Annotated in this window: 61 protein-coding genes and 1 pseudogene (1 of these 62 running past the window's edge); 46 read left to right on the top strand and 16 right to left on the bottom strand. The window is 35.8% G+C overall.

Annotated features, from left to right (window positions below; genetic code table 11):
* Both gatA and gatB read left to right on the top strand, forming a co-directional pair.
* Positions 1 to 483, top strand: the final stretch of a protein-coding gene (gatA, locus tag EYB29_RS08405) for an Asp-tRNA(Asn)/Glu-tRNA(Gln) amidotransferase subunit GatA (RefSeq protein WP_026867138.1). The gene continues 996 nt to the left of window position 1, outside the view; the window shows 483 of its 1479 coding nt (coding positions 997-1479); the start codon falls outside the window, past its left edge; its stop codon occupies positions 481 to 483.
* Position 484: 1 nt separating this feature from the next.
* The gene (gatB, locus tag EYB29_RS08400) at positions 485 to 1915 is read left to right on the top strand and encodes an Asp-tRNA(Asn)/Glu-tRNA(Gln) amidotransferase subunit GatB (protein WP_026867137.1); all 1431 of its coding nucleotides are present in this window, start codon (positions 485 to 487) and stop codon (positions 1913 to 1915) included.
* A 48-nt stretch (positions 1916 to 1963) separates the two neighbouring features.
* On the opposite strand, the gene EYB29_RS08395 is transcribed toward gatB, so the two are convergent.
* Complete coding sequence (locus tag EYB29_RS08395) at positions 1964 to 2722, bottom strand: hypothetical protein (RefSeq protein ID WP_026867136.1); 759 nt, start codon at positions 2720 to 2722, stop codon at positions 1964 to 1966.
* Between the two features lie 119 nt (positions 2723 to 2841).
* On the opposite strand from EYB29_RS08395, the gene EYB29_RS08390 reads away from it, so the two are divergent.
* The 8 genes from EYB29_RS08390 (at position 2842) to EYB29_RS08355 (ending at position 11470) form a co-directional block, all read left to right on the top strand.
* The gene (locus EYB29_RS08390; RefSeq protein WP_026867135.1) at positions 2842 to 3345 is read left to right on the top strand and encodes a GrpB family protein; all 504 of its coding nucleotides are present in this window, start codon (positions 2842 to 2844) and stop codon (positions 3343 to 3345) included.
* Between the two features lie 24 nt (positions 3346 to 3369).
* The gene (locus EYB29_RS08385; RefSeq protein WP_026867134.1) at positions 3370 to 4311 is read left to right on the top strand and encodes a diacylglycerol kinase; all 942 of its coding nucleotides are present in this window, start codon (positions 3370 to 3372) and stop codon (positions 4309 to 4311) included.
* 34 nt (positions 4312 to 4345) lie between these two features.
* Positions 4346 to 6109 (top strand): 5'-nucleotidase C-terminal domain-containing protein, encoded by a 1764-nt coding sequence (locus EYB29_RS08380; protein WP_166627064.1) that lies wholly within the window; start codon positions 4346 to 4348, stop codon positions 6107 to 6109.
* Positions 6110 to 6133: 24 nt separating this feature from the next.
* Positions 6134 to 7486: a 23S rRNA (uracil(1939)-C(5))-methyltransferase RlmD gene (rlmD, locus tag EYB29_RS08375; RefSeq protein WP_166627063.1), complete on the top strand. Its 1353-nt coding sequence runs from the start codon at positions 6134 to 6136 to the stop codon at positions 7484 to 7486.
* Positions 7487 to 7638: 152 nt separating this feature from the next.
* Positions 7639 to 8094, top strand: a complete 456-nt coding sequence (locus tag EYB29_RS08370) for a hypothetical protein (RefSeq protein WP_166627062.1) — start codon at positions 7639 to 7641, stop codon at positions 8092 to 8094.
* 113 nt (positions 8095 to 8207) lie between these two features.
* Positions 8208 to 9287: an NAD(P)H-dependent flavin oxidoreductase gene (locus tag EYB29_RS08365; protein WP_166627061.1), complete on the top strand. Its 1080-nt coding sequence runs from the start codon at positions 8208 to 8210 to the stop codon at positions 9285 to 9287.
* Positions 9288 to 9370: 83 nt separating this feature from the next.
* Positions 9371 to 10198, top strand: coding sequence for an exodeoxyribonuclease III (locus EYB29_RS08360; RefSeq protein WP_166627060.1), 828 nt, complete (start codon positions 9371 to 9373; stop codon positions 10196 to 10198).
* A 54-nt stretch (positions 10199 to 10252) separates the two neighbouring features.
* Positions 10253 to 11470 (top strand): DUF819 family protein, encoded by a 1218-nt coding sequence (locus tag EYB29_RS08355; protein WP_026867127.1) that lies wholly within the window; start codon positions 10253 to 10255, stop codon positions 11468 to 11470.
* Positions 11471 to 11522: 52 nt separating this feature from the next.
* Here EYB29_RS08355 and EYB29_RS08350 read toward each other — a convergent pair whose 3' ends face one another.
* A complete protein-coding gene (locus EYB29_RS08350) occupies positions 11523 to 12518 on the bottom strand; it encodes a threonine ammonia-lyase (RefSeq protein ID WP_240921853.1) in 996 nt (331 codons plus the stop codon).
* Between the two features lie 96 nt (positions 12519 to 12614).
* On the opposite strand from EYB29_RS08350, the pseudogene EYB29_RS08345 reads away from it, so the two are divergent.
* Positions 12615 to 13316 (top strand): annotated as a pseudogene (locus EYB29_RS08345) (GTP pyrophosphokinase).
* A 24-nt stretch (positions 13317 to 13340) separates the two neighbouring features.
* The gene (locus tag EYB29_RS08340) at positions 13341 to 14366 is read left to right on the top strand and encodes a DUF4097 family beta strand repeat-containing protein (RefSeq protein WP_166627059.1); all 1026 of its coding nucleotides are present in this window, start codon (positions 13341 to 13343) and stop codon (positions 14364 to 14366) included.
* Between the two features lie 210 nt (positions 14367 to 14576).
* Here the strand turns inward: EYB29_RS08340 and EYB29_RS08335 are convergent, their stop codons facing one another.
* From EYB29_RS08335 to EYB29_RS08320, 4 genes are read right to left on the bottom strand one after another with little or no spacing between them, the layout of a single operon-like run.
* Complete coding sequence (locus tag EYB29_RS08335; RefSeq protein ID WP_026867124.1) at positions 14577 to 15299, bottom strand: ABC transporter permease; 723 nt, start codon at positions 15297 to 15299, stop codon at positions 14577 to 14579.
* A complete protein-coding gene (locus EYB29_RS08330; RefSeq protein ID WP_026867123.1) occupies positions 15299 to 16162 on the bottom strand; it encodes an ABC transporter ATP-binding protein in 864 nt (287 codons plus the stop codon). The genes EYB29_RS08335 and EYB29_RS08330 overlap by 1 nt, the downstream gene beginning before the upstream one ends.
* Before the next feature lie 18 nt (positions 16163 to 16180).
* Positions 16181 to 16774, bottom strand: coding sequence for a DUF2812 domain-containing protein (locus tag EYB29_RS08325; RefSeq protein WP_026867122.1), 594 nt, complete (start codon positions 16772 to 16774; stop codon positions 16181 to 16183).
* On the bottom strand, positions 16761 to 17084 hold the full coding sequence (locus tag EYB29_RS08320; RefSeq protein ID WP_026867121.1) for a PadR family transcriptional regulator: 324 nt from the start codon (positions 17082 to 17084) through the stop codon (positions 16761 to 16763). Before EYB29_RS08320 ends, EYB29_RS08325 begins: the two co-directional genes overlap by 14 nt.
* 235 nt (positions 17085 to 17319) lie before the next feature.
* On the opposite strand from EYB29_RS08320, the gene EYB29_RS08315 reads away from it, so the two are divergent.
* The 5 genes from EYB29_RS08315 to EYB29_RS08295 all read left to right on the top strand — a co-directional run bounded on the left by EYB29_RS08315 (position 17320) and on the right by EYB29_RS08295 (position 23514).
* Complete coding sequence (locus EYB29_RS08315; protein WP_166627058.1) at positions 17320 to 18492, top strand: iron-containing alcohol dehydrogenase; 1173 nt, start codon at positions 17320 to 17322, stop codon at positions 18490 to 18492.
* Between the two features lie 127 nt (positions 18493 to 18619).
* Positions 18620 to 19579 carry an ABC transporter substrate-binding protein gene (locus EYB29_RS08310; RefSeq protein WP_035856681.1) on the top strand — a complete coding sequence of 320 codons (960 nt, stop codon included), beginning with the start codon at positions 18620 to 18622 and terminating at the stop codon, positions 19577 to 19579.
* 12 nt (positions 19580 to 19591) lie between these two features.
* Positions 19592 to 20626, top strand: a complete 1035-nt coding sequence (locus EYB29_RS08305; RefSeq protein WP_026867118.1) for an NAD(P)/FAD-dependent oxidoreductase — start codon at positions 19592 to 19594, stop codon at positions 20624 to 20626.
* 60 nt (positions 20627 to 20686) lie between these two features.
* The gene (gene rlmD / locus EYB29_RS08300; RefSeq protein ID WP_156889171.1) at positions 20687 to 22135 is read left to right on the top strand and encodes a 23S rRNA (uracil(1939)-C(5))-methyltransferase RlmD; all 1449 of its coding nucleotides are present in this window, start codon (positions 20687 to 20689) and stop codon (positions 22133 to 22135) included.
* 98 nt (positions 22136 to 22233) lie between these two features.
* The gene (locus EYB29_RS08295) at positions 22234 to 23514 is read left to right on the top strand and encodes an aminotransferase class V-fold PLP-dependent enzyme (RefSeq protein WP_166627057.1); all 1281 of its coding nucleotides are present in this window, start codon (positions 22234 to 22236) and stop codon (positions 23512 to 23514) included.
* A gap of 39 nt (positions 23515 to 23553) precedes the next feature.
* Here the strand turns inward: EYB29_RS08295 and EYB29_RS08290 are convergent, their stop codons facing one another.
* Positions 23554 to 24498, bottom strand: a complete 945-nt coding sequence (locus EYB29_RS08290; protein ID WP_166627056.1) for a LysR family transcriptional regulator — start codon at positions 24496 to 24498, stop codon at positions 23554 to 23556.
* Positions 24499 to 24628: 130 nt separating this feature from the next.
* Here EYB29_RS08290 and EYB29_RS08285 point away from each other — a divergent pair, with 130 nt between their 5' ends.
* From EYB29_RS08285 to EYB29_RS08265, 5 genes are all read left to right on the top strand, one after another.
* Entirely contained in the window at positions 24629 to 25873 is a 1245-nt protein-coding gene (locus tag EYB29_RS08285) for a pyridoxal phosphate-dependent aminotransferase (protein WP_240921852.1), read from the top strand.
* Entirely contained in the window at positions 25870 to 26298 is a 429-nt protein-coding gene (locus tag EYB29_RS08280; protein WP_026867233.1) for a RidA family protein, read from the top strand. Before EYB29_RS08285 ends, EYB29_RS08280 begins: the two co-directional genes overlap by 4 nt.
* A gap of 85 nt (positions 26299 to 26383) precedes the next feature.
* Positions 26384 to 26803, top strand: a complete 420-nt coding sequence (locus EYB29_RS08275; protein ID WP_026867232.1) for a VOC family protein — start codon at positions 26384 to 26386, stop codon at positions 26801 to 26803.
* A complete protein-coding gene (locus EYB29_RS08270; protein WP_026867231.1) occupies positions 26796 to 27182 on the top strand; it encodes an OsmC family protein in 387 nt (128 codons plus the stop codon). Before EYB29_RS08275 ends, EYB29_RS08270 begins: the two co-directional genes overlap by 8 nt.
* 521 nt (positions 27183 to 27703) lie before the next feature.
* Complete coding sequence (locus tag EYB29_RS08265; protein WP_026867230.1) at positions 27704 to 29278, top strand: Vga family ABC-F type ribosomal protection protein; 1575 nt, start codon at positions 27704 to 27706, stop codon at positions 29276 to 29278.
* Positions 29279 to 29371: 93 nt separating this feature from the next.
* Here the strand turns inward: EYB29_RS08265 and EYB29_RS08260 are convergent, their stop codons facing one another.
* Complete coding sequence (locus tag EYB29_RS08260) at positions 29372 to 30559, bottom strand: NADH-dependent flavin oxidoreductase (RefSeq protein WP_026867229.1); 1188 nt, start codon at positions 30557 to 30559, stop codon at positions 29372 to 29374.
* A 176-nt stretch (positions 30560 to 30735) separates the two neighbouring features.
* Here EYB29_RS08260 and EYB29_RS08255 point away from each other — a divergent pair, with 176 nt between their 5' ends.
* The 6 genes from EYB29_RS08255 to EYB29_RS08230 all read left to right on the top strand — a co-directional run bounded on the left by EYB29_RS08255 (position 30736) and on the right by EYB29_RS08230 (position 35454).
* A complete protein-coding gene (locus tag EYB29_RS08255) occupies positions 30736 to 31743 on the top strand; it encodes an LLM class flavin-dependent oxidoreductase (RefSeq protein WP_156889178.1) in 1008 nt (335 codons plus the stop codon).
* Positions 31744 to 31761: 18 nt separating this feature from the next.
* Entirely contained in the window at positions 31762 to 32094 is a 333-nt protein-coding gene (locus EYB29_RS08250) for a glycine cleavage system H family protein (protein ID WP_026867227.1), read from the top strand.
* Positions 32095 to 32204: 110 nt separating this feature from the next.
* Positions 32205 to 32933, top strand: a complete 729-nt coding sequence (locus EYB29_RS08245) for a protein-ADP-ribose hydrolase (RefSeq protein ID WP_371807502.1) — start codon at positions 32205 to 32207, stop codon at positions 32931 to 32933.
* A gap of 14 nt (positions 32934 to 32947) precedes the next feature.
* Positions 32948 to 33811: an SIR2 family NAD-dependent protein deacylase gene (locus EYB29_RS08240; RefSeq protein WP_026867225.1), complete on the top strand. Its 864-nt coding sequence runs from the start codon at positions 32948 to 32950 to the stop codon at positions 33809 to 33811.
* Between the two features lie 14 nt (positions 33812 to 33825).
* Positions 33826 to 34848: a lipoate--protein ligase gene (lplA, locus tag EYB29_RS08235; protein WP_026867224.1), complete on the top strand. Its 1023-nt coding sequence runs from the start codon at positions 33826 to 33828 to the stop codon at positions 34846 to 34848.
* Positions 34849 to 34944: 96 nt separating this feature from the next.
* Entirely contained in the window at positions 34945 to 35454 is a 510-nt protein-coding gene (locus EYB29_RS08230) for a hypothetical protein (protein ID WP_026867223.1), read from the top strand.
* A 359-nt stretch (positions 35455 to 35813) separates the two neighbouring features.
* Here EYB29_RS08230 and EYB29_RS08225 read toward each other — a convergent pair whose 3' ends face one another.
* On the bottom strand, positions 35814 to 36854 hold the full coding sequence (locus EYB29_RS08225; protein WP_026867222.1) for an NAD(P)/FAD-dependent oxidoreductase: 1041 nt from the start codon (positions 36852 to 36854) through the stop codon (positions 35814 to 35816).
* A 73-nt stretch (positions 36855 to 36927) separates the two neighbouring features.
* Between EYB29_RS08225 and EYB29_RS08220 the strand changes: the two genes are divergently transcribed.
* From EYB29_RS08220 to map, 3 genes are read left to right on the top strand one after another with little or no spacing between them, the layout of a single operon-like run.
* The gene (locus tag EYB29_RS08220) at positions 36928 to 37491 is read left to right on the top strand and encodes a DUF3267 domain-containing protein (RefSeq protein ID WP_026867221.1); all 564 of its coding nucleotides are present in this window, start codon (positions 36928 to 36930) and stop codon (positions 37489 to 37491) included.
* A gap of 49 nt (positions 37492 to 37540) precedes the next feature.
* Entirely contained in the window at positions 37541 to 38614 is a 1074-nt protein-coding gene (gene dinB / locus EYB29_RS08215; RefSeq protein ID WP_026867220.1) for a DNA polymerase IV, read from the top strand.
* Between the two features lie 48 nt (positions 38615 to 38662).
* Positions 38663 to 39418, top strand: a complete 756-nt coding sequence (gene map / locus EYB29_RS08210) for a type I methionyl aminopeptidase (protein WP_026867219.1) — start codon at positions 38663 to 38665, stop codon at positions 39416 to 39418.
* 58 nt (positions 39419 to 39476) lie between these two features.
* On the opposite strand, the gene EYB29_RS08205 is transcribed toward map, so the two are convergent.
* The 3 genes from EYB29_RS08205 to EYB29_RS08195 are packed head-to-tail and all read right to left on the bottom strand — an operon-like array spanning position 39477 to position 41461.
* The gene (locus tag EYB29_RS08205) at positions 39477 to 40049 is read right to left on the bottom strand and encodes a beta-class carbonic anhydrase (RefSeq protein ID WP_026867218.1); all 573 of its coding nucleotides are present in this window, start codon (positions 40047 to 40049) and stop codon (positions 39477 to 39479) included.
* Positions 40050 to 40077: 28 nt separating this feature from the next.
* The gene (locus EYB29_RS08200; protein ID WP_026867217.1) at positions 40078 to 41088 is read right to left on the bottom strand and encodes a YihY/virulence factor BrkB family protein; all 1011 of its coding nucleotides are present in this window, start codon (positions 41086 to 41088) and stop codon (positions 40078 to 40080) included.
* A 52-nt stretch (positions 41089 to 41140) separates the two neighbouring features.
* The gene (locus EYB29_RS08195) at positions 41141 to 41461 is read right to left on the bottom strand and encodes a YtxH domain-containing protein (protein WP_026867216.1); all 321 of its coding nucleotides are present in this window, start codon (positions 41459 to 41461) and stop codon (positions 41141 to 41143) included.
* A gap of 181 nt (positions 41462 to 41642) precedes the next feature.
* On the opposite strand from EYB29_RS08195, the gene EYB29_RS08190 reads away from it, so the two are divergent.
* From EYB29_RS08190 to EYB29_RS08155, 8 genes are all read left to right on the top strand, one after another.
* The gene (locus EYB29_RS08190; RefSeq protein WP_026867215.1) at positions 41643 to 41840 is read left to right on the top strand and encodes a DUF1128 family protein; all 198 of its coding nucleotides are present in this window, start codon (positions 41643 to 41645) and stop codon (positions 41838 to 41840) included.
* Positions 41841 to 41848: 8 nt separating this feature from the next.
* On the top strand, positions 41849 to 43081 hold the full coding sequence (locus EYB29_RS08185) for an aminopeptidase (RefSeq protein ID WP_026867214.1): 1233 nt from the start codon (positions 41849 to 41851) through the stop codon (positions 43079 to 43081).
* An 84-nt stretch (positions 43082 to 43165) separates the two neighbouring features.
* The gene (locus tag EYB29_RS08180; RefSeq protein ID WP_166627055.1) at positions 43166 to 43321 is read left to right on the top strand and encodes a hypothetical protein; all 156 of its coding nucleotides are present in this window, start codon (positions 43166 to 43168) and stop codon (positions 43319 to 43321) included.
* 64 nt (positions 43322 to 43385) lie between these two features.
* Complete coding sequence (locus tag EYB29_RS08175) at positions 43386 to 43895, top strand: acyl-CoA thioesterase (protein ID WP_035856873.1); 510 nt, start codon at positions 43386 to 43388, stop codon at positions 43893 to 43895.
* Positions 43896 to 43900: 5 nt separating this feature from the next.
* Positions 43901 to 44671 carry a RecX family transcriptional regulator gene (locus tag EYB29_RS08170; RefSeq protein ID WP_026867212.1) on the top strand — a complete coding sequence of 257 codons (771 nt, stop codon included), beginning with the start codon at positions 43901 to 43903 and terminating at the stop codon, positions 44669 to 44671.
* Positions 44661 to 44990 (top strand): YfhH family protein, encoded by a 330-nt coding sequence (locus tag EYB29_RS08165; RefSeq protein WP_026867211.1) that lies wholly within the window; start codon positions 44661 to 44663, stop codon positions 44988 to 44990. The genes EYB29_RS08170 and EYB29_RS08165 overlap by 11 nt, the downstream gene beginning before the upstream one ends.
* Positions 44990 to 46477 (top strand): hypothetical protein, encoded by a 1488-nt coding sequence (locus EYB29_RS08160; RefSeq protein ID WP_026867210.1) that lies wholly within the window; start codon positions 44990 to 44992, stop codon positions 46475 to 46477. The genes EYB29_RS08165 and EYB29_RS08160 overlap by 1 nt, the downstream gene beginning before the upstream one ends.
* A gap of 9 nt (positions 46478 to 46486) precedes the next feature.
* On the top strand, positions 46487 to 47248 hold the full coding sequence (locus EYB29_RS08155; protein WP_026867209.1) for an ABC transporter permease: 762 nt from the start codon (positions 46487 to 46489) through the stop codon (positions 47246 to 47248).
* 16 nt (positions 47249 to 47264) lie between these two features.
* Here EYB29_RS08155 and EYB29_RS08150 read toward each other — a convergent pair whose 3' ends face one another.
* The gene (locus EYB29_RS08150) at positions 47265 to 48263 is read right to left on the bottom strand and encodes a metal-dependent hydrolase (protein WP_240921851.1); all 999 of its coding nucleotides are present in this window, start codon (positions 48261 to 48263) and stop codon (positions 47265 to 47267) included.
* Between the two features lie 26 nt (positions 48264 to 48289).
* On the opposite strand from EYB29_RS08150, the gene mutY reads away from it, so the two are divergent.
* From mutY to EYB29_RS08130, 4 genes are all read left to right on the top strand, one after another.
* Positions 48290 to 49309, top strand: a complete 1020-nt coding sequence (gene mutY / locus EYB29_RS08145) for an A/G-specific adenine glycosylase (protein ID WP_026867207.1) — start codon at positions 48290 to 48292, stop codon at positions 49307 to 49309.
* 78 nt (positions 49310 to 49387) lie between these two features.
* Positions 49388 to 49924 carry a nucleoside tri-diphosphate phosphatase gene (gene ntdP / locus EYB29_RS08140; RefSeq protein ID WP_026867206.1) on the top strand — a complete coding sequence of 179 codons (537 nt, stop codon included), beginning with the start codon at positions 49388 to 49390 and terminating at the stop codon, positions 49922 to 49924.
* Between the two features lie 51 nt (positions 49925 to 49975).
* The gene (locus EYB29_RS08135) at positions 49976 to 51712 is read left to right on the top strand and encodes an ABC transporter ATP-binding protein (protein ID WP_026867205.1); all 1737 of its coding nucleotides are present in this window, start codon (positions 49976 to 49978) and stop codon (positions 51710 to 51712) included.
* Between the two features lie 8 nt (positions 51713 to 51720).
* On the top strand, positions 51721 to 52332 hold the full coding sequence (locus EYB29_RS08130) for a DNA-3-methyladenine glycosylase (RefSeq protein ID WP_035856829.1): 612 nt from the start codon (positions 51721 to 51723) through the stop codon (positions 52330 to 52332).
* Between the two features lie 37 nt (positions 52333 to 52369).
* Here EYB29_RS08130 and EYB29_RS08125 read toward each other — a convergent pair whose 3' ends face one another.
* Entirely contained in the window at positions 52370 to 53479 is a 1110-nt protein-coding gene (locus tag EYB29_RS08125) for an FUSC family protein (protein WP_026867203.1), read from the bottom strand.
* Between the two features lie 17 nt (positions 53480 to 53496).
* Positions 53497 to 54789: a glutamate-1-semialdehyde 2,1-aminomutase gene (locus tag EYB29_RS08120; protein WP_026867202.1), complete on the bottom strand. Its 1293-nt coding sequence runs from the start codon at positions 54787 to 54789 to the stop codon at positions 53497 to 53499.
* Positions 54790 to 54937: 148 nt separating this feature from the next.
* Between EYB29_RS08120 and bcp the strand changes: the two genes are divergently transcribed.
* The 3 genes from bcp (at position 54938) to perR (ending at position 56842) form a co-directional block, all read left to right on the top strand.
* The gene (bcp, locus tag EYB29_RS08115; RefSeq protein WP_026867201.1) at positions 54938 to 55384 is read left to right on the top strand and encodes a thioredoxin-dependent thiol peroxidase; all 447 of its coding nucleotides are present in this window, start codon (positions 54938 to 54940) and stop codon (positions 55382 to 55384) included.
* A 3-nt stretch (positions 55385 to 55387) separates the two neighbouring features.
* Positions 55388 to 56320 (top strand): D-2-hydroxyacid dehydrogenase, encoded by a 933-nt coding sequence (locus EYB29_RS08110; protein WP_026867200.1) that lies wholly within the window; start codon positions 55388 to 55390, stop codon positions 56318 to 56320.
* A gap of 84 nt (positions 56321 to 56404) precedes the next feature.
* Entirely contained in the window at positions 56405 to 56842 is a 438-nt protein-coding gene (gene perR, locus EYB29_RS08105; protein WP_026867199.1) for a peroxide-responsive transcriptional repressor PerR, read from the top strand.
* A gap of 56 nt (positions 56843 to 56898) precedes the next feature.
* Here perR and EYB29_RS08100 read toward each other — a convergent pair whose 3' ends face one another.
* Positions 56899 to 57288, bottom strand: coding sequence for a DUF2614 family zinc ribbon-containing protein (locus EYB29_RS08100; protein WP_026867198.1), 390 nt, complete (start codon positions 57286 to 57288; stop codon positions 56899 to 56901).
* Between the last annotated feature and the right edge of the window lie 383 nt (positions 57289 to 57671).

Genomic DNA, 57671 nt, shown 5'->3' with positions numbered 1-57671 from the left:
CGTTCAGAAAATGCAAATACACTTGAAGAACTATATAAAAAGTCTCGTGGCGAAGGATTTGGTGATGAGGTAAAACGCCGTATCTTACTTGGTACTTATGTGTTAAGTGCAGGGCACTACGATGCCTTTTACGTAAAAGCACAAAAATTACGTCGATTAGTTGCGGACGATGTGAAAAGAATTTTAAAAGATCATGATTTAATTATTGGACCAACGTCAACGACTCCAGCACATAAATACGACGAAGTAAGTATCGAAGGGACAAAAGAATATAAGAATGATATCTTAACGATCCCAGCAAACTTAACAGGTATACCTTCTTTAAGTATTCCATGTGGCATTACTGAAGATAATCGACCAATTGGATTACAAATCATGGGTAACCACTTCGAAGAAAACAAAATTTATAATGCTGCTTATCAGTTTGAAAAAGTTTATAACTTACATGAAGAACTCAAAAATCTAACGATGGGGGCGGAGTAAGATGCATTTTGAAACAATAATCGGACTCGAAGTCCACGTTGAATTAAAAACGGATTCTAAAATATTTTCAAATGCCCCATTACACTATGGACACGATCCTAACACGAATCTGTCAGTAGTTGAACTTGGGTACCCAGGAACTTTACCGGTCTTAAACCATAGGGCTGTAGAATATGGTATGAAAGCTGCCATGGCATTAAACATGGAAATCGCAACAGATACTAAATTTGATAGAAAAAACTATTACTATCCAGATAATCCGAAGGCCTATCAAATTTCACAGTTTGACAAACCGATTGGTGAGCATGGTTCACTTGAAATCGAAGTCGATGGACAAAAGAAAAAAATTGGCATTACTCGTCTACATCTAGAAGAGGATGCAGGTAAATCTACGCATAAGGATGACTATTCACTAGTCGATTTAAACCGTCAAGGTACAGCCTTAGTTGAGATTGTTTCTGAACCCGATCTTCGTTCACCGGAAGAGGCTTACAAGTATCTAGAAAAGATTAAATCAATCATTCAATATACGGGTGTCTCTGATGTGAAGATGGAAGAAGGGTCACTTAGATGTGATGCGAATATTTCCATTCGACCTGTCGGACAAAAAGAGTTCGGTACGAAAACTGAGCTGAAAAACTTAAACTCATTTAACTTTGTCAGAAAAGGACTTGAGCATGAGGTTGAGCGTCAGGAGAAAGTACTCCTATCCGGCGGTGTTATTGAACAAGAAACAAGACGTTATGATGAGAAGACAGGCGAAACAGTACTCATGCGTGTCAAAGAAGGTGCAGATGACTACCGCTACTTCCCAGAACCTGATCTATTATATCTACACATTGATGATGAGTGGGAAGAAGAAGTTAGAGCTACGATTCCTACATTACCAGACGAATTACGTGAGAAATATATAAATGAATACGACTTACCTGTCTATGACGCAGAAATTTTAACGATGAGAAAAGAACTCTCTGACTTCTTTAGCGAGATGGTAGAATCTCATCAAGCAGATCCTAAGCTTGCTTCAAACTGGTTGATGGGTAATGTTAATGAGTACGTAAATAAAAACAATGTGGCGATTGAAGAAACTGGAATTACACCAGAAAACTTAACAGGCCTGATTGAAATTATTGAAGACGGCACAATTTCAAGTAAGCAAGCTAAGAAGGTATTCACTGAGTTAATTAGTAAGGGTGGAACAGCGAGACAAATTGCGAAGGACTTAGGTATGGAGCAAATCTCTGATCCAGAAACCTTAACACAGATGGTGACTGAAGTACTTGATGCTAATGAACAATCAGTTGAAGACTTTAAGAATGGTAAAGACCGTGCAATTGGTTTCTTAGTGGGTCAAATCATGAAGAAATCAAAAGGGCAAGCAAACCCTAAAATGGTAAATGAAATACTTCTAACAGAAATTAAAAAACGATAAGTTATTTATAAAAAAGGCGGAAAATCATATGATTTTCCGCCTTTCTACTTACTGAAGTAAGTATGCTTGAATATTATTTATTATCTCATCTTCAACTGCTGGATTCATAACATTGTCATCTGGGTTATAAGGGTTCTCAACAGAGACTTCTTGGTTATCGATATAGAAGAAGTCATTGTTTGGGAAGTATTCAGCATCATTACTTAGCGTGTCTGCTAAGTTTTCATGTTCGTGAACATTTGCATTACCAAGTATAATAACTGTCTTATCTGCATTGTATAGGTCCATGTATGCATTTCTTAAGTTATTCAAGTTACGTTCCGGAAGCACTTCATCATTATAGTCTGCAATTTGCATTGCATCCATGATCACAATGTCGCTATTGTCGTTAACAGTTAATTCATTCATATCAACAGTGTTACCTGGCATTTCCACTTGATTAAACTGTATAGTGTTTGTATCGAACTGTTGGTTTAATTTGTCAGCAAAGTCACTGTTGTAGTATGCAGGTGTTAAAACGTCGACAATTAAAGCTTCATTGTTAGCAATTCGCTGATCATACTGTTCTTGGATGCTTGACTCATTAAAAGCGATAGAATCTGGTTGTTCAGACGTTTCAGTTTCATCAGTCGATGCTTCAGAATCTTCAGCTGATTCATTGTTCTGATTGTCTTCATTGTTTTCTGTTTTCGCACTTTCTTGGTCTTCTGTTGTTGTGTTGTTTGACGCTGAGCCGGTATGTACGAAGTTAAAATACAAGCCAGCACCAAAGACGATAAGTAATATGATTGCAATAGCTTTTTTCATAGTATCTCCTCAAATAATAATATTGCCAATCATGAATATGTTATAATATTGGCACATAATTCTTTTACTGATTATTATACATGAAATAGATGTGAACGACATTATTTTAGGATGATTGTATGAATATAAAAAATTTAAATAGTAGTGTTAAAGATATATATATAAATCAAGCATTTGAAATATTAAACTTTTTTAAATCAATGATTATAGAAGTACATCATATTGGTTCCTCTAAACTTAGAAAGTTCCCTTATGATTGTGATTTGGATATTTTGTTTATCGTAAAATCTTATGATGATGTTAAGAATTTAGCAGATATATTGATTGCTGAAGGCTATGTGCAAATCGATGATTTCTCAGATTTCTTTAGGGATGATATGGTCATCAGGCGAACGGTTGATGGAACGAATATTAATATGATTTTTATGAGCAGTGGTAGTAGAAAAAAGGAAACGGTCATTAACTGTACTGAATTTCTTGTTTTCGATAAAAACTACAGTGATAATTTAAAAATACTTAAAAAAGCTTTTCTTAAGAGTGAAATTACGGAAGATGAGTACGGGGAGCGTAAATATCGTCTCTTTTCGATGATGAATAGAAATGAATCATCCGAGGGCGTATAAATTCATAATATAGAGGAGATATTTATGAAGACTGCGAGAATTATATATAATCCTACTGCTGGTAAAGAAACATTTAAAGATCAATTATCGAATGTGTTGACTCGATTTGAGAATGCAGGTTATATCACAAGTACGCATGCGACATCTGGGCCGGATGATGCGACTTATGCGGCTAGGTTTGCCTGTGAACAAAATTTTGATTTGGTTGTTGCCGTCGGTGGTGATGGTACTGTCAATGAAGTGATTAATGGACTGGCAGACTTTAACGAAAGACCAGACCTCGGTATTATCCCAATGGGGACTGTAAATGATTTTACACATGCCCTAACAATTCCAAACAATTTAGAAGAAGCTATCGATACTATTCTAAGTGGTAAAACAGCGAAAGTTGATTTAGGGAGTATGAATGGTAAGCACTTTATGAATATTGCTGGTGGTGGAAAGATTACAGAAGTGTCTTATGAGGCGCCGAGCAAACTTAAAGCAATGATAGGTTCTCTAGCTTACTATATAAAGGGTATAGAGCTGGTTCCACAAATGAGGAGTATCAATCTACGTATTGAGTATGATGATGATGTCTTTCAAGGTGAAGTCATGCTCTTTTTGATTGGTCTCACAAATTCCATTGGTGGTTTTGAGAAGCTTGTGCCAGATGCCAAACTGAATGATGGCTATTTTTCTTTGTTAATTATTGAAGATGTTAATTTAGCGGAGTTTGCCCATCTACTTTCCATCGCCATGAAGGGCGAACATTTAAAACATCCAAAGGTACATTACTTTAAAGCGAGAGAGGTCAAAGTGTCATCTTTTGAAGAGGTACAGTTAAATTTAGATGGTGAGTTTGGTGGCGTCTTACCGGCACACTTTAAAAATAAGAAAGAGTTTTTAAAAGTAAGGGTGCCACTGGCGTTTTATCAGGAATTAAATGGTGAGGACATGGAATATAGTTTACCGGACACGGAATAAGAAATGTAAAGACAATAATCTGAGGGTGACTGCTTTGAAATTGACAATATTTTCAACTACGGATGTGCATGGTGCAATTTATCCTTATAATTATTTTATGAATGAAATGAAGTCTAATGCACTGCTAAAATTTAAATCATATATTGAACATTATAAAAATATGCATGAAGACGAGTGCGTAATCACTGTGGATAATGGTGATTTGTTACAGGGTGATGTATGGAGTGAATATGACAGCATTCATCCTAAACAGGCACTCTTACCCTCAATTATCAACAATATGTATGATGTGATTGGTCTTGGCAATCATGAGTTTAATTTCGGCCTATCATTTTTAGGTGATTTCTATGAACAAGTGAATGTACCTATTGTTAATTCAAATGTCGATTTTAAGGATAGTGTGCTATCTTCCATTATTAAAAAGTCTTACATTATGAAAACAGAAATAGATAAGAAGCCAATTAATATTGGATTTTTAAGTGTAGTCCCAACGCAGATTATGAAATGGGATAAATTTCATCTATCTGGGAATGTTGATGTTCACCCTATGTCAGAAGCGGTAAAACAAACGGCAGCGGATTTAAAAGAAGATGGGGCAGATATTATTATTCTATTGAGTCATACAGGAATGAGTAAAGCGGCAGATGACCAACATACACATGGTGAAAACCAGGCAATGCTAATGGCGTTATTAGGCTGCATTGACGGTATTGTGTTTGGCCATACACACGACTTGTTCCCGCATGAAGACATCAATGTTCAAGATGAGCGCTTGGATCTATTTAAGGGCACATTTAATGGAATCCCTATGGTTCAACCTGGTGTGTCTGCCAGTCATTTAGGCTTACTATCTTTTGACTTAGAATATGACCAAGGATGGACAGTTACTGAAGGTAAATCTAGCTTAATTCCATCGACAGATATGATGATTGATTACGAAGCCCTTGAAGACTTTAATTCTTATCATGAGAAAGTGAAAGGGTATTTAAATCAAGTCGTTGGTCATACTGATGTGTCACTACATACGTACTTTTCTAGAGTTATACCTTCAAGAGCAGTCCAGGTCGTATCTGAAGCGGTCGTTTGGTATGCGAAAGGACTAGCTGAAGTTCAGAAAGAACAGCTACCTGTACTCGGTTTTAATTCTGCTATTAAAAGTGGACGAGACGGAAAGAACGATTTCACAGATATCAAAGCAGGTGACTTAACAGTCACAGACACAGTGAATTTGTATAAGCATGCAAACACATTAGTCATCGTGAAAATTACAGGCAAAGTGTTAAGAGAATGGCTTGAATGGTCAGCATCTTCATTCAATCAAGTCGGTGCAGTATCACTAGTTAAAGAAAATCATTCGAGAGATGGTTTTCCAGGTTATAACTTTGATACTTTCTTTGATCTTACTTATACATTTGATTTAAGTGAGCCTTCACGATATAGAAGTTCTGCCCATCAAATTAGTGATTCTAATAGAGTAGTAAAGCTTGAGTATGAAGGGCAACCAATTCGTGATGAAGATATGTTTTTAGTTGCAGCAAATAACTACAAAGTCGCTTATGCACCTTTTTTAAGAGATGCTGAGATTATTTATGAATCTGCCTTATCTGTTAGAGATATTTTAACTGAGTATTTGAAGAATGGTGAGACTTTTACTGATAAAAAGCCAATGACACTTTTACCACACGGAACATACCAATTTAAGAGCGGGAGTCTAGGGAGAAAATATACAGATGACTTACCGATTAGATATATTGAAGACCACGGTGATGGGTTTTCAACCTATGAAATTGATTTATAAAACGAAACAGTTAGAGGTTTAATAATGAGTGTATTAAGAAAAAATGAACAGTATGAAGGGGTCGTAGAAAGCTATACAAAAGAAGGCATGGGTGTCGTTAAAGTTAACGATAAGCCGGTCTTTATTGCTGATGTTTTAAAAGATGAAGAAATTCGTTTCAAAGTCTTACAGGTCAAATCAAGATTTGCCTTTGGTAAAGCCTTAAAGATAAATAAAGTCTCAGTAAATAGACAAGTGCCCCCATGTCAGTATTACTTTCAATGTGGAGGTTGTCAGATTCAGGTAATGAATGCCCTTGAACAGGCGAAATTTAAAAAAGAAGTTGTCGAACAAAATATCAATGGACTGGCCGGTTTAAATCTAGAAATTAAAGACACAGTGACAGGTAGTGGGAACTACTACCGCAATAAGTCTCAGATTCCAGTGCAAAAAGTGGATGGTAAGTTAGTGATGGGCTTTTATAAACCACGTTCACACGATATCGTTGACATCAACCATTGTTATATTCAAAAAGATATTCACAATGATATTATGAATTTCGTTAAGGAGAAACTGATTGAAGAAGATGTTTCGATTTACGATGAAGTGAAGCATGAAGGACTGTTAAGACACTTAGTCATACGGTCGAATCATGATGATAGTGAGATTCAAGTCGTCTTTATTACTAATGGTAAGCGTAATGAATTTTTATCGATCATTAAAGCATTAAGAGAAGAATTTCAGGCAATCAAGAGTATTGTACAAAATATTAATGATGAAAAGACCAATGTGATATTTGGCAAGCGTTCAATTGTGCTCCTCGGAAAAGAATATATTACGGATACCTTACTCGGTAGAGAATTTAAAATTAGAGACCGTTCCTTCTATCAAGTGAATCACGAGCAGACTGAAAAACTCTATCAAATCGGCTTAGATCTTGCCGATTTAAATGGTGACGAAACGATTATCGATACGTATTCAGGTATTGGGACAATAGGACTTGCTGCATCAGACAGAGTTAAGAAAATCATTGGCATTGAAGTCGTTGACTCTGCAGTTGAAGATGCAAAAGAAAATGCACGGTTGAATGGTATCGATAATGCAGATTACTATTTAGGTAAGGCTGAGGAAGTGATGCCTAAACTAGTTAAATCCGGTGTCAGTGCAGACTTAGTCTTTGTAGATCCACCAAGAAAAGGCTGTCATCAAACATTCTTAGATTCGTTATTAGAAGTAGAACCGAAAAAAATTGTATATATCTCGTGTAACCCAGGTACACTACAAAGAGACATGAAGTATTTAGTAGAACATGGTTACAAAGCTAAATCCGTAGTACCCGTGGATTTATTCCCTCAGACGAAACACGTTGAAGCGGTTACTGTGTTAGAGAGAAAATAGATTAAAAAGAGGCTGTTTATGTAGCCTCTTTTATTATGCTTTGACATAATTTGATAGCGCTGCCAATTAATGAAGAAGTGAGTTATAGTTAAATATATAAGAATTAATTGATGAATTACTAAAATCTATAGTTTAGTAGGGGGATGAAGAATTTGAGAATTATTACAATAGTACTAGGTGTAATGCTGTTTATAGTAACAGGTTGTAGTAATAATGAAACAGGACTAGAAGGTAAAGAATTAGGTATCTCAAGTAATGACCCTACAATTTCGGAAGAAGAAAAAGAAAATGCTGAAATTAATTTTTCCTCAAACATGTTAGTTTTAGAATTTTCTTCAGCTGATGAAGTGACGCTTTTGAATCTAGGTAATGAATATACTGGTAGTTACAGCTTAGATGGTGAGAGTCTAACAGTTAAACTAGAAGATGAAGGTACAAATTTAAGATTGGACTTCGTAGAATTTAAAGAAACACCTGATGAATATTATAGTTATAGCGGAGTAATTGATGATGGAGAATTACATGTAGGTGATGAAACTTCTCAATTATCAAATAGCTATCAAAATATTTCAATGGAAGAAACTTATGTATTTCTAGAAGAAAAGTAATCTACTAATGTTAAGTAAGTGTAGGCAAAGATCTTAACGGTCTTTGTCTTTTATCTTATATATTGCATATTGCGTATTGTATACTATATACAAATACAAGGGGGAATTGTTTGATGTGGAATAATAATCAGTTAAGTCAAAGTTTAGGCATTAAATATCCAATTATTCAAGCGGGTATGGCAGGTGGAATTACGACGCCTGATTTAGTTGCTTCAGTATCCAATTCCGGAGGGCTAGGTAGTATCGGTGCGGGTTACATGAATGTTGAAAAATTAAGAGAGACGATTCAAGAAGTTAAAAAATTAACGGATCAACCTTTTTCAGTGAATCTGTTTACGCCTGAATTTGTTCAAGTAGAACAAAATGAAATTGATCAGGCAAATGAGTGGTTAAGTAGATATAGAGATGAATTGAACATCAATGAAGCACCTCCTGTTAAAAAGGTTACAGATGAGAATTTTAAACAACAAGTCGAAGTTATTATTGAAGAGAACGTTCCAATTTGCAGTTTTACTTTTGGTATACCTGATGAAGATATCATTAAGAAATTAAAAGCAGAGGACATTATTATTATAGGTACCGCAACTACTGTAGATGAAGCAATTGCCAATGAATCAGTTGGTATGGATGCAATTGTTGTTCAAGGCAGTGAAGCGGGTGGACATAGAGGAAGTTTCTTAAATAATGAAACACTACCGATGATTGGCACCATGGCTTTGGTACCACAAGTTGTAGATCATGTTGGCATACCCGTCATTGCAGCTGGTGGCATTTCTGATGGACGTGGAATCATTGCGTCTCTTGGCCTCGGTGCAGAAGGTGTACAATTAGGTACAGCCTTTTTAACGAGTGAGGAGAGCGGATCACCACAAGTTGCAAAACTTGCGATCTTAAATGCACAAGAAACTGATACTGTAGTGACCACGACTTTCAGTGGTAAGCCAGCAAGAGGTTTACTGAATGATTTTATAAAAGAAATGCGTCAGTATGAAGGGAAAGTCCCTTCATATCCAGTACAAAATAGTTTAACACAGCCGATTCGAGCTAAAGCAGCAAAATTAAATCGCCCTGAATACATGTCGTTATGGTGTGGACAAAATTTAAGAAGCTCTAAAGAGAACTCTGCGAATCAAATGGTAATAGACCTGGTTACTCAAGTTGAAGATGTCATTAATAAGTTATTCCAATCTTAATTCGAGCAATGGAAATGATGATTGATTTTGGATAAGATAAACAATAAGCAAATATAAATTCATTTTATTCAGGAGGAAGCATTTTGAAGTTTATTTCATGGAACATAGATTCACTAAACGCAGCACTAACAAGTGATTCTGCTAGAGCATTATTATCAAGAGAAGTAATCAAATCCATTCAGGTACACGACGCTGATGTTATTGCGATTCAAGAAACTAAATTATCAGCGAAAGGTCCAACCAAAAAACATGTAGAGGCTTTAGAAACAGCCTTTCCTTCATATAACATAGTGTGGCGTAGTTCAGAAGAACCCGCACGTAAAAGTTATGCTGGAACAATGTTCTTATACAAAAATCACCTAGAACCTGAAGTGCATTATCCATCAATCGGTGCACCTACGACAATGGATGCAGAAGGACGAATGATTACTTTAGAGTTTGAAGACTTTTATTTAACTCAAGTGTATACACCAAATGCTGGGGATGGTCTTAGAAGGTTAGCAGACCGTCAACTATGGGACATTCAATATTCAAATTACCTAGCTGATCTCGATGAGAAAAAACCAGTTTTAGCCACGGGAGACTACAACGTTGCACACAAAGAAATAGACCTAGCAAATCCAAAAAATAACCGTCGTTCTCCAGGTTTTACTGATGAAGAACGAGAAGGATTTACAAACCTTTTAAACAAAGGATTTACTGACACATTCCGTCACATTAATGGGGACGTTGAAGGCATGTATACTTGGTGGGCACAAAGAGCGAAAACAAGTAAGATTAATAACTCAGGATGGAGAATTGACTATTGGTTAGTTTCAAATCGTTTAGCTGGACAGGTTCGTAAGTCTGAGATGATTGACTCAGGACCAAGACAGGATCATACTCCAATTTTAATGGAAATTGATATATAGGTGAGGCTTTAAATCGAGTATAATAATGGTAAGTAAAAACTAGGGGGAATTACCATGGGAGAGACAACAAGTTTCATTAGTCCAGATAATTATTGGGTGCTCTGGGCGATATTAATTGGTTGGGCGGCTGTCGCTATTGTTCTCGAGCAAAAATACAGTTGGGCATCAAAGTTATCTGGAGCAATAATCGCTTTAGTGGGGGCCATGCTCCTAAGTAATACTGGCGTTATTCCACTCGAATCACCAGTTTATGATGCAGTATGGACATACGTGGTGCCACTCGCAATACCACTTTTACTATTCCAGTCGAACGTTATTAAGGTTTGGCAAGAGAGTAAACGCCTGTTAATTATCTTTTTAATTAGTACAGTCGGAACAGTAGCAGGTGCAATTGTTGCCTTCTTGTTGTTAAGAGAGTTTGTACCACAAGCGAACTATATCGGTGCCATGTTAAGTGGTTCCTACTCAGGTGGTGGGGTTAACTTTGCGGCAATGGCGACACGATTTGACGTGCCACAAGACCTAGTATCTTCTACAGTCGTTGCGGATAATCTACTAATGGCAGTTTATTTCTTTGTTCTTATATTGATACCGACAGTATCATTCTTTAAAAACAAATTCGGCACACCACACATGGATGAAAATGAGTCTAATGGAAAAAGCGATAATCATGCTGCCTCATATTGGAAATCTAAGGATATTTCATTACAAGATATAGCTTTAGCGATTGGAACAGCCTTTATCATTGTAGCAGTGTCATTCTCTATTGCTGAATTTTTTGCCAGTGTAATTCCGGAAGATAGCAATATTTTATTATCTGTCTTAAGAGGTATTATCGGTGATAACTACTTAATGCTTACAACGTTAACACTAGTACTTGTAGCGAGCTTCCCTAAATACTTTGAAAACATTGCGGGATCACAAGAATTTGGGACGTTTTTCATCTATATATTCTTTGTAGTCATTGGTGTACCTGCATCGGTTCCATTAATTATCCAAAATGCACCAATAATCTTAGTGTTTGCAGCTGTTATTGTGTTGATTAATATGATTATCTCATTTGGCTTCGGTCGATTATTTAAATTTAATTTAGAGGAAATCATACTTTCGAGTAATGCAAATATCGGTGGACCAACAACCGCTGCAGCAATGGCGATTTCGAGAGGTTGGACAAAATTAGTTGGACCGATACTCATCATCGGTACACTAGGATACATTATAGGTAACTATATAGGTACCTCACTTGGTGTATGGTTTACATCTATGATGTAGTTGAATAGATAAAGCGACGTGAAAATCTAATTTCACGTCGCTTTTATATATATTACTTATAATCTACATCTTTAATGTAGTCTAGTTGTTCAAAACCAAGGTTGCCACCAGTAATAACAAAGCATACTTTGTCTTTAGGATTAACCTCTATTTCTTTATTAAGTACTGCACCGACACTCGCGGATGAGGAGATTTCAGCTAAGATTTTTCCTTCCATTAACAATAACTTTTGTCCCATTTTCATTGCTTCTTCAGTTGCTGTATGGAAGCTATCTACATATTTTTCAACGATTGGGAAGGTCTTTTCACCTGGCACTACAGTCACTAAGCCATCAGCGATTGTCCCTTTATTTTCAACTTGTGTAATTTTCCTGTTCTTAAGACTTTCATTATATTTCGGTAAATTAAATGGCTCAACACCATGAACTTTAGCACTGCTACCTGATTCTTTAATCGCAGTTGCGATACCGGATAAGATCCCACCACCTGAAGCGGGTACAAAAATTTGATCGACATCTGGTAGTTGCTCTAAAATCTCTAATCCAATTGTGCCTTGTCCTGCCATAACTCTATAATCATTAAATGGGTGAATTAATTCGTAACCATGTTCTTTAGCAAGGTCTTCAGTTAACTTAAAACGTTCTTCAACAGTCGTTGGTATAATTTCTGCCCCGTGTTCTAAAATCTTTTCTTTCTTGAATGCTGGAGCTGTATCTTGAACAGCGACGACTGCTTTAATACCGAGCATCTTTGCTCCATAGGCAATGGCTTGACCATGGTTGCCTGAAGATGATGCAATAATGCCTTTACTTAACTGTTCGTCAGAAAGTTGGAGTAGGGTGTTCATCACTCCACGAAGTTTAAAAGCCTTAGTCAATTGCATATTTTCTAACTTAACGTACACTTCACAACCTAAGTATTCTTCTAAGTTATGTAATCTTAAAAGTGGTGTCTCTACAGTATATGGTGCAATACGTTCACGAGCTTCTTTGATATCAGCTAATTTCAATGTCATCATACCATCCCCTTTTCTTATTAGTTTTATCATAACGCTTTTTCAGAATAATAGAAATATATGAATTTTGGTATATTATTAAAAATACATTTATAATAGGAGAAAGAAGTATTTCTAGGAGTGTATGAAATGTACGTTGACCGTAAACCATCTATAGATATTTTAGATTTGAAAGAATCAATGGCGAATAGAATTAAGGAAAGAGAACACTTCAATTCTCTAGAATATTTTGATCAACTTATAGATTTTGTGGAACTCAATCATATATATTCTTCTGCTTTAGAAGAAGTCACAACGAAATTAAAAATTTTAGATGATGAGTTTCAAGTCATTCATAAGCATAATCCCATTCATCACATGGAGAGCAGAGTGAAGGGCACTCAGAGTTTATTGAGTAAGCTAGAGCGAAAAGTTCTAGATATTGACGTTGCAAGTGCTAACAAAAACATTTTAGACATTGCTGGTATGAGTGTAATTTGTAATTAGATTGAAGATATCTATGTGCTAGAATCTCTATTTTTAAAACAAGAAGATGTTAAATTATTAAAGAGAAAAGACTATATAGAGCATCCCAAAGACAATGGTTATCGTAGTCTTCATATCGTTGTATCAGTCCCTGTGTTTTTATCGGAAAGAATTGAGCATACACCTGTGGAGATTCAAATTAGAACGATTGGCATGGATATGTGGGAAAGCCTTGAACATAAGATGCGCTATAAAAATACTAAAAAGGATACTAAAGCGTATCAAGAAACACTATTAGAATGTGCCAGACAAATTTCAGATGTGGAAGATAAAATGCAAAATATGCATAACGAAATCGAAAAATAAGTAGGGTAGAATCAGGAGAATTTTATGACGCTAGATAATTTTATAAAAGAATTGGAAGATGAACTCGGAGTTTTACCAGAAGAACAAAGGGATGAAATCATCGATCGTTTCAAATTACAAATCGAACGAGCTAAAGATTTAGGAGATAGTGAAGCGGACTTGTTAAAAGTATTGGATGACCCGAAAAAAGTGGCTGAGAAATATATAAAAGATGCTGTTGTTGATGAAGAAGCTACGGAGGAAGAAAAGATCCTAGAGGTTCCAGAAGGTGAGATTCAACCAGTAACAGCGGATTTTGCATCTGTGGTCAATGAGTATGATATTCAAAAGCTGATGGTGAGCGGGACGTCGGTCGATGTCAAAGTTGAGGCTGGACATAAGCTTGGATTTAAATTTATATCGTATTCACATAAAGGTGATTTGAGCTATCAAATTAAAGATGGCCGGTTGAACATACTTCATACTGGACGAAAGAAAAATGTAAGAGTGCATACGATTTTTGACTATATGAAAAAAAGAAAACAGATGCGAAATGATGAGCTGACAATCATTTGGCCTAAGTCATTAGATGAGTTGAATGTGGATTTAAGACACGGCAAAATCAGTTTGGCTCATATCAATGCTAAAAATCTAAGACTTCATAGTTCTGAAGGAATGGTTGAAGCAACAAATGTGAAAAGTGATAATGCCGAGATTAAATCTGATATGGGGAGTCTTATTTCACGAACAAGTCAGTTTAATGAATTATCTATGAAAACAGAGATGGGTAAAATTATTTTAGAAGATGTAAGAGCTGATTACTATCATCTGGTTTCAGAACTCGGGAGTATCAATCTGACAGGATTAAAAGTAGAAAGTAACGTGAAAGCAATCAGTAAGATGGGTGCAGTTCATGTTAACTATAAAAAAGCACCTCAGTTAACCAAAGTCGTTGCGAAGGCGAATGTCGGTAAGGTACATAACGACTTGGCAAAGGTTGAAATTGTAGATTCTCGTTATAAGGCAGAATATAAAAGTGAGATGGGTTCTGTGAGAGTTAGCTTGTTATAGGGGTTTTATTGTTTTTGGGATGGTGATGAGGTCAGTTTGTCACCATCCGATGTGATTCGAAAAGTGATGAGAAAGTGTCATCTCCATTCAAAATGCTTAGAACAGAGATGAGAACATGTCATCTCCATCCGGCAACACAACATAACCAAAATACTATAAAAAATCACAAAATTAGGGTGGAAATCATATCAAGATTTTCACCCTAAAATTTTAATAATCTTTTCTTCTAATCAATAACATGCCCAATACTGTGAATAATAGAATGGCAACAATAGATGAGAAGTAAAATGAAGTTTGCCATTCAAGAGTATTAAGAAGATCTGGTAAATAGTAGAGTGGCAGGCTATTTTCTAAAAATTTTACGACTGAATCTGGTATCTTATCCCAGAATAATAAGCCGTTAAATAAACTCGGGAGTAGCACGATTGAAATCAAAGCAATAATAAATAGTGCTGCAACGTTAGTAAAGTAAATACTAATTAATAGGAATAATGCACCATAAAACAATGTGTAAATGACATAAGTGACTGGAATCTTCCAGTATAGTGCTGAGTCAAAGTCTAGTCCAGCATAGTTTGAAAGTACATAAGTAGAAGCTAGACAGGCGAGTCCAAAGAGTAATCCACTACAACCGATGGATATTATTTTACTCAAGAAATATTTCATTCTATTACTTGATTGATTCATCATTAAAATAATCGTATTCTGACTTAAGTCTTTAGTAAAAGGTAACATCGCATTAATCACGACGAGTAGGGACCCGAAGAATGCAAAGAATGCAATCAATTGAGTCGTATCAAATGGTGCTTCAAAATTTGCGACTGAATATGCTATAGCACCAGCAGGTAAGATGCACAGAATTAGTGAGAAATAAGTGAACCAACTTCTTAAAGCTGCAAGTAAATCGTAAGTGACTATTTTACTAATCTTCATTATTTCTCACCATCCTTCATTTGACTAAAGTAATAATCTTTAACAGATTGCTTATGCTTATTAATATCCACCGGATACACGCCGTCAACACTAAGTGCTTTTAAGATATCCTGCAGTTTATTAACCTGACGGGTTGAGATAATAGTCTCATCAATTTTAGCTTGACTATCAATTTCCTTAATAATTTGTTTGGCAAGTTCAATATCTTTAATGTCAAAAACCAAGGATAGGGTACTTTGAGTCGACAGTTCAGCAATGTTTTCCTTATTGCTTAAAACCCCTTTGTCGATAAAAACAATATCATCACTCACTGCTTCTATATCTTCAAGTTTATGACTAGATATCAAAACTTTCATATTCTGAGACCGAGCTAAATCTCTTATGATTCTTAGAACTTCTATGGATCCATCAGGGTCCATGCCATTTGTCGGTTCATCCAAAATTAAATAGTCTGGTTTTCTAGCTAAGGCAATAACCAGACCTAATTTTTGTTTCATACCCATAGAGTAGGTCTTCATTTTTTTATTTACATAGCCAGACATGCCTAGATCTTCTAGGAGACTATTAATATATTGCTTGTCATAAGCAGTGCCATTAATATTCGTGAAATACTTAATGTTATATAGACCAGATTGATTTTTATAATATTTTGGTTCCTCAATTAAATAACCAACTGTTGCTTGATTATCAACAGTCACATCTCCTGAATAATTAGGAATAATGTTGCACATAATCTTCATCATAGTTGTTTTACCGGCACCATTCTTACCAATCAGTCCAGTTACATTGGAGTCGAGCATAAAATTGACCTGATTTAATACTAAATTGGATCGGTATTTTTTTGTTACATTGCTTAGTTCCATCTGTTCGATCTCCTTTACTTAAAGATTTTTTTCAGCTTCTTTTTTTGCTTTCTCTAGGTTTGAATAGGACATAAAGAAAAATATACCCATTATTAAGAAGATAAATGGTGGTACTACTCTCATAAGCGCAAAAGGTAATTCAAATAAAAATGCACGCCAAAATTCAAAGCCTTCCATATCAAACAAGCCAGGTGTTAAAAAAATTTCTCCATCGTAGGCATTGAAAAATATAAAAGTATAAATCAGAAATATAAAAGCAAAAGTGCCTGTGTATGAAGCAGCACGTTTATAAAAACTTACTTTTGATTCGACATCTGAAAATAGTTCATCGTTACCATCTTTGACCTTCGTCCATGTGTGGGGTGTCATTCCAAAGCGGCCACCACGGACGTGTTCCCATCCCAGATCTTCATGGATTGATACATACTCATTATACTTTTCTGTACTCATGCTATTTCGATAATCAAGGCGAGTAACGTAATTTTTGTCACTTTTTTCAAATACAAAAATAAAATCCATTGGATTTTTGACAAGTTTGTAACCTTGTTCATTCATTTCGTTCAACCATTTTTCTTGCTTATTTGGATCTGTGAAATACTTACTTACTTTCATCTTCTTCAACTCCTTTTTCATAAAGCGTAATAATATGATGTAACCTTTCATTTTCTTTCTTTAAAATTTCTTCACCGATGGTAGTGGTTTGATATACTTTTTTTCGTTCACCAGGTTCTGATAAGAGTTCTATATAACCGTGTTTCTTTAAATTTTCTAAGGCGCCGTAAAGCGTACCCGCTGCGATGTTAACTTCTCCCTGACTCATTTCACTAACTAACTGCATAATGCGATAACCATGTAAAGGTGTTCTAAGTGCGAGCAATATTAGATGCATGGTCTCTGATAAAGGAACTAATTTAGGTCTCATATAATGTTCTCCTTTATATAGTTGTTCTGTATAGTTTAACTATATAGTTGGACTGTATAAATGTCAACGGTATATATTTGATGAAAATTTAATCTATTTATCATTTTCCTTTCACGATAATTTAGGAATAGGTATGTATCATGTGACAATAAGCGGGTGATTAGACGCTTTGAAAGGAAAGATAATCATGTTTTTAAGGTTTTATAGTAGAGCATATCAATTCTTATTAAAAAGTATGGCACCTTTATTTAATTGGCAACCTGAATCGGTTCTTAACTGTGCCGGATGTATTGAAAAATTAGCGCCAAAAATGGCAGATGATAACATAGATAGAGTACTGATTGTCACAGATGAAAAAATATTAAATGCTGGACTTCTTAATTCACTTCTAGCGTCTTTAAATGAGGCGAATATTATTTACTATATTTATAAAGGTGTAGAAGAAAATCCATCAGTATCACATGCTAAGGAGGCAAGAGATTTATATTTAAGAGAGAATTGCCAAGCAATCATTGGTTTTGGTGGAGGTTCTGCCATAGATTGTGCCAAAGGTGCTGGGGTTTTATCCACAAATAATATGGAACATCTAAGTGAGTATAAAGGATTTATGAAAGTGAAAAATAAGTTACCCTACTTAGTTGCAGTACCAACGACAGCAGGAACTGGAAGTGAAACATCAAACAGTGCAGTACTCAGTGATGAAACTGGTAAGAATAAATTCGTGATCACTGACGCTAAGCTCATGCCGAAAACAGTTGTCTTAGACCCTGAACTGCTGATAAGTCTGTCAAGAGAGATGACAGCTTATACAGGCATGGATGCTTTAGTGCATGCCGTTGAAGCTTATATTAGCCAAAATTCCAATAAGCAAACGAGAATACTAAGTGAAGAAGCAGTGGAACTCATCTTCAAAAACTTATATGAATCATACCAGGACGGTAGTAACATAACAGCAAGAACAAATATGCAAAGAGCATCTTATTTCTCTGGTAAGGCATTTACAAGAGCTGGACTCGGTAATATTCATGCCTTGAGTCATTCAATTGAGTTAAAATATAAAATCCAACATGGTCATGCAGTGGCTTATTTAATGCCTTATGTATTAGAGAAGTACGGTAGTAAAATTAACAGTCAACTAGCGAAACTTGCACTGATTGCAGGCGTTTCAGAAGAATCGGATAGCATTGAAGAAAGCGCGCAAAAATTTATTCATGGAATCCGTGAGTTGAATGAAAAAATGAATATTGAAATGCCGTTGAATGCATTAGCTAAAGAAGAAGTTGGTTTCTTAGCTAAACTTGCATATAAAGAAGCGAATCCTTACTATCCAGTCCCTGTCATGTTTAATAAAGATGATTTTCAAGGATTGCTTGAACGCGTTTTTATCAGTGAAAGAAGAATAGCTTAAGCTATTCTTCTTTTTTATTAATAATAAATCATGCCTTACTCTAAAGTTTTATTGACTTTATAGTGTAATAAGCATAAAATTTAATTGATAATGATTATCAATATTATAATAGGACAGAGGGAAAATAATGAAGAAATTACTTTCGATTTTGTTAGGTGTATCTATCTTTTTAGCTGGATGTTCAAATACTAGTGACGATACTGCACAAAATGAATCTGAGGAAGGTGCATCAGAAGAGGGTGAGGAGCGCGTCCTTACAGATGATGCAGGTAATGAGGTAACGATCCCTAGTAATCCAGAAAGAATAATTGGTACATATTTAGAAGATGATTTACTAGCGCTAGAAGAAACACCAATTGCTCAATGGACAGTTGGAGAAGATAGTGTCCAAGATTATTTACAAGATGAAGGTCTTGAAGGATTACCATTAATGCCGTTTGACTTACCATTTGAATCAGTAGCAGCTGAAGAGCCAGATCTACTACTCATCAGTTCTGCAGATACTGTAGAAGGTGACAAATACGAAAGCTATTCTAAGATTGCGCCAACATTTGTTGTAGACAGTGGCTCATATGATGATTGGAGAGACCGTTTGACACGTGTTTCAGAAGTATTTGGTAAGGAAGATTTAGCCGAAGAAAAGATTAATGAATATAACGAACTTGTAGATCAAGCTTCTACTGAATTATCTGAAGAGGTAAATAATGAGTCTGCAATTGCTGTATGGTACACTGGCGGTTCATTCTTTATTTCTAACAAAGACAAGTCAAGTGGTGAAGTGCTGTATAATGATTTAGGTTTGACAGCACCAGACCTAGTTGAAGAGCTATCAGCGGATAACGAAACACCTTGGATTGAAGCTTCACTTGAAAGTTTTGCAGAATTAGATGTCGATCATATTTTCTTCATTGCTGATGCTGAAGGGGATAGTGAAAAAGCATTAGCTGATGATGTGTTCCAAAATATACCTGCTGTCGAAAACGGTAATGTGTATGAATTAGAGCAAGGAAACAGCTGGTTATATAGTGGATATATTGCGAATAGCTTGATCGTTGAAGATGTGGAAGAAGCATTGGGTACAAATTAAGGAGTGTAAGGAATGTCACACAATATATATGATGTTACAGTGATTGGCGGTGGTCCAGCCGGACTATTTAGTGCCTTCTACGCAGGACTTCGTGAAATGAAGACGAAGATTATAGATGGCCAGGAAAGGTTAGGCGGAAAGGTACATCTTTATCCACAAAAAATGATTTGGGATATTGGAGGAACGGAGCCATTACCAGCAGGTAAACTGATTGAAAAGTCTATTGCACAAGGTTTGACTTTTGATCCGGATGTAGTGCTCAATACCATTGTTACAAATATTAAAAAGGTTACTGATGATTACTTTACGATTGCCACTGAATCTGGAGAAGAACATTATTCTAAAAGTGTGATAATTACCATAGGCGGCGGTGGCATGATTCAGCCAGTTAAACTAGATGTTGAAAATGCTGACCGTTATGAAGGTAAAAGTTTACATTATGCAGTACCAGATATTATGAGCTTTAAAGGTAAAAAAGTGTTAATTACAGGTGGCTCCTACTCAGCAGTAGACTGGGCTAATGATTTAACCCCAATCGCAGGAGAAATCAACTTGATCTACCGTGGTGATGATTTGACCGCTCATGAAGCAGAGGTCAGTCGCTTGAAGAAGAATGGTGTTAAAATTCGTACTCAATCGATTGTCACTGGGGTAAGCGGTGAAAATAACCTTGAAACTGTTGATATTAAGAACAAGGTTACTGGTGAAGAAACAACGGAAACTTTTGATGCGATTATTGTTAACCATGGCTATGATCAAAATAACCTCTTGTTTAGAGAAAATCATTTAGGACTAAATTTAGAAAATGATTTCTATATTAAGGCTGCACCCACTGGATTAACAAATGTACCAGGAATATTCGCTGCAGGGGACTGCATACGTTACGAAGGGAAAGTCAATCTTATTGCTGGTGCATATGCAGATGCGGTTAACGCTGTAAATAACGCTAAGACACATTTAGATCCTGAAGCAAACCAATACGCGATGGTGTCATCACACAATCAGCGATTTAAAGAGAAGAATAGAAAAATTATGTATGAAGATTAGGATGCCCTTGTGGGCATCTTTTTTTCGCTTGCAAGTCCTCTAGTCTATCAGTAAAATTGTATGAACGAATATAAGTGTGAGGCGATTGAAGTGGCAAAAATAAATAATGATCATATAGAAACATTTGAAGTAAAGATCAATGACTTTGATAGGAAGGGCTCAGGTAGAGGGGTAGCGTATCGAGATAACGGAGGACATAAACCGCGTCAAATCAAATTGACGATTCCACAAACGATTCCCGGTGAGAAGGTACTTGTTGATGTACCGAATCCGACGAGAAAACGTGGCACAGTGATGCCGAAAGAAATTATTGAAGAAAGCCCAAATAGAATCACACCACCTTGTCCTCATTTCGAGCTTTGTGGCGGCTGTGTATGGCAGCACTGGACGTATAATTCACAATTAATTGAGAAGACGAATTACGTGAAGCGTGAGTTAGAGAGAAATGGTTTTGATCAAAACATCGTTAAAGATGCTATTGGTATGGAAAAAAATCCATTTGAATACCGTAACAAGATGGAATTCACCTTCGGCCAAAACGGTGAATTAGGAATGCATGAACTTGGTAATTTTAGAAAAGTCATCGACTTAGATACTTGTCTGATTGCAGATAAGGATATGGTGAATGCAATGTTGACTGTATCTGAGTGGACACGTAAGAACAATTTACCAGGTTACCATAAAGAGAATCATACAGGATTACTGAGACACTTGATGGTCAGACGTTCTCAAGAAACAAAAGAGATGATGTTGGCTATTTTTGCGACAGAAACACCTGATGGTGAGTTAAAAGATAAAATCGACGAGTTAGTAGCTGATATATCAGCACAATTTTCAAACGTGAAAAGTATGATGTGGATGGTCAATACAGATATGGCTGACCGTACACAATCAGAAGATACTTATACATTATTTGGTAGAGACTATATATATGACGTTATGTATGGTTATAAATATCGAATCTGGTTCGATACTTTTTTCCAAACAAATCCAACACAGGCTGAAAAGTTAGTTGACTTAGCAATCGAGATGGCAGAAGCAACAGAAGATCAGAGAATGATTGATCTATTTTGTGGCGTGGGCACATTCTCACTACCATTCGCTAAGAGAGTGAAAGAACTTGCAGGTATTGAAATTGTAGAAACTTCTATAGAGTCAGCTAAAAGAAATGCTGAAGATAATGGCATCAATAACACGTACTTCCTTGCAAAGGATGCAAGAAAAGGTATGGACGAAGTATTAGAAACATGGGGTAAACCAGACCTATTAATGCTAGACCCACCACGTTCAGGTGCAGGTGGTAAGGTTATGAGAAGAATTGGTCGACTTGGTACTGAGCGTGTCGTATATGTATCGTGTAACCCGGAAACATTCTCTGATGATATTGTTTGGCTCCGTGAGTTTGGCTATGAGTTAAAACAAGTTCAACCTGTGGACTTATTTCCACATACAGCGCATGTTGAAGTAGTGAGTTTACTAGAGAAGACTTCTGAAGCAACGATAAATTAAGTATAAAAATTTTTATATAACAATATAGATTATTAGTATTTGTGATTCATTCAAATTTCCCTAACAATAAATGTAACAACTTAAAAGGGGTTTTTACAATGAGTCATGTTGCAGAAGGGAAACTATTAGATTCAGAGTTACTGGGAGAAATTAGAGAGAAATTTGCTTACATCGATACTGATCCTTTAACAAAAGAGGCTAGAATATTTTTAGATAATGCAGGAGGATCATTTCGTTTAAAGCTTGCAAATGAGCGATTTGCTGAAATAGATTTAATTCCTGACCATCCGATGAGGGAACATAGGACGGCTGTATATTTGTCGGATATTGAAAAACAAGGGATTGACGATATCAGAACAATCTTCAATGCGAAAAATGGGGCTATCGTACCATACTATACGGCTTCACAGGCAATATTTAATCTAACAGGTGTAGTAGCAGAACATGTTGAAGGGACTAATATTGTAACGACGGCCTTGGAGCACCCCTCACTTTATGATGCTGCTCAATTTTATGCAGATAAGTTTGGAAAGGAACTCCGTGTTGCACCGACAAACAAAATCACTGGTGGTGTCGATGTCGAGGAGATTACAAAGTTAATTGATAAAGATACAATCTCTTTAAATTTCATCTATGCATCAAATATATCTGGCGGCATTTTAGATGTAGAGACGATCATTAAAGAAGCTAAGAAAATTAAGCCTGATATTTATATAATTATAGATGCTGTTCAACATGCGCCTCATGGTTTAATTGACTTAGAAAAGACAGTTGTCGATGTCATTAATTTTGCACCTTATAAATTCTTCGGTATTCGTGGTGTAGGTTTTGCTTACGTGTCAGACCGTGCAACTCATTTACCACATCAAAGACTACTCGGGAAAAGTGATGAAGAACTTGGACTTGGTAGTGTGACACCTGGTTATTATGCTGCTATCAGTGCGGTTGTCGATTATGTTTGTTGGTTGGGAGAGAAATTTACGAATACGTCAGACCGACGTTCTTTGTACGAAGCAGGAATGACGGCAATATCTCAACACGAAAGGGCGCTACTGCAGATACTGTTAGATGGCACTGAATCAGTAGATGGCCTAAGAATGTTAGATGGGGTCACTGTACATCTGGATTATGAAGACTTATCCAAACGTGATTTTATAGTCGGTATAAGTCTTGAAGGTATTGATTACAATGTGGCTGTGGACTTATATTCAAGAGAAAATATCATTGTATATGACAGAGTTGCATCGAGTATTTATTCTAAAAGAATGCTCGAATCGTTTGATATGGATGGTGCGATAAGAATATCACCCATGCATTGCCAGTCTAAAGAAGAAATTTTGACATTCTTAAAAGTGACTAAAAAGATTGTAAACTCTTAATATTTAAAACAGGGCTTAGGATATAATCCTAAGCCCTGTTTATATTGTCTTTGGTTTATGTTGTTCTAAGTATCGAATTAAGTCCCGACTGATTTCAGACGATGAAATGCCTTTTTTATAATACAACTTTATATTTTGGTAGCTGTTTACATCATTCAGTTTATAAAAATAGACGTCATCACTAATATCAATATAGTTGGTCAAACCTGCTCGTACAAAAGCGGGACCAACACCTTTACAGGCAATGTGAAAGGAAGTTAGCATCTGGTCTAAATACATTGACACTTTAGGTTTAAAGTCAGCATTCTTAAACATTTTCATGCTTCTGTTATACATGTCATTACCTTCTCTTAAGAGGAGGAATTTCTCGTTTTTAAAAGCATCTAAATTTACCTTTAAGTCATCATTTTTGTGATATTCACCACTTCTGACAGTATCATATGTAAGTCGATAATTAAACAGTGCTTCGTTAATCTGAGATGCTTTTGGAACAACGAGTAAAATATCATCCTCTGCCCAAATAAGAGACTCATAGTGATAATGTTCACCTTTAGTTTCTACATCTATTATTAAATCTACCACCCCTGATTTTAAGTATTTCATTAAATCATCTGCATTGGCTTCGAGTAAATTCACTGTGTACTGTGGATACTTTTCTTCGAAGTCTTGAATAAGATTAGGTAGGACATATGTACAGAAAAAAGAAGCAGCACCAATGTTAATGATACCCTTGTTCTTCTCACTTAATGCTTTAAACTTATCTTGCATCTCTTTTTCAATCTGCATAATTCTTTCTACAGAGTTTATATAATACTGACCAGCTTCTGTTAAACTGATTGGGTTCGTTCGGCGATCAAACAAAGGTGTGCCAATTTCAACCTCAACTTTTTTAATTGCAGTACTTAGGGCAGGTTGAGAAATGTACAAAGCTTCTGCCGCTTTTGAAAAACTTTGATTTAAGTAAACTGCATACACATAATCCATACTTTTTAACATTTCAGCATTCCTTTCTAACGCACTATAACAAGAAATATATACCATTATAGATTATAGCTATTGGGCATCCAGGCTTTTATCTATTAACATTATTAACTATAGAGAAGATTAATATTTTATGCAAAATAAAAAAGGAAGCGTGATTGAAATGTCATCTATAGAAGATAAGTTTTCAAAGTTAGGTGCAGAATTTGCGCCTGGTCAAGAGGTCAGACAAAGTATTGATGAAATCTCGTTTGATATCGATAAAATTCCTGGTACACCGGTTGATTTTTCACATGGAGATATCGATGCACATGAGCCCATTCCAGGTGTTCAAGAAACTTTTAATGAAGGGTTTGAACTTGGAGGACAGCAAGCATATACAGAATATCGTGGTAGCTTAGATATACGTGAAGATCTTACGAGTAAGCTCACTGACTTTACGGGATGGAAGATGGAAGCGGACAGTAACTTACTCATCACTCCTGGGACCCAAGGCGCACTATTTCTTGCTATGGGTGCTTTAGTTGCACGTGGGGATAAGGTGGCAATTGTTGAACCGGATTATTTCGCCAATAGAAAATTGGTGCACTTTTTTGATGGGGAACTTGTTCCCGTACAATTAAATTATTTTGATAATGAAAAAGAAGCGGGTTTAGACTTAAATGAACTTGAAGAGGCATTTAAGAATGGTGTAAAAACTTTCTTATTCTCTAATCCAAATAATCCAACTGGGGTCATATATTCTAAGGATGAAATTCAAAAAATTGCGGCCTTAGCAGAAAAGTATGGTGTTGCTGTTATTGTCGATGAGCTATACTCGCGTCAGTTGTTCGATGGGAGAGACTATATACATCTGATTACACAAGAAGGTATCAATTCAGAAAATGTCATTACGATCATTGGGCCTTCTAAAACAGAATCATTAAGTGGTTACCGCTTAGGTGTCGCTTTTGGATCCGCAAAAATTATCGAACGTATGGAAAAACTCCAAGCAATTGTTTCTTTAAGGGCAAGTGGCTACAATCAAGCTGTACTAAAACTATGGTTTAATGAGCCAAATGGTTGGATGAAGAATAGAATTGAGAGTCATCAGGCAATAAGAGATGATTTAGTGAAAGTTTTAAATGAGGCAGATGGCTTTAAAGTTCGTCCAACAGAAGCGGGAAGTTATCTGTTTCCTGAAATTCCAGCTATTAAAGTATCATTAGCTGAATTCGTTAAAATATTAAGAGTAAGAGCAGGGGTAACAGTGACTCCAGGAACAGAGTTTGGGAAAGGCTTTGATTCTAGCTTTAGAGTTAACTTCTCACAAGATCATCAAGCTGCAGTGGAAGCAATGAAACGCATTATTCAAGTTGTGGAGGAACTAAGAAAATGAGTGAATTAAATAAGCCAGTTCCACAAGGTAACTATAAGCCAGCATCACGATTTAAAAATATTATTTCAACAGCAGGAATGACACCGAGAAAGAACGGAGAGCTTATTCAAAGTGGGAGAATTTTACACACTGAGTCAATAGAATCTTATAGAGAAGCAATCTTACAAGCCATAGACAATGCATATAGTGCAGCGATGTCTTTGGTTAGTGATGATGAAGTAGTTAAACAGGTCTTATCTATGACTGTTTATGTCAATGCAGATGACGATTTCACTTCACATTCTAAAGTGGCAGATATTGGTTCTGACTACTTATTTAATAACTTGGGAGAGGCTGGTATCGGCTCAAGAGCAGCCATTGGAGTAAAGTCCTTACCAGGAAATGCACCTGTGGAAATTCAGTTAGTTATAGGGGTAGGTAAATAAATGAAAGCACAAGGTTCAGAGCCTTGTGCTTTTTTATTTAGATTAGAAAATTTATAATGAGGTTAATAACAAAGAGGTGATACGATTGAAACCAAACATTGATATTGTCACAATTCCTGTAAAAAACCTCGGGGAAGCTGCTTTATTTTATAAGAAAATTTTTAAATTAGAAGAAGACAATATTTCTGAAGGTGAAAATCATATTGCTATACTGTTTCGTAATAACTTGTCTTTAGTTTTATGTGAAATTGAAAGTTTCGCTGAAATGACTGACCAAGATGTGGAAACTATTAGTACAGCTAGTCTTATTTTAAGTCAAAATGTTGAAAAGAGAGAAACTGTGGATAGTATAATATTAAGTGCTTCTGAACATGGAGGTAAAATCATCTCTAAGGGCAAGGCAGATGAATGGGGGTATTCAGCTATATTTAAAGATTTGGACGATGTAACTTGGGAATTAATCACTTGGAATGAAATAACAAAAAGGAGAATGCATAATGATTAAATTAGTCAAAAATAAAGATCAGGTACACGAAATTACAAATGACAAAAATGTAATGACGGCAGGTGCCGCACAGGACAGTGTGATTGAAGGGTATAGTCCTATTGATTACATTACAAGTTCAGTTGCTATGTGTATGGCACTGACGCTTGATGCTGTACTAGATCGTGGAGAAATTGAAGTTGACTCATATGAAATTAAAACATCAGCTACAAAAGCTAATACAAGCCCATCAAGACTTGAAAGAATTGATGTAGATATTGCATTTAAAGGTAATATTGATGATGCGACTAAGGAAAAATTAGTCCTAATTGCAAAACGTGGTTGCACGATTGGTAATACCATTGAACATGGTGCACCGGTTAATGTGACTTCAAATTAAAAAATGTCCACATCTTAATTAAAAGATGTCCCTCCCCCTTAAGTTTTCACTTCATGAAGTGAAAACTTAAGGGGGAGTATTTTTTGAAGTCGAATATAGTGCACACAACTAGTGAATTATTATATTATATTCAGTTGTTTGATGAGGGTGTTCCGTATGATGCTCTCAGGTCAAAATAAAGTTTACTGTTAAAGAGTAATCACTAATGAGGTAAATCAATAAGCGTTGTTGACAGTATTTTAAGTGGATGTTAATCTGTAAGCAATCTAAGAAAGAGGTGAGCCAATCACATGAAGTTCTAATCCTATTTAACCAAAAACCACGCAAGTGAATAAGTATTTATATTGAATGCTTATTTGTTGTGTTTGTTTTTAGAATAGGATTGGATTCGATATTTGTGTTTGGGTGTGTAGTTGGGTGAATTCTGTCTGCCTATCTATAATCATCTCAATGTGTGGATACCTCCTATTCTATATAGAGATAGGAGGTATTTTTATGCCTCCATTTAAGGAGTAGATATTATGCAGTTACTTGAAATTATGAATTTAAAACACTATGTCAGAGACCGCTTACTGTTTGAAGCCAATCACTTACATGTAGATAATAATCAAATTATCGGCTTAGTTGGTGATAATGGCAGTGGTAAGACTAATTTACTAAGCATTATAGAAGGAACGATTACACCAGAAGAAGGTACGATTGATCGAAAAACGACGGTTGAACTCGTACCTCAGATAAAGGAAATTGGCGATGAAAAAAGTGGGGGTGAAATGACTCAAAGCTATATACAACAGGCAATTAATCATTCAGCCGGCTTATTATTATTAGACGAACCTACAACGCATCTAGATTTTAAACATATCGATTGGTTGAAAGAAAAATTGAACGGCTTGTCTGGAGCAATGATTATCGTCTCTCACGACCGTGATTTTTTATCAGCAATGTGTACTGATATTTGGGAAATAAATGATGAAAAAATTGAATTTTACCATGGTGGCTATGAGACGTTTATAGAAGAGAAGGAAAAGGTAGAACGTCACCAAATGGCAGAGTACGAAAAGTATAAAAAGAAAAAGTCACAACTAGAAGAGGCAATTAAAAAGAAGGAAGCAAAAGCAGCACGGGCAACAAAAGCACCAAAAAGAGTATCAAATTCAGAAGCGAGTCAAATGGGGGCAAAGCCGTATTTTGCTAAAAAGCAAAAGAAATTAAGAAAAACAGCTTCAGCTCTAGAATCACGCTTAGACCAACTAGAAGAAGTGAAGAAACCTGAAGTTCAAGCACCTATAAAAATGCAAGTGTACAATGAAGAAGCTTTAAAAGACCGCATCATTATTAGAGGAGAGAAGGTAACAGGTAATATAAGTAAGCGAATATTATGGTCACCTTTTAGCTTCAATATTAAGAGTGGTGAAAAGGTCGCGGTTATTGGAGCGAATGGGTCAGGAAAAACAACTTTAATCAATAAAATTTTAAATGATTCAAATGAGATAACAGTATCTCCTGCAGTGAAAATAGCATATTTCTCTCAGCATCTGACTATATTAAACGAGAAGAAAAGTATTCTAGAGAATGTGAAAGATAGCTCCTCCCAAGATGAAACAACAATACGAACCGTCCTGGCGAGAATGCACTTTTGGCAAGATGATGTATTTAAGCGAGTTGGTGTCTTAAGTGGGGGAGAAAAGGTGAAAGTCGCCTTGACTAAGCTATTTTTAAGTGACGTCAATGTGCTGGTATTGGATGAACCGACGAATTTTCTTGATATTAATTCATTAGAAGCATTGGAAGCATTAATGAAATCTTATAAAGGAACAATCATTTTTGTTAGTCATGATCGGACGCTTTTAAAGAACGTTGCCAGTCAAATACTCTCGATTGAAGATAGACAGGTTATAGTGTTCGATGGGACATTCACTGAATTTGAAAATAGAAATACGGCAACAAAACGGAATCTCAAAAAGGAAAAATTGATGCTGTTAGACAATAAAATCGCAGATGTGTTGGCAAGATTGAGTATTGAGCCATCAGAGGAATTAGATGCGGAGTTTCAAGACCTTCTCAAGGAGAAAAAGCAGTTAGAGTATGATGATTGATAAAACCAAGAACTCGAAAATAAAACGACTACCAGCAACCAAAAAAAGCTGGACCTCGAATTAAATTCGAAATCCAGCAAATAACAATCAATATCATTTTTCTTCTGCTAACCGTCTCAACTCATCACGTGTTTCTTTTGGGAGACCTTCACCGTAATCCATCATTTTTACAATATCCTTGAAGGCTGCTTCAGGTATTTTGAGGTCATCCAGTTCATCGATAGTAAACTGTAAATCAATCTGATCTTCGTCACCGCTTTGTAGTTTTGCTACAAAATCCGGCTCAGTGATAAAGGGACTAGAGGCACCGACCATATCTGCATACTCGAGTGCTTCTAGGGCTTTATCTGGAGAGTTGATACCACCAGTTGCCATCATTGGCACTCGGCCTTTAACGTGTTCATAAACGACTTTATTGATAGGCTGACCTTGATATTGGCCTTCAGCACGCACTTCATTTTGGTAAATGTTGCGACCCCAAGAGGCGATGGCAAGGTAGTCTAGTCTTCTAATCTTTTCAATCTCATCTACGAAACTCAAGAAGTCTTCTACACTGTAGCCCACTTCGTTTCCGCGTGTTTCTTCAGGTGTACCTCTAAATCCGAAGATAAAATTCTCATCAGCTTCTTCATCAATTACATCTGAAACTGCTCGAATTACTTCTAGACCAAATCTTGAACGGTTTTCTAATGAATCACTACCATATTCATCCGTTCTTTCATTGGAAAATTTAGAAAAGAATGTTTGAATTAGTAGACGCTGAGCAGCGGATACTTCAACGCCATCAAAACCAGCTGCAATTGCCCGTCTGGTTGCATCAGCATAATTTCTAATTACAAGTTCAATTTTTCTTTTTGTCATCGGTAAAACCTGATGTTTTATAGGTGTGTTTAAGGACATAAAGCTCGGACCATAAACCACACCCAAATCCATAATCGCAGTATTGGCGAACCGGCCTGCATGAGTTAATTGAAGAATGGCTTTACTTCCATTTGATTTCATTGCACTTGCGAGTTTTGTAAGTCCTGGAATTGTTCGGTCATCTACTACTGAAAACCCATACTCAAAGAGCTGGCCATAGGGTTCGATGTAGGCAGCACCAGTAACTTGTATAGGTGCTGAGGTCGACCTTCTTAAATGATATTGTTCATCTTCTTTAGTAACCAAACCATCCCGTGTAGAAGAGTTTGTAATCATTGGGGATAGTACAAAACGGTTTTGAAGCTCACTACCGTTTGGTAACTTCAGAGGTTCAAACAAGGGTGAATACTTTTTGTTCATAGTATAGCTCCTTCGTACATTTTCATTTCCTTAATTTAATATTAATGTGCTATATCATAAAAATCAAAGTAATGATTCTAAAGTTACTCGTAAAACAACTCAATTGACGATAAAATTTACCCTAGCTATAATTAATATGATTAACATATATTGTATTTGAAGGATAAGTGGAAATAGTGAAAATAAACTTGCTAGATTATGCAGTGATTGATGAAGGTCAAGATGCGACTACTGCTCTAAAGGAGACGGTCAGACTTGCCCAAAAAGCAGAAGATTTAGGTTTTTACAGGTTCTGGATGGCTGAACACCATGACGTAAATGCTTTTGCGAGTTCGAGCCCTGAGATGATGATGATGCATATTTTAGGCCAAACGAAACGAATTAAAGTTGGCTCAGGTGGTGTGATGCTCCCGCATTATAGTCCTTTAAAAGTGGCTGAAAATTTCAGAGTTATGGAAAACCTTTATGAGGGGCGTGTAGATTTAGGTTTTGGAAATACACTCGGGACACCAGAAGTAAATAAAGCAATGAATGAATATAGACCTAGAAAACAGAGATATAAAGAAAATATTTCAGATATTAAGAAATTTCTCTGTAATGAAGATGATGAAGAACACCGTTTTAATAATGTTCGGGCGAATCCACTCGGTGAAAGTAATCCAGAAATGTGGGTATTATCTACAAGCGTTAAATCAGCTGAACTTGCTGCACGGCAAGGTATTGGCTATACTTTTGGCTTATTTCCACATGCTTCGAGAGATAAGGCTGATGTTGGAAAACTCGCTGTTGAGAGGTATAGAGAAAATTTCATACCATCCAAAGTGATGGCAAAGCCTACGGTGATGATCTCACCATTTGTCGTTGTTGCAGATACAGATGAAGCGGCTGAACATATGGCGAAGGCTTTAGATTTATGGTTACTTGGTAAAATGAATTTCAGTGAATTTGAAAGGTTTCCATCGGTTGAAACTGCAGAAGAATACACTTATACTGTAGAAGAAGTGAAACGTCTGGAATCGAATCGTTCGAGAATGGTAGTAGGTAGTGCTAAAAGCGTTAAAGACCAGCTCGATCAACTCATAGAGAAAATCGATGCAGATGAACTGCTATTAATCCCCTTAATGCCTGGAGTTAACAATCGACATAGAGCATTGGAATTGATAGCTTCAATATATAAATTATAAATAAAAGGATGGTCTACGATGAGAAAAGTTGCGAACTATTTATGGGTTGAAAAAAATGGTGAAGAATATACATTAATCATGACACCAGAACTACAAGATGATATCGGAACAGTTGGTTTCGTAGAATTTACAAAAGCAGAAGAAATTGAGAAAAATGACTCACTATTAGAATTAGAAGCTTCAAAAACAGTCTTAGATCTAGCGTCACCACTAGCAGGTAAAGTAGTAGCAGTGAATGACAAAGCTACAGATGAGCCAACACTTTTAAATTCAGCTAAACCAGAAGAGAGCTGGGTTGTTAAACTTACAGGTGTGGATGAAGCAGAATTTAACGCATTGGCCGATGCATAAGTAAAATAATATTAGGGCCTGCATTCATAGAAACACTTTGAATGTAGGCTCTTTTTTTAGGTGATAATATGATGAACCAAACAGAACGGTTACATTTTTTGATTTCATATATGCTACAAGAAAAAGGAGAGGAGCAGGTAATTCCGAAGTCATTTGAAGAAAGATTTAAAATGTACCGAGGACTTGCCAATGAAAGACCAGCCAAGAAAATTAGTCGTGAATATTTAGACGTTCAAGATATGTTTCTAAGAGATTATAACAAAGAAAATATTATAAACTTTAAAGACTTAGAACCCATCGATGATGCACTATATTTATGGCAAGGTGATATTACTACATTGAAAATAGATGCAATTGTCAATGCTGCGAATGTAGATTTGATTGGTTGTTTGATTCCAAATCATAACTGTATCGATAACATTATTCATACTAAAGCGGGTCTACAACTTAGACTTGTTTGTGCAAAAATAATCGCTAAACAGGGCCGTAAAGAAGCGGTCGGGCGAGCGAAGATCACTGATGGTTACAATCTCCCTGCCTCATATATTTTGCATACTGTTGGGCCAGTTGTCACAGGCAATAAGGTGTCTCCACTAAAAAGAGACCTATTGAAGAAATGTTACACGAGTTGCTTACAAGTTGCAGAAGAAACAGGCATAGAAAGTATAGCCTTCTGTAGTATTTCAACAGGGGTATTTGGTTATCCTAAAAAAGAAGCAGCAGAAGCGGCAATTGAAGCCGTAAAAGAATATAAAACAAATGAGGATTCTAATATAAAAGTAGTCTTTAACGTCTTTGATGATGAAGCCTATAATACATATGAAAATCTCTTGAAATAAAGGAGCACAAGAAGATGTCAATTTGGCGTACGCTCGAAACGACAGAAGAGGAAAGTCGTACTTTAAAAGGATTGATTGAAGAAGCAGATGCGGTTGTAGTCGGAATCGGAGCTGGTATGTCTGCATCAGATGGATTCACATATACCGGTGAACGGTTTACACGTAACTTCCCTGATTTTATAGAAAAATATAAGTGGTTAGATATGTTACAAGCTAGCCTTGAAAAATTTCCTTCTTGGGAAGAATATTGGGCATTTCAAAGCCGTTTTATTTTGTTGAATTACTTAGACCAAGGTGTTGGTGAAGGCTATCTTGCCTTAAAAGAATTATTAGCTCATAAAGCCCATAGAGTGATAACGACAAATGCTGATAATGCTTTCTATAAAGCTGGTTATGATATGAATAAAGTCATCTATTACCAAGGTGAATATGTGCGTATGCAGTGCTCAGAATTCTGTCATGATAAGACTTACCGTGACGATGAATTGATTAGAAAAATGGTAAGAGAACAAAAAGATCTTAATATTCCTTCAGAGCTTATCCCACGTTGCCCGGAGTGTCACGCACCCTTAGAAAAAAACAAACGTACGGCTGAAAAAGGGATGGTTGAAGATCAATACTTTAATAAACGTCGCGATGATTATAATGATTTTTTAAAGGCACACAATACAGAAAAAACATTATTCTTAGAAATCGGCGTCGGTCATACTACGCCTCAATTTATTAAGCATCCATTCTGGCGAGAGACGAGAACTAATGATCAAGCTCTATATGCTGTAATGAATCAAAAACAATATCGTATTCCTGAAAATATAAGATCTCAAGCAGTATTCTTAACTGATGATATTCAAAAGACAATACTAAATGCTAATAAGTAAAAGGAGATAGAGTAATGTATTTAATTGAACCTTATAGAAATGGTGAGTATATAAAAGACGGTGCCTATGCACTTGCAATGCAAGTTTATGTTCAAAACAATATCTTTTTAGATGAAGGTATCATCTTCCCTTATTACTGTAATCCAAAAATTGAAATTGGTCGTTTCCAAAATACAGTATCTGAAGTAAACCAAGACTATCTCGATGAGAATAATATTATTTTAGTTAGAAGAGATACAGGTGGTGGCGCGATCTTAGTAGATGACGGAGCTGTAAATGTGTGTTTCTTAGTATCTGAAGATACAGGAGTCTACGGTGATTACAAAAAAATGTATGAACCAGTCATTAAATTTTTAAACGATTTAGGTATAGATAAAGTAGAACAAAGCGGCAGAAATGACTTAGTTATCGATGGGAAAAAGGTATCAGGCGGTGCCATGACGATGTCAAATGGTCGTGTATACGGTGGGTTCTCATTACTATTAGATATCAATGTTGAAGCGATGATGAAATCACTCAATCCAAACAAGAAGAAGATTGAGTCAAAAGGCATAAAATCAGCAGAGGCTAGAGTGACGACTCTAAGAGATCACTTAGCAGATGAATATAAAGATATTATGACTGAGGAGTTTAAAGATTTAGTCATAAAAGGCTTGTTAAATATTGATGATGTGAAAGATGCTAAACGCTACGTTTTAACAGATGAAGATTGGGCAGGAATAGATAAACTTGTAGAAGAAAAGTACAAAAATTGGGATTGGAACTACGGAAAGTCCCCTCGTTATTCATATAATAGGGATGCGAGAACACAAGCCGGCACTTTAGACATATCTTTAGAAATTGAAGGTGGCAAGATTGATAAGTGTTCAATTTATGGTGACTTCTTTGGTCAAGGTGACATATCTGTAGTTGAAAATGCCTTGATTGGGACACGCGTGATTAAAGAGGAATTACTAGAGGCATTAAGTGATGTGGATTTAAATTACTATATTGGTAAAATTACAAAAGAAGAAATCGTAGATTTAATATTAAGCTAAGATTTTAGAGTATCGCCAAAATATGGGGATACTCTTTTTCATTATACTTATGGTAAACTAATATTAACTGAACTAGAGTGGACAGGAGGGTGTTTTGTGCAGCAGTTATATGCAAAAGTTATCGATCAAGAACAGCGCCAAGGTGTGACGATTTTGAATGAAAAAAATGAACTTATCGGGGATATATTTGCCACGACAATTTCTGGGTGCGACGATAAAAATACTTATGGATTTAAACATAAAAGTGGAACTGAAATTCTACTTGGACTGCAGAATAGACGATTCAAAGATTTGAATGTTGCAAAATATACCGTTGAATATCAGGGTGTTCATTACACTTTAAAAGAACGTAAACTTCGTAATTTCATGAACTTTCATGTCGAGGGGGTAGTGGACAATACTACTTATATATTTAAAGATGACAAGGAAGTCACTTTAACGATGTATAGAGACGATGACCTCCTTGGTTCAATGAATGATCACAAGATTTATACAGGTGAAACATCTGATATAGAAACGTGTTTAATTATACTAATGTACTTTATGTATAAACTATATAAAAGAGAAGATTACCATCTTGCCAAATTGTTACACCGAAATTGGTAAAATATAAGACAAAAGAATGAATGGAGTGAGGCAGTAAATGTTGAGAGTGTTGTGTATATTGATTCCCTTGATTGTACTATTGCTGCCTCTATTCTTAGACGGCGGCCAAGTACTTATTTTAAACGTGTTATTTATTATACTTGGTTTTATTTTTTCATATGTAAACTATAGATATCGTAAAGATAGAATATGGCTCATTGTTTTTATTATTAACGCTGTGATTTTCCTTTACTATATCTATGCTGTAGTGATGTTTTTTGTTAATTAGAGAACATTATTTTAGGCTAAAAGTCCTGATAAAGTGACTTTTAGCCTTTTTTTAGGATTGAATACAACACTCAAGAAAAAAATTAAAAATCTTAAGTTTCACTTTCTATATAAGAATAGTCGGATAAATCTAAATCCGTCGGCTTTCCGTGAAGGAGATTTGCGACTTCACGTCCGACAAAGGGACTTGCAGTTAATCCGGTTGATCCCATACCATTAACAACAAAGGTATTGTCATCAACGTAACCTATAAACGGTAAATAGTCCCTAGTATACGGCTTCAGACCGACACTCATCTGAGTAATTTCGACTTCGTCTTTTTTAAAGTATTTGTATAATTCGCTTTCCAAATAGTCATAGCTCTCTTTTGTGGGTTGACAATCAAATGAATCAGTATCGATATGTGTTGTCCCTATAACGTATTCATTATCTTCTAAATGCACGATATAGGTCGGGCCAAGTGCCATGACGACAGGAGACTGTTCAACAGCTTGATTTTTTAATCTAAAGTACATTATCTCCGCACGCTGATGAGAAATTTCTGGCTTGTAGCTTTGTTCTTTTCCCCATGCGCCTGTAGCATAAATTTTAAAACTATCATCATCTTCTTTGTACGATTCATTTTTCCACACACCGCCGTGTTCTAAAAAGCCAGCTTTTAAGGCAGCTAATAATTTTTTACCTCTTACTTGCCCACCGCCTTCAACGATTAAAGCAGGGTATTGATTAGTCAAGGCAGGGTGTAATTGATTTAATTCATCGGTCGATAATATTCTTACTTCGCCGACATCTGGATTATCGATTGCTTTATCACTAATTCTTTTGACAGCTTTGTCAAAAATATTTTCCTTAAATAGACATATCGCACCAGAGTTTTTATAGCCGGTAGAAAGTTGACTGTCTGTTTCTAATTCTTTTATAAAACTTGGATAGTAGGAAGCACTTTTTGTGACAAGTCGATACCACTTTTTATTTCTACGTTGACTGATCCATGGACATACGATGCCTGCTGAAGCAAAGGTAGCCTGACCTTCATCATTTCTGTCATAGATTGTCACCTGACTGCCTAATTTAACTAGGTGATAGCCGATCGACACACCAGCTAGTCCACCACCTATTATTGTATAATGCATGTTAACCACTCCTGTGTAACTAAAGGTAAATTTATGTTATGTTTCATATATATTTTATAGAAAGAGGATTTCAATGGATAAGTTAGAATTAAATATATTCCAAGATAAAAAAGCGCTCAAACACATTTCTTGGATTCAAATTATCAGCGCAATACTTGCCTTTATTATTTGTTATCTCATTGAGGGATTGATTATCCATCCTATTGGTAGTGCACTGATTGGTAATGAAAGATTTGGTTTAGCTGTTGCAGTACTTATTATTATCGCACTTTTTATAGGAATTATCATTGTTCACGAAAGTATACATGGACTATTTTTTAAATTATTTAACCCGTCTGCTAAGGTGAACTTTGGCTTTAAAGCAGGCATGGCCTATGCCACTTCACCTGGGACAGTTTATACAAGACTTCAATTTTTAATTATTATCCTAATGCCATTTCTTATTATCACAACGATTATGGTAATTATGATGTTTACGCTCCCTAATCCTGCTTATAAATATTACATCGCAATTCACGCAGGTGCCTGTGCTGGTGATTTTTACTATGCCTATCTCATACTCAAACATAAGCATTTGAAATATGCGATAGATACAGAAGTGGGAATGAGTCTATATGAATCACAACCTGCTGAGTAATCTTTATAGAACATCTGTTCTGTATTTGCTATAATATATTTGGGTGAGGATGATGGAGAGAAGAATCATTCATATTGATATGGATGCCTTTTTTGCACAAGTAGAACAGAATGATAATCCAAATTTAAGAGGAAAACCTGTCATCGTCGGTGGTCGGTCTTACAATAGAGGTGTTGTAGCCACCGCTTCATATGAAGCAAGAAAGTTTGGTGTACATTCAGCAATGCCCACAAAGACTGCCCATAAACTGTGTCCCGACGGCGTATTTGTTCATCCTCGATTTGAAAGATATAAGGAAATATCCGAACAAATTCGGGAGATCTTTTTATCCTATACAGATGATATTGAACCTTTAAGTTTAGATGAAGCTTATTTGGATATTACTGAACTTGTAAACAAGACCCAGTCAGCGAGAACGGTCGCTTTGAAGATACAAAGTGAGATCTTTGAAAAGACAGGTTTAACATCCAGTAGTGGGATTTCATATAATAAGTACCTCGCAAAAATTGCTTCGGGAATGAATAAGCCAAAGGGAATGACTGTTATTGATTATAGTAATGTTCTTGAAATCTTGTTTTCTATGCCGATTGGCAAGTTCCCAGGAGTGGGCAAAGTGACTGAAGAAAAGATGCATGAACTTGGAATCAAAACAGGCAAAGATTTATATGATATGAGTAAGAGTGAATTAATTTTAAACTTTGGCAAAAGAGGCGAAAGTCTCCATAATAAGGCGCGTGGAATCGGTACGAATAAACTGACTGTCCAAAGAGAAAGAAAGTCAATTGGTAAAGAAACCACTTTTAATTATGACAGAAATGATGACACTGAAATATTAAGTGTACTAGAGACTTTAACAGAAAAAGTAAGTACTCGATTACAGGAAAAAGGTGTTGTGGCTAAGGTTATCACTGTAAAGATTAAAACTGCTAATTTTGAAACTCATACAAGACAGATGATGACGGTTGATCCAGTTTCCTCTGGAGATGATATATATCATTATGCATATAATCTCTATCACGAAGTGAAAGAAGCAGATGTACCGATACGATTAATTGGAGTGACAGCATCAAATCTCAGTGAAAGACTCTATAGAAACATGACCATATATGATTTTATCTTGTAGCATCTTTGATATAATAATAAATAAGACTAAAAGTAAGAAGGTATAAACATGATTGTACAAACAAAAGAAGAACTTGAAAAATTAGATGAGATTGGCCAGATTTGTGGGCGTGTTTTAAAAGATACGGTAGCACATGCAAAAGTTGGCATGTCGACTAAGGAACTTGATGACTTTGCAGGCAAGGAATTAGAAAAATACGGTGCGAAAAGTGCACCAATAAGTGAATATGATTTTCCTGGCTATACTTGCATAAGTATCAATGAAGAGGTTGCACACGGCATCCCAGGTCCACGTAAAATTAAAGACGGGGATATCGTAAACGTCGATATTTCTGCTGTTAAAGATGGTTATTATTCAGATACAGGTATTTCATTTATTGCTGGTGAAGCGGATGATCCATTAAAACAAAAAGTAATTGATGTGACAGCAATGGCATTTGAGGAAGCAATGAAGAAAATTAAGCCAGGTGCTAAAGTTTCACAAATTGGCCGTGCAGTTTTTAATACCGCTAGACAAAATGGACTGACAGTCATTAAAAATCTAACTGGACACGGTGTAGGTAAGAGCTTACATGATATGCCACAACACATAATGAACTATTATGATCCAACTGATAGAACGATTCTAAAAGAGGGCATGGTTATCGCAGTAGAACCATTTATTTCATCTAAAGCGACTATCGTTTCAGATGGTAAAAATGACTGGGCTTTTGAAACGAAAGATGGAAGCTATGTTGCCCAAAAAGAACATACAGTTCTCGTGACTAAAGAAGGTCCAAAATTACTGACGCTTATTGAAGATTAAAGTTAAAATCCTCTTTTCAAAAAGAAGCACCTAACAATGATGTTAGGTGCTTCTTTATCTATTCTTCTACTTTTTCATAGCCATTAATGACGAGGTCTGCTTTTCCTGTTTCTGGGTCCATAATTAGACCATGAACTGGAATACTTTTAGCAAGGAGTGGATGATTTTTCACGTTGTTGACTGTTTCAGTCACACTTTCTTCAACGCTATCGAAACCTTTAAGCCAGTCTCTCACATCAATACCTGAATGATCTAAAGTATTAAAGGTATCTTCAGAAATACCTCTATCTTTCATTTCTTTGATTACAGGATCTGGTTTTAAGGCACCAAAACCGCAATCATGATGGCCCATAATGAATACTTCATCAACGCCTAAGGCATATACGGCAACTAAAATACTGCGCATAGTCGATCCGTATGGGTGAGATACGACTGCACCAGCATTTTTCAGCTGTTTAATATCACCATTTTTTAATCCAAATGCTTTTGTAGCAAGTTCAGATAAGCGTGTATCCATACAAGTTAAAAACACTGCTTTTTTGTTAGGTGTCTTATCTGTCTTATAGGCTTTGAATTCCTCGTTTTTGACGAAGGCTTCATTTGCCTTTAATATTTCTTCTAATAAAGTCATCTTAGACTGACACGTCTCCTTCGTATTCCTATTGACGCTCATAGTTATCCGCTTTTTTTCTTAACTCTCTTTTGTATAAAATTGAGTTAATTTGGGCGCCTAAGATAATTATAACACCAGTAATGTACAACCAGAAAATTAAAATGATCACACCGGCAATTGAACCGTAAGTCGCTGAGTAGTTGCTAAAGTTTGAAACGTAGAAACTAAAGCCCCATGATGCAACTAAAAAGGCAATTGTTGTAAATATTGTACCTGGAATAACGGATTTGAATTTCAGTTTAATATTCGGTGCTGTCACATACATAATTAAGAATACTATCAAGACGAGCAGAACTGGTAAGATACTTCTAATTAAACTCCACACGTATTGGAATTGATCATCTAGGCCTATCACACCAAACATTAGGTCACCAATTTGTCCACCAAAGACAATTAAGACAAATGTCAGAATGACTGATAGTGACAAGATTAGTGTAAAGAAGACCGAGAGTGATTTCGTAACGAAGAAGTTTCGATTATCTTCTACATCATATGCAACGTTAAAGGCATTCATTAGGGCAGTCATACCATTAGAGGCAGACCACAGAGTTAAAATTAAACCTAATGATAATGTGCCACCACCAGAGTTCTCTAACACATCGCCAATGATTCCTTCAAGTAAGCTAGATATCTCGGCTGGTGCATAATCTTGAATAAAGCCAGTAATTACTTCCGGCTGTATTTGAAACAGCGGTACGATTGATAATAAGAAAATAAGCAATGGGAAAATCGCTAGTAGGAAGTAATAGGCTAATTGAGCAGCCATACCTGATGTATTGTCTAGTGAAAACCTAAATAATAATTGATTAAAGAAACCAGATTCATCTTTAACTTTTGCTGGCTTATTAATTTTTGAAACATACACATGTTCCTTGTCTTTTGAAGATACAGACTTAAAATCAATCTTATCTACAAAGACATCGTTCTTATCTTTCTCTTCTTCAGTATTATTCTTAATTTGATTCAGTAGTTTTGACGATGATTTATCCTTTGACATTCATTTCACCTCGCTAAAATAAAAGGACTATGTAACATAGTCCCAAGTAATATTAATTTAGTTTTTTCTCACGGTTTGATTGGAACGTATCTTTAGCATCTATAATTGCTTTTTCTAATTCAGGATTGTTACGGCGAATTTCTTCAATTGTATCTTTCCAGAATAGAACTTCATCTTTAATCATATCAATTTTAGATGGTTCGCCTGTTGAAGGACTATTAAAACGAGATTTAAGATCATCTGGGTTTTGTGCATAGTGCTTAATAGATTTTGTGTTTGATGCAAGTGATTCGCGAGTGCCTTTATCTAAAAGTGCAATTACTCCGCCGACAGCGGCTCCAATTACTATTGCTGGTACTAATTTGTTTTTCATAATTGATTCTCCTTATAGTTTCTTTGTAGTCTTTATATCCTATCTAAGCTAAGTATAAACGTTTTAAGCTAAGAAATTAAGAGAAACTCATATAAAAGAAAACTTTATTACCTTGTTAAGATAATATATATTTAATTTAATGTTTGATAATATAGTAGGTGAGTATGGAAAGGGGATTAATATGAACAAAGAAGAAATATTAAGCGATATAGTAGAACACTTAAATGTGGTGAATAAAGGCATATTCAAAGCTGAAGATTACAGTGATGATAAGTTGACTGAGCTTAACGATATTAAAAAAATGTTACAGTCGCGTAAGCAAATTTCAGCGGCTGAACAATCTGCTGTAATTGAAGAATTATCTAAAATGAGAAAGTAGGGGAAATCATGACTAATTTAGAAGATAAGTTATACAAGTATGCAGAGCTTCTAGTAGATGTTGGTATTAATGTAACTGAAGGTAAAAAACTATTTATTAGAGCAACTTCGGACGCTTTACCACTTGTGCGTTTAGTGACTAAAATTGCTTATGAACGTGGATCAAAAGATGTCAGAGTCTCATTAGGTGATGATACACTCTCAAGACTGAGTGCGACTTATAAAGACAAAGAAAGTTTAGCGACCGTACATGAGTTTGATGTCGCTGAACGTATGTACTATAGCGATGAGAAAGCCGGATTTTTAAGTATTATTTCAAGCTCACCAGAGCTATTAAAAGATGTCGAGCCAGAAAAATTAATGGCAATGCAAGTTGCACAAGGTAAGGCATTCAAAGAATTCTCTGCACGTACACAAAGTGATTACCATTCTTGGTGTGTTGCAGGCTATCCCTCAGTTGAGTGGGCGAGATTAGTTTACCCTGATTTAAGTGACAATGAAGCAGTAAATCGATTGTTAGAATTGATTCTATATACCGTTCGTGCAGACGTCGATAATCCAGTTCAAGCTTGGACCGAGCACGATAAGACGCTTCATGAAAAGGTTGATTATTTAAATGATAAACAATTTACTGCCTTACGCTATGAAGCACCTGGTACAAATTTAACTATTGGCTTACCACAAAATCACCTCTGGGCTGGTGCATCAAGTACTGATTCAAATGGAGATTCTTTTATGGCGAACATGCCCACTGAAGAAGTCTTTACCGCACCAGATAAGAACAGAGTAGATGGTTATGTATCAAACACTCTACCGCTGAGTCATGGTGGAAATATCATTGATGATTTCAAATTAACATTTAAAGATGGCGAAGTTATCGAATATGAGGCAAAAAAAGGTTACGAAATCCTTAAGAATATTATGGACACTGACGAAGGTGCGAGAAGATTAGGTGAAGTTGCACTTGTACCTGATGATTCTCCTATTTCAAATAAAGGTATTCTTTTCTTTAATACCTTATTCGATGAAAATGCATCATGTCACATTGCTTTAGGTAGTGCTTATGCTTTCTCTGTTCAAGGCGGTAAGGAGATGTCTCGTGATGAGCTGGATGCGGTCGGACTCAATGACTCTATAACCCATGTTGACTTCATGATTGGTTCTAAAGACTTAAATATCTATGGTGTAGATAATGAAGGAAATGAGACACCGGTATTTAGTCAAGGAAACTGGGCCTTTTAATAAATTTTAAGCACCATTGTGTTTTAATATATGATACAATTTAAGTAATTAAATTATGTAACATTTTATTAGAGGAGGGGTACTATGAGCAGTTGGCTCATGCTCTTAATAGTATTATCATTCATGTTTGCTATTCTCGGCTTTGCAGCAGTGCTATATTATTTCCTAGCACAGGCATTCCACAGTAAAGATGCAATTGTTGTGGATACGCCAGAAGAAGCGCTGGAACGTAAAATATAAGCTTTTAAAGTTAGAGGAGATGCGAATCTCCTCTATTTTTGTCGTTTAATGAAAGGGGAAAATCATGAAAAAACTAATGTCAGAATCCTATGCAGTAAAAACTGCTAATGTCCTACCACCAGATTCAAATTCACATGGTACATTGTTCGGTGGTAGGTTGTTACAATATGTAGATGATATTGCAGCAATCAGTGCAAGACGACATTGTAGGGAGAGTGTCGTCACAGCTTCTATAGATTCAATGGATTTTTTAAAGCCAATCAATGTCGGCGAAATTGTTATTTTAGAAGCTATGGTAACTTCCACAGGACGTAGTTCTATGGAAGTCATGGTCAAGATTTCAAAAGAAGATTTAACACGTGAATCTGGTAAGGAACTTGCAGCATTTTCTTTCTTAACTTTCGTCGCACTTGATGATGACAATAATAAGGTGGAAGTTCCTAAAATTGAAGCGGATAATGACCGTTTGCAGTGGCTGAAAGACACCGGTAGAGAGCGGTCGGAACGTCGACTTCAAAGAAAAGAACAAAGTAAGTCATTAAGCAGTTTTTTCGCTTCTGATTTATTGGAGTGATTTAAGTGGAAATTAGACGTATAGTCAAACAGAAAAAAGAAATGTACCAGGTGTATTTTGATGACGGACGCACTTTAAAAGTACATGAAGAATCACTTGTAAGGTACATGCTCATACCAGGTAAAGTGATAGAAGAAGATGAATTTGAAGCACTGACAACAAGTATTCAATTCGATCAGGCCTATACAAAGGGACTAAAATTTATCAGTTACAAGCTAAGGTCAATCCAAGAGATGTATTATTATTTAATTGAGGATTTTGATAACGATATTGTTAAAGAGACAATCAATCGATTGACTAATGAAGGATACTTAAACGATGATCAATATGCAGTGGCATTTAGAAATACCTTGTTAAATACAACAGATAAAGGTCCAGGACACCTTGTTCGTGAATTGAAAAAACAAGGTATCGAAGAAGATATTATCATGAGAGAGAAAGCTTATTTTGATGATTTAATCGATGCTGAACGAATGAATAAATTGAAGCATAAATTCCTCAAATCTCACCGTGGCTCATACATGCAGTTTAAACAAAAGCTGCAGGAGAAATTAATCCAAAGGGGATATCAAAAGCATCATATGGAAATGATTATATTTGATGATGATTTTGATGAGGAACATTATTTTGAGAAAGACTTTGAAAAATATTATAATAAGTATCAAAGAAAAGAAAGTGGCTATAAGCTAAAACAGAAAATGATTGCAGCAATGATGAGTAAAGGTTACCCTTATGATAAAATCAGTGAAAAGTTAGGCGGAATAGATGATGAATGAATCTCTCGGTCAAATGACAAGAAAGGAACTAAACCATTATATACAAACTAAGCGCGAAAAGATGAGACGTGCTGAAATGATGGGTGTTGAAAATGAGTACCGTGTACTAGAGCGTCAGGTAATCATTGCAGAGTGCTATTTAATCGATTTATCTCTTATTGAAAAAGGGAAAATATATAAGGTGATTAGCCAAGAAGATCACTATTTTAAAGTCGAGTATGTCAAGGGCATTTTTGCTTGGGGCTTTTTTGTCAATGGTGATGAAAAGGAAACTGGTATCCCAGTTAGCATGCTACAATTGCCTAAAAAGGTTGGCTAATGAAAAATAAAGTACTATTAAAAGGGATCGATTTAACCTATAGCAAAGAAGCTTCAGACTTTAAAACTCGCATGCTTGGCAATGCAGGAGATATTTATTTAAAGGACGTAAATATTCATCTCTATGAGGGAGAGGTCCTTGGACTTCTGAGTAGTCCAGATACTCTGTTCTATATTAAAGAAACGCTAAGTGGCACACTGGACCTTAAAGAAGGTAAAATAACTCGTAATGGTAGTATCCTAAGTTTAGATGTAGATGATCATCTAACGAATCCGTTTAAATTATCGTTTTTCATTGAAGAACTGCTTGAAGAATATATGAGCGGTAAGGCTTTTACTAAGACACTTGACCGCTTACAAGTTAAAGCAATTATCCGAAATAATTTAGATAAGAAAGTCAATGAATTGACGCGTAAACAGTTATCTCACGTCCTACTAGAGTTGTCAGCACTTATTGAGGCTGATGTGATTATTTACAACAACTTTCATAAAGATCTTGAAGATTTGGACAAGTTCAGAAGTGTCGTTAATATGCACGAGAACAGTAAACGCGGCATTCTGCTTTTAGAAACTGCCATAGAACCAATTGAAAAAATGGCGAATTATTTCACTTGGATAAGCTATGGACAAATACGGTATGAGGGCAGTGTAGAGGGTGGAAAGGAAGCCTATAACAAATACTTAAAAGAAAAAAGTAAGGTAAAAAATATAGAGCAAGAAGCCCTCTTTGACTTAGACTGGAAAAGACGAGTATATGAAGATGAAAAATATAATGAAAACTTTAAACGTTTAGGTAAACAACAGGCATCTGTTCTAGATAATGTCAATATTCAAAAGATTATTGTCAGCCTAGTCATTACCTTCGTTATGATTGTTGCTGCATTGGTGATTTTCATGAATATTACTTTCGTATCAGAAACACCAACATTTACAGAAGAGAATGAGAATTTTACAGAAGGCGAAACGACAGATCGACTCGCATATGCTTTTGTTGATAATGAAGGACTAAATTTAAATGGTGAAACTTTACCACCATTTACACTCATAGAAGTCACAGATTCGACTGAAGAGACCTATACAATAAATCATAATGGTATAGAAGAGACTGTGAATCGTGATGAGGTTGTTTATTTTAATCCAGCGAGTCTCTATACTGAAGCTGATTTCATGGAGTTACTTCAGTACACTGCACCGGTTATCCAAGATAACTATCTATTCTATTCTAATTACTTAAATGGAGATAGGGAATTCTTAGAACAAAATATTACTTTTGACAGTCTGGATGAGAATTCAGGTAAGGTTGCAGGAATACCTATTATTTATCACTTCCAAGGGCAAACAGTATTTTCTATGGAATTTGATGGGGTTGAAAATAATCCAATTGTAGAAGATATGAATTTATCTTCGGAAGTTACAATTTTTAGAGTTGATGGTGGCTTTATGATTTACGATAGTACGACTAATAAATGGAACTATATAATAAGGTAGGTGCCTGAGATGGATTACAGATTCAAATATTTGCTAAGAAGAGTATTCCGACAGGCGGATAGGTTTACCTTGTTAAATCTTACACCATTAATTATTTACTTAGTCGGACTTGTCGGTATGATTGTTGGGTTTATGTTCCTAGAATCCCAAACTATGATTCGGCTCTTGTATGGGATGACTGGTTTCATGTCTACAGTATGGGTTTTTAGTATGGTAATTTTAAATAAAAATGATGCTTACGTTAAAGGTTCAATTCTAAAAGTGAACTACATTCCATTATATTTAAGAATATTACCTGTCATGGTTTATCAAACTATAATCTTTATTATATTTTTAACGATGTATAGTGCGATAACTGCACTCTTTATTGATGATTGGCTATTAAATATCTTCTCGTTAATATATTACATCTTACTAGGTGTAATTTTGACGATACCATTCACTATGTTGTTTTTAGGCGTATCAATGCACATTAATACGACCAAGATTAATCCAATCTTGTTCCTAATTGTGTTGCTCGTTGTACCTGTGTTTTACTTACCAGAACAACTTCCAGGGATTCTTGAAAATATATTGAGTTTAAATCCCTTTTACTATGTAATTAATGGATTGCAAAATAATACGGTACATCAAGCATGGTCAATTAATCGTTTGCCATACGATGTACTGTACTTTACCCAAGTCGCGATATTATACTTGTGGGTGTTTGAGGCTTATGGAAAAATGAAAATACAATTATATAATGATAAAACCAGCATGCCTGAAAAATAGGCATGCTGGCTTTATGTTACGATAATTTTTGTTGGAGTTTATTTTCAGTGAAAACCCAACCTGTATAAGAGGATTGAACATCAAAATCATCTTTGTCTAATAGCATGATACAAACGAATGGATAATGACCATCTTTTAAATATCTAAGGTCTATATAACGCACCTCAATTGTATTATGGTCAATATCTTTAACCTCATGTCTATAAATAGAGGAGAAGAAAGTAAAGGATTTAAAGTTTTCATCATCTTTTACAGCTTCAAATAATTCACCTTCAAGTGGTTTCACTTTTTCAAAGCGATCGTAAAATACAATTTGACCTTTAAAAGTCCGACCAACATAGTAGTAATCTGCTGAAATTACTACCACTCTCCACTCATTAAATCGTATGGTTGGCATACAGAATACTCTACTGATGTCTCTATCAGGAATTTGTTTTATAATTTTTTGGATTAAATATTTTTGATAGGTAAAACGGGTGATGTAGTACAATACTAATACACCATATAAAATAATAAACAGCATGACTGGATTAAAACCGACGAACCACAGGATAAAATACAAGGCATGCATTATGATAATAGGTATATCTATAGTGTTGATGTATCCGAGCTGAATCCAAGTGTGGTTAAAAGGCCTGAGCGCCTGTGTACCATAGGCATTGAAAATGTCTGAAAAAACATGAAGGAAGACGCCAAAAAGTGACCAAAAGTACATATTTATAAAAGGCAGGCCGAATAAGGTACTGCTTAAAATTGCCAGCAATAATGGCCAAATTAATACAGTAAAAGGTAGAGAATGGGTAATACCACGATGGTGTTTAATATAAATGGCATTATTTTTAAGTTTCATTAAAGTATCGATGTCTGGAATTAACGAAGCACCGACGACAGTCGTAATAAACCCTGCTGAAACGGGGTCGATATTTGGGTCTATTTGTGCAAGACCAACTATCGTACCACCCATCAGGGTATGTGTTAAAGTATCCATCATTCCACTTCCATTCAATTTCTGCATTTTAATAATTTATTAAGGATGTTTACATGTTAAAAAGATCAGTTTTTAATGATACATTACTCGCTTGGTATCATGCAAATAAAAGGGAGCTACCTTGGCGACAGACGAGCGATCCCTATAAAATTTGGCTGAGTGAGGTTATGTTACAACAAACTCAAGTCATTACTGTTATACCCTATTTTAATAAATTTATAACAAAATATGAAACTCTAGATGCCCTTGCCAATGCTGACGAACAAGACTTATTAAAAGATTGGGAAGGCCTAGGTTACTATAATAGAATTCGAAATTTTCACCATGCAATTAAAGAAGTACAAAGTCTATATGATTCTAAAGTACCGAATCGACCCGAAGATTTTTTTAGCTTAAAAGGTGTAGGTCCATATATCGGTGGTGCAGTACAAAGTATAGCTTTTAATAATCAACTTGCCGCAGTAGATGGCAATGTGCTCAGAGTGATGACAAGATTAAATCGTGACAACCGGGACACAACAAAAGTTAGCGTGCAAAAAGATATTAAAAGAGATATAGAAAGTGATATGCCATTAGAAGCGGGTGACTTTAATCAAGCTTTGATGGAACTTGGAGCGACTATTTGCACACCGCGCACACCTAAGTGCGTTGTATGTCCAGTACAGGCCCATTGTGAAGCTTATAAAAAAGGTGAGGTAATGGCTTATCCTGTGAAGAAAAAAGCGAAAACTAAAAAAGAATATTATTACAATGTGTACTACATTCTGAACAATAAGAATGAAATTTTACTCTTTAAACAAGAAGATGATTTATTAAAAGGCATGTATGAGTTACCACGCTTTGACGTAGATACTTCCATAGAATCTTTAGAAGAACAATACCAAATCCAGCTCAGTCAGCCAAAAGGCCCCATCGGTGAACACAAACATGTCTTCACACATAAAGTCTGGTACATGGATGGCTATATCATTAGAACGACAGATCGTCATTCAGATTTTGTTCCATTAGATGAGGTGAAAAACTTACCGATGAGTGTGGCAATGCAAAAGATGATGAAGTTTATAGATGAATAAATCCTAGTCTATAAATTTTTAATAAGTATTTTGCTATGCTATACTATTTACGTAAATAATAAAGGTGGTGGGGTTATTATGGTGAAGGAATCCATTCCTTTAGAAGGAACAAAAATGAGGATTCAAAGCTATAAGCATGATGGGAGCATCCACCGCGTTTGGAGCGAAACGACGATTTTAAAAGGTACAGATCACGTCGTTATCGGAGGTAATAACAGGACGCTCGTCACAGAAAGTGATGGACGAAAGTGGGTGACAAGAGAACCTGCAATTGTTTACTTTCATAAAGATTATTGGTTCAATGTCATCTGTATGTTTAGAGAAGACGGTGTGTATTATTACTGTAATCTCTCTTCTCCATATGTTGCTGATGATGAAGCAATTAAGTACATCGATTATGATTTAGATATCAAGGTCTACCCAGATGGTAAATATCATCTTTTAGACGAAGATGAATATAAAGTTCACCGAAGTAGAATGAACTATTCTGATGATATTGACCGCATTTTAAAATTCAACGTCGACGAACTGCAACAGTGGATTGAAAGAAAAAAAGGGCCTTTTGCTCCAGATTTTATAAAGGTTTGGCACCATCGTTTTAATAATGAACATTAACCAATCGGTGAAAGCACTGATTGGTTTTACTATCTTAAGGGAGGCACTTTAATGATTAGAAGGTATATGAAGTTCGTTCAGCCTTACTATGGCATCATTGCTTTGACGATTGTTATAGGGATTCTTAAATTCGGAATTCCTTTACTTATTCCGTTATTTGTAGCGTATGCAATTGATGACATTATACTCGCTGAAGGACTTGCTTATGATGAGCGTATGACGATGCTCATCCAAGTTCTCTTAGTATTCGCTGTGATTTTTATAGTGTTAAGACCACCTGTAGAATTTCTCAGACAGTACTTGGCACAGCGCACGAGTAATAAGATTTTATATGATATCAGAAAAAAATTATATGGGCACCTCCAGATGTTAAGTGCAAAATTCTATGCCAACAATAAAGTGGGAGAAGTCATTTCAAGAGTCATCAATGATGTTGAGCAGACTAAGGACTTTATAATGACAGGCTTAATGAACGTCTGGCTAGATTTAGTGACAATTATTATTGCCTTAATTATTATGTTTAACTTAAATATTGAATTAACCTTTGCTTCAATTGCCATCTTCCCATTCTATATTTTTGGTGTTTGGTTCTTCTTTGGACGATTAAGAGCAAAAACAAGAAATCGTTCGCAAGCACTAGCAGAAGTACAAGGATTTCTACATGAAAGAGTGCAAGGGATTAATGTTGTAAAAAGTTTTGCAATCGAAGATCATGAAGAAAAGCGATTCGATAAGACCAACAATAATTTCTTAACAAAAGCACTAGACCACTCAAGATGGACAGCTTACAGTTTCATGGTGGTTAACACTATTACAGATATTGGTCCATTATTAGTTGTCGGATACGGTACATTCCTAGTATTGAATGATCAACTTTCAGTCGGTATCCTTGCTGCATTTGTTGCCTATTTAGAAAGACTATACGGGCCATTACGTCGACTTGTCTCATCTTCAACAGCACTAACACAGAGTGTGGCATCTATGGATAGGGTATTCCAACTATTTGATGTACCATACGATGTAAAAGATGAAGCGGGAGCGAAGCCGATTGGTGATGTGAAAGGTCATATTAGCTTAAAAGACGTCTCTTTCCAATATGAAGAAAATGATCAAACGATTTTAAATAACATCAATTTAGATATATTGATTGGACAAACGGTTGCCTTTGTGGGTATGAGTGGAGGCGGTAAGTCCACCTTAGTATCATTAATTCCAAGATTCTATGACGTGACTGAAGGAAGCATCGAAGTCGATGGACAGGATGTAAGAGATGTAACGGTACGATCTTTAAGAGATAATCTAGGTATTGTCATGCAGGACAATATCTTGTTCTCGGATTCTATAAAAGAAAATATCCTACTGGCTAAACCTGGTGCAACGGATGAGGAAGTGATCTTGGCTGCGAAAAGAGCGAATGCTCATGAATTTATCATGAATCTAGAAGAAGGTTATGATACTACAGTTGGTGAACGCGGAGTTAAACTTTCTGGCGGTCAGAAACAGAGAATTGCAATCGCCCGGGTATTCCTGAAAAATCCTCCAATCCTGATTTTAGATGAAGCAACAAGTGCACTAGATCTCGAAAGTGAGAGTATTATCCAAGAAACAATTGAAGAACTATCAAGTAATAGAACGACACTTATCGTAGCGCATAGGTTATCAACAGTGACTCATGCTGATAAGATTGTTGTTGTTGAAAATGGTGAAATAGTTGAGTCTGGTAGTCACGACGCACTGATGAAACATAGTGGAGTCTATAGAAATCTTTATGATATCCAGGGCTTATAGGTGTTTATATGAATACTTTGAATTTAGACTTTTTACAAGATGATACTTTAGCCGCCGCCAAGTATTTACTTGGAAAAGAGATAGTAACTTATATAGATGGAAAAATCACAGCTGGATATATTACTGAAGTTGAAGCTTACCTTGGTTTAGAAGACCGAGCATCACACACTTTTTCAGGTAAGGTTACGAAGAAAAATGATATGATGTTCAAACCTTATGGACATATTTATGTATACACCATGCATGGGCATAGTTGTATGAACTTTGTAACGACAAATAATCGACCGGAAGGTGTATTGATTCGAGGTATAGAGCCATCTCGAGGTATCGATACGATGCAGGACAGGCGTGGACGTAGTGATGGTTTAACAGATGGTCCTGGTAAACTGACTCAAGCATTAGGTATTACTAGACAAGCGCATAATGGCATTGATATAAACAGTGATATTTTAAAAATCTATGAAGGTAAAAAACCGGATGAGATTTTAGATACACCGAGGATTGGTATTGATAACAAAAAAGAAGCAGTCGATTATTTATACCGTTTCATCGTTAGTGGTAATCCGCATGTGAGCCGCTTTAGAGGTAAGGCCAAAGCAAATAATGGTTGGAAATATTAAAGACGATAAAATCCATTTGGATTTTATCGTCTCTTTTTTATATATCTAAAGTTTCATCTTGAATGTCTATTTTATTTTCTTCATTGTGATATGAGAAAAAGCTGTTTGTTAAGCGGTCTACACGTTCTACAGCTCTTGAGTATTCGTGTAGGGCAGTAATAACTTCTAAAATGTTCTCATATTGAAGCTTATCATTTTCATCAGTTAGGCGAGAATAATTAGTCAGGAAATGTGTCATAAGGCTTTCATCATATTGATGTGTCGTTTCAATGTAGATTTCAGACGTTTCTGGTTTAATTTTCTCTGTAAACTTCATGAATACTTGTTCATGGTAGGCCATTAATTCATCCATTTCGAGTCGCATATGATTTTTTAAATCTTCATCTAAGTGATAGTAGTCGTTTTCATGTCTGTTTAAACGATCCAAAAAGTTATATGTTTGTCTGGTAGATTCTATCAAGTGTTTAAATAGCACTTTTCTACGGTGATGTGTAAATTTTTGCTTCTTAAAGATGTTCCGCTCTTCCTTATACCAGGAATACATCGTTTCAAGTTTTGTCACTCTAGTTTGAAGTTGTGCCAAGTCTTTTTTGACGATTTGAGATTCACTTACCGCATTGAATTCTAAACGTATCCATTTAAAAATATCATTCGTTACATTAAAACAGTTGTGATACATCTTAGTTTCATAACGCGGTGGTATAAAGACAAGGTTAACAAGTAAAGACACCAAAACACCAATCATTACGAGAGAGAATCTGGTTCCTGCAACAACTAGAAAATCACCTGTGTCCATCTCGACACCGAACGGTACATCCATAATAGCGACTACTGTGATGACTGCAAGTGTTGATACACTTTGGAGTTTAAAGAATAACAGCATTGCCAAGACGAGAATGACCGTCAATCCGATAATTAAAATGTTACTACCGAATAGTAGTACCATGATGATAGAAGAAATGGCACCGATGGAGTTTCCTCTAAATTGATTCCAAGTTGTCTCTAATGATCGATAAACGTTGGGTTGTAAGGCGTTAACAGAGGCGATACCGGCGATCAAAGCCGGTGTTAAGCCAATGTAATTTGCTAAAAAGAATGTTAAAACGACAGCTATACCGGTTTTTAATACTCTAGCACCAAATCGCATGGCACCAACTCCTACTCCTAAAGGTCATTTTTAAACACTGCTTCGACAATCTCTAAAGTGTCTTCAATATCTTGATCTGTATGTTCTGTCGTTAAGAACCAAGCCTCGTATTTAGATGGTGCAATATTGACACCACGGTTGATTAGACCTCTAAAGAATTTAGCGAATAATTCACCGTTACTTGCTTCAGCTTGTTTATAATTTTTAACTGTTTCATCTGTAAAGTATATTGTTAAGGCACCAACAAGACGATTAATGTTTGCTTTTACTTGGTACTTATCGATTAGTTTAAGAAGGCCATCTTCTAACTTCGCTCCTAAGCGGTCTAGCTCTTCATAAACACCTTCTTGCTCGAGTACTTCTAAACAAGCGATACCTGCTGCCATAGAAAGTGGATTTCCTGCCATAGTACCAGCTTGGTAGGCCGCACCAAGTGGTGCAACTTTTTCCATGATATCAAGGCGACCACCGTAGGCACCGATTGGTGTACCGCCACCGATAATTTTTCCTAAGGCAGTTAAATCAGGTGTCACCCCGACAAGATTTGTTGCTGAGCCATAAGAGAAGCGAAAAGCGGTAATAACTTCATCGTATATTACTAAGGAGCCGTTGTCATGTGCAATATCATTGACTGCTTGTAAAAAGCCTTCTTCTGCTTCAACAATACCGAAGTTTCCTACGATAGGTTCAACTAAGACTCCGGCAATTTCATCACCGAAATGATCGATAGCAGTTTTAAAGTCTTCTATGTTATTGAAGGGTACAGTAATGACATCTTCAGCAACACCTTTTGGTACACCTGCAGAATCTGGAGTGCCAAGTTGTGAAGGACCACTACCCGCAGCAACGAGTACTAAATCTGAATGGCCATGATAGCAACCTTCAAATTTTATAATTTTATTCCGTCCAGTGTAGGCACGCGCCACTCTTATTGTCGTCATAACTGCTTCAGTACCTGAGTTCACGAAGCGTACTCTTTCTAATGAAGGAATAGCTGCTCGTAGTTTTTTAGCAAAGTCAACTTCAAGTGTTGTTGCTGTACCATAGAGAATACCTTTACTAGATTGTTCAGTGATTGCCTCGTGAATTCGAGGGTGACCATGACCAGTAATTATTGGACCATAGGCCGCGAGATAATCAATATACTTATTTCCATCAATATCATAGAAATGTGCACCTTCAGCACTTTCCATCACAATCGGTGCACCGCCACCAACAGCTTTATAAGATCTAGAAGGGGAGTTCACACCACCGAGAATTACTGCTTCGGCTTCTTTTTGCATTGCCTGTGAGTTCGTATGCTTATACATATTTTCATCCTTACTTTACATCAGATTTATTCATTCAATATAATAACATAATTCAGCTATTTGTTTAAGGTACAAGAATGGTTTAAAGTAAACATATAAGAGGGTATTGTAGATATACCAAATTACATTATATAAAGGATGAATATAAATGGAGAAATTTCCTGAATTTGAATTAGAAAATCAAGATGGGGAAGTCGTATCAAATAACACGTTAACAGGTACCACTGTGCTATATTTTTATCCGAAAGACAACACGCCAGGTTGTACGACACAAGCATGTGATATGCGTGATAGCATGGCAGATTTAAATGAATTAGGTGTCACAGTATATGGAATTAGTGGTGATTCTAAACAAAAACATAAGAACTTTATCGAAAAAAATAACTTAAACTTTGACTTACTTGTGGATGAAGACTTTAAACTTTCTAATGAACTTGGGGTCTATGGTTTGAAGAAAGCCTTTGGTAAAGAATTTAATGGGATTAGTCGTACGACGTTTGTAATTGACAAAGATTCTAACATTTTAAAACGTTTTGATGATGTAAAACCAAAAGAACATGCAGACGAACTGAAAAGTTTTCTTAAAGAGGGATAAGCTATGAATATTATTTCTACTGTGAGACTGAAAGATGAAATGATTAACCGTTTACCTGAATCTGTAACTTATAGCTTCAATAAGATGAAAGAACTTTCCAGTGAAGAGAAAATGGGTGCAGAAATACTCATTACTTATGGGAGCGACATAACAGTTGAGGAATCAGCTAATTTTCCAAATGTAAAATGGCTTCACGTGATGAGTGCTGGTGTCGATGAGATTCCGAAAGCTTTGTTCGAACAGGCAATTGTAACTAATTCTTCAGGTATTCATAAAATACCGATGACAGAATTCGCAATTGGTCTCATCTTACAGTATTATAAACAACTTCCTTCATTAAAAGAGGCAGAAAAAAATAATGAGTGGATTAAGTACTCAAGATCTGAGGAGCTATATGGGAAAGAAGCTCATATTCTAGGGACAGGTAATATAGGAAGTCATCTAGCGAAAACTTTACAAGTCTTTGGAGTACAGACACATGGTTATAATACTAATGGGCGAAGTATTGAAGGTTTCGATAAAACCCATAAAATTGATGATTTAAATGAAGCGGTCGTCTCCGCAGATATTCTAGTGAATGTTTTGCCCTCGACTGAAAAAACAACTGGCTTGTTAAAAGTAGATACGTTTAAGGCTATGAAAGATGATGGTATGTTCATTAATATTGGCCGTGGTACAGTAATGACAGATGAGACTTTATTAGAGATATTAAGAGAACGATATATCGCACATGTATCGTCTGATGTTTTTAATGAAGAGCCATTGTCAGAGGATAGCCCCTTATATGGCTTTGACAATTTAACTATCACTCCGCATTGTTCAGCTAAAACAGACATGTATTTATACAGAGCTTTTGATATCTTTTTAGATAATCTTGCTCGTTTTAATAAGGATGCTGCACTAGTTAATGTTGTGGAATTTGACAAGGGATACTAAGATTGATTTGACAATCTTTTCACATTCAAAGTACAATAATATTATTAGTATATAAATATAGAAGGAAGGATCAGTCATATGAAGATGATCGATAATCATCATGACCATTTCAGTGAGTCTCTCGAAACGCTTAAGCAAACTGGCGTAAGAATCACTCCACAGCGTAAAGCTGTGCTCAATTATTTGGTTGAGAGTGAAGTGCATCCTACTGCTGATGATATATTCCAATCACTGTCTAGCGAATTTCCAAACATGAGTGTCGCGACAGTTTACAATAATTTAAAATTATTTAAACAGACTGGTCTCGTTAAAGAACTGACTTATGGAGATTCATCTAGTCGATTCGATTTTAATTCGGTTCCACATTATCATATCATCTGTAGTGAGTGCGGCAAGATCACAGACTTCCAGTATCCTGCTTTGGAAGAAGTTGAACATTTAGCAGGTTTAGTAACTGATTATGAAGTGAGTCATCACCGTTTAGAAATTTACGGTGTATGCCCAGAGTGCAATACAAAATAATAGGTGAAATAAAAGCGGGACTACTAATAGTAGTCCCGTTTTTATTATTACTGACCTTATTCTTTTTCTTTGTTTCTGATTTCTTCAATCTTTTTCTCACGGCGGTGCTTCACATTATAGTCAGTTGTGAATGCCTCACCTTCAAGTTCCTTATCAAGGGTGAGTGGTTCTTTACAATGCTGACAATAATCAACTCTACCTAATATCTTAGTATGGCGTTCACAGTTTGGGCACTGGACAGTCACAGTTCTCGTACTAATCATACCGACCCAAAAGTAAATAACGAAACTTAGCATAATCGGAATGACACCTAAAACTAAGAAGATCATCATAGCCCAGGGTGTTTCTCTAAAGAATATTCCTATATACATCACAGCCATACCAATAAAGATAAGTGCTAGAGCCCAGCCGCGTATACGCAGGATTTTGTTTCCGGGCTTTCTCATATATGTCACCTCTAAAATTATTCTATACTTTCATCGCTGTATATGATAGTATATATCAAGTATTCATTTTGAACATTTAAGAACTTTTAAGCGAAGTAAAGAACTTTAAAAAATTCTTTTAAAGATTTTTAATAAAAGTGTTGACGGAATACATACAACTTGTTATTATATAAAAGTCGCTTGTTTCAAGAGCGCCTAACACAAAGGATTGCAAAACGCAATTAAGAACGTGTTAAAAAAGATTAAAAAATGTTAAATTAACACTTGCATTTTTGAAATCAACCGTGTATAGTAATAAGAGTAATACGAAATAAAGTTTCAACAGAACATTGAAAACTGAATGACAATATGTCAACGTTTAATTCCGAATAAAAAGTCTTCTA

The organism is Jeotgalicoccus sp. S0W5 (genome assembly GCF_011634875.1).
GTDB lineage: Bacteria > Bacillota > Bacilli > Staphylococcales > Salinicoccaceae > Jeotgalicoccus > Jeotgalicoccus marinus.
This window is presented reverse-complemented; position numbering and strand designations above follow the sequence as displayed.

What these genes read in the sequence shown, in the direction of transcription:
- gatB (WP_026867137.1), top strand. Translation starts at nt 485, where the DNA reads ATGCATTTTGAAACAATAATCGGACTCGAAGTCCACGTTGAATTAAAA.
- EYB29_RS08395 (WP_026867136.1), bottom strand. Translation starts at nt 2,722, where the DNA reads ATGAAAAAAGCTATTGCAATCATATTACTTATCGTCTTTGGTGCTGGC.
- EYB29_RS08390 (WP_026867135.1), top strand. Translation starts at nt 2,842, where the DNA reads ATGAATATAAAAAATTTAAATAGTAGTGTTAAAGATATATATATAAAT.
- EYB29_RS08385 (WP_026867134.1), top strand. Translation starts at nt 3,370, where the DNA reads ATGAAGACTGCGAGAATTATATATAATCCTACTGCTGGTAAAGAAACA.
- rlmD (WP_166627063.1), top strand. Translation starts at nt 6,134, where the DNA reads ATGAGTGTATTAAGAAAAAATGAACAGTATGAAGGGGTCGTAGAAAGC.
- EYB29_RS08365 (WP_166627061.1), top strand. Translation starts at nt 8,208, where the DNA reads ATGTGGAATAATAATCAGTTAAGTCAAAGTTTAGGCATTAAATATCCA.
- EYB29_RS08355 (WP_026867127.1), top strand. Translation starts at nt 10,253, where the DNA reads ATGGGAGAGACAACAAGTTTCATTAGTCCAGATAATTATTGGGTGCTC.
- EYB29_RS08350 (WP_240921853.1), bottom strand. Translation starts at nt 12,518, where the DNA reads ATGATAAAACTAATAAGAAAAGGGGATGGTATGATGACATTGAAATTA.
- EYB29_RS08340 (WP_166627059.1), top strand. Translation starts at nt 13,341, where the DNA reads ATGACGCTAGATAATTTTATAAAAGAATTGGAAGATGAACTCGGAGTT.
- EYB29_RS08335 (WP_026867124.1), bottom strand. Translation starts at nt 15,299, where the DNA reads ATGAAGATTAGTAAAATAGTCACTTACGATTTACTTGCAGCTTTAAGA.
- EYB29_RS08330 (WP_026867123.1), bottom strand. Translation starts at nt 16,162, where the DNA reads ATGGAACTAAGCAATGTAACAAAAAAATACCGATCCAATTTAGTATTA.
- EYB29_RS08325 (WP_026867122.1), bottom strand. Translation starts at nt 16,774, where the DNA reads ATGAAAGTAAGTAAGTATTTCACAGATCCAAATAAGCAAGAAAAATGG.
- EYB29_RS08320 (WP_026867121.1), bottom strand. Translation starts at nt 17,084, where the DNA reads ATGAGACCTAAATTAGTTCCTTTATCAGAGACCATGCATCTAATATTG.
- EYB29_RS08315 (WP_166627058.1), top strand. Translation starts at nt 17,320, where the DNA reads ATGGCACCTTTATTTAATTGGCAACCTGAATCGGTTCTTAACTGTGCC.
- EYB29_RS08310 (WP_035856681.1), top strand. Translation starts at nt 18,620, where the DNA reads ATGAAGAAATTACTTTCGATTTTGTTAGGTGTATCTATCTTTTTAGCT.
- EYB29_RS08305 (WP_026867118.1), top strand. Translation starts at nt 19,592, where the DNA reads ATGTCACACAATATATATGATGTTACAGTGATTGGCGGTGGTCCAGCC.
- rlmD (WP_156889171.1), top strand. Translation starts at nt 20,687, where the DNA reads ATGAACGAATATAAGTGTGAGGCGATTGAAGTGGCAAAAATAAATAAT.
- EYB29_RS08295 (WP_166627057.1), top strand. Translation starts at nt 22,234, where the DNA reads ATGAGTCATGTTGCAGAAGGGAAACTATTAGATTCAGAGTTACTGGGA.
- EYB29_RS08290 (WP_166627056.1), bottom strand. Translation starts at nt 24,498, where the DNA reads ATGGATTATGTGTATGCAGTTTACTTAAATCAAAGTTTTTCAAAAGCG.
- EYB29_RS08285 (WP_240921852.1), top strand. Translation starts at nt 24,629, where the DNA reads ATGCAAAATAAAAAAGGAAGCGTGATTGAAATGTCATCTATAGAAGAT.
- EYB29_RS08280 (WP_026867233.1), top strand. Translation starts at nt 25,870, where the DNA reads ATGAGTGAATTAAATAAGCCAGTTCCACAAGGTAACTATAAGCCAGCA.
- EYB29_RS08270 (WP_026867231.1), top strand. Translation starts at nt 26,796, where the DNA reads ATGATTAAATTAGTCAAAAATAAAGATCAGGTACACGAAATTACAAAT.
- EYB29_RS08265 (WP_026867230.1), top strand. Translation starts at nt 27,704, where the DNA reads ATGCAGTTACTTGAAATTATGAATTTAAAACACTATGTCAGAGACCGC.
- EYB29_RS08260 (WP_026867229.1), bottom strand. Translation starts at nt 30,559, where the DNA reads ATGAACAAAAAGTATTCACCCTTGTTTGAACCTCTGAAGTTACCAAAC.
- EYB29_RS08250 (WP_026867227.1), top strand. Translation starts at nt 31,762, where the DNA reads ATGAGAAAAGTTGCGAACTATTTATGGGTTGAAAAAAATGGTGAAGAA.
- EYB29_RS08245 (WP_371807502.1), top strand. Translation starts at nt 32,205, where the DNA reads ATGCTACAAGAAAAAGGAGAGGAGCAGGTAATTCCGAAGTCATTTGAA.
- EYB29_RS08240 (WP_026867225.1), top strand. Translation starts at nt 32,948, where the DNA reads ATGTCAATTTGGCGTACGCTCGAAACGACAGAAGAGGAAAGTCGTACT.
- lplA (WP_026867224.1), top strand. Translation starts at nt 33,826, where the DNA reads ATGTATTTAATTGAACCTTATAGAAATGGTGAGTATATAAAAGACGGT.
- EYB29_RS08225 (WP_026867222.1), bottom strand. Translation starts at nt 36,854, where the DNA reads ATGCATTATACAATAATAGGTGGTGGACTAGCTGGTGTGTCGATCGGC.
- EYB29_RS08220 (WP_026867221.1), top strand. Translation starts at nt 36,928, where the DNA reads ATGGATAAGTTAGAATTAAATATATTCCAAGATAAAAAAGCGCTCAAA.
- dinB (WP_026867220.1), top strand. Translation starts at nt 37,541, where the DNA reads ATGATGGAGAGAAGAATCATTCATATTGATATGGATGCCTTTTTTGCA.
- map (WP_026867219.1), top strand. Translation starts at nt 38,663, where the DNA reads ATGATTGTACAAACAAAAGAAGAACTTGAAAAATTAGATGAGATTGGC.
- EYB29_RS08205 (WP_026867218.1), bottom strand. Translation starts at nt 40,049, where the DNA reads ATGACTTTATTAGAAGAAATATTAAAGGCAAATGAAGCCTTCGTCAAA.
- EYB29_RS08200 (WP_026867217.1), bottom strand. Translation starts at nt 41,088, where the DNA reads ATGTCAAAGGATAAATCATCGTCAAAACTACTGAATCAAATTAAGAAT.
- EYB29_RS08195 (WP_026867216.1), bottom strand. Translation starts at nt 41,461, where the DNA reads ATGAAAAACAAATTAGTACCAGCAATAGTAATTGGAGCCGCTGTCGGC.
- EYB29_RS08190 (WP_026867215.1), top strand. Translation starts at nt 41,643, where the DNA reads ATGAACAAAGAAGAAATATTAAGCGATATAGTAGAACACTTAAATGTG.
- EYB29_RS08185 (WP_026867214.1), top strand. Translation starts at nt 41,849, where the DNA reads ATGACTAATTTAGAAGATAAGTTATACAAGTATGCAGAGCTTCTAGTA.
- EYB29_RS08180 (WP_166627055.1), top strand. Translation starts at nt 43,166, where the DNA reads ATGAGCAGTTGGCTCATGCTCTTAATAGTATTATCATTCATGTTTGCT.
- EYB29_RS08175 (WP_035856873.1), top strand. Translation starts at nt 43,386, where the DNA reads ATGAAAAAACTAATGTCAGAATCCTATGCAGTAAAAACTGCTAATGTC.
- EYB29_RS08165 (WP_026867211.1), top strand. Translation starts at nt 44,661, where the DNA reads ATGATGAATGAATCTCTCGGTCAAATGACAAGAAAGGAACTAAACCAT.
- EYB29_RS08160 (WP_026867210.1), top strand. Translation starts at nt 44,990, where the DNA reads ATGAAAAATAAAGTACTATTAAAAGGGATCGATTTAACCTATAGCAAA.
- EYB29_RS08155 (WP_026867209.1), top strand. Translation starts at nt 46,487, where the DNA reads ATGGATTACAGATTCAAATATTTGCTAAGAAGAGTATTCCGACAGGCG.
- EYB29_RS08150 (WP_240921851.1), bottom strand. Translation starts at nt 48,263, where the DNA reads ATGCAGAAATTGAATGGAAGTGGAATGATGGATACTTTAACACATACC.
- mutY (WP_026867207.1), top strand. Translation starts at nt 48,290, where the DNA reads ATGTTAAAAAGATCAGTTTTTAATGATACATTACTCGCTTGGTATCAT.
- ntdP (WP_026867206.1), top strand. Translation starts at nt 49,388, where the DNA reads ATGGTGAAGGAATCCATTCCTTTAGAAGGAACAAAAATGAGGATTCAA.
- EYB29_RS08135 (WP_026867205.1), top strand. Translation starts at nt 49,976, where the DNA reads ATGATTAGAAGGTATATGAAGTTCGTTCAGCCTTACTATGGCATCATT.
- EYB29_RS08130 (WP_035856829.1), top strand. Translation starts at nt 51,721, where the DNA reads ATGAATACTTTGAATTTAGACTTTTTACAAGATGATACTTTAGCCGCC.
- EYB29_RS08125 (WP_026867203.1), bottom strand. Translation starts at nt 53,479, where the DNA reads ATGCGATTTGGTGCTAGAGTATTAAAAACCGGTATAGCTGTCGTTTTA.
- EYB29_RS08120 (WP_026867202.1), bottom strand. Translation starts at nt 54,789, where the DNA reads ATGTATAAGCATACGAACTCACAGGCAATGCAAAAAGAAGCCGAAGCA.
- bcp (WP_026867201.1), top strand. Translation starts at nt 54,938, where the DNA reads ATGGAGAAATTTCCTGAATTTGAATTAGAAAATCAAGATGGGGAAGTC.
- EYB29_RS08110 (WP_026867200.1), top strand. Translation starts at nt 55,388, where the DNA reads ATGAATATTATTTCTACTGTGAGACTGAAAGATGAAATGATTAACCGT.
- perR (WP_026867199.1), top strand. Translation starts at nt 56,405, where the DNA reads ATGATCGATAATCATCATGACCATTTCAGTGAGTCTCTCGAAACGCTT.
- EYB29_RS08100 (WP_026867198.1), bottom strand. Translation starts at nt 57,288, where the DNA reads ATGAGAAAGCCCGGAAACAAAATCCTGCGTATACGCGGCTGGGCTCTA.